47 protein-coding genes (2 of these 47 cut by a window edge) are annotated in these 57,671 nt (G+C 60.9%); 20 read left to right on the forward strand and 27 right to left on the reverse strand.

The genetic code is table 11. The features are described from left to right. The 3 genes from E2583_RS12895 to E2583_RS12905 form a co-directional block, all read right to left on the reverse strand. On the reverse strand, positions 1 to 25 hold the 5' end (the start) of the coding sequence (locus E2583_RS12895) for an EAL domain-containing protein (protein ID WP_291596315.1). It extends 2,450 nt beyond the left edge of the window; the window shows 25 of its 2,475 coding nt (coding positions 1–25); it begins with the start codon at positions 23 to 25; its stop codon lies beyond the left edge, outside the window. Positions 26 to 318: 293 nt separating this feature from the next. Then, the gene (locus E2583_RS12900; protein ID WP_291596317.1) at positions 319 to 879 is read right to left on the reverse strand and encodes an NUDIX hydrolase; all 561 of its coding nucleotides are present in this window, start codon (positions 877 to 879) and stop codon (positions 319 to 321) included. Between the two features lie 134 nt (positions 880 to 1,013). Beyond that, a complete protein-coding gene (locus E2583_RS12905; protein ID WP_291596319.1) occupies positions 1,014 to 1,709 on the reverse strand; it encodes a fumarylacetoacetate hydrolase family protein in 696 nt (231 codons plus the stop codon). Positions 1,710 to 1,871: 162 nt separating this feature from the next. On the opposite strand from E2583_RS12905, the gene maiA reads away from it, so the two are divergent. Together maiA and E2583_RS12915 are read left to right on the forward strand one after the other, a co-directional pair. Continuing rightward, entirely contained in the window at positions 1,872 to 2,537 is a 666-nt protein-coding gene (gene maiA, locus E2583_RS12910) for a maleylacetoacetate isomerase (protein ID WP_291596321.1), read from the forward strand. Between the two features lie 10 nt (positions 2,538 to 2,547). Beyond that, positions 2,548 to 3,453, forward strand: a complete 906-nt coding sequence (locus E2583_RS12915; RefSeq protein ID WP_291596323.1) for a polyphenol oxidase family protein — start codon at positions 2,548 to 2,550, stop codon at positions 3,451 to 3,453. Here the strand turns inward: E2583_RS12915 and E2583_RS12920 are convergent. Continuing rightward, positions 3,370 to 3,684, reverse strand: coding sequence for a hypothetical protein (locus tag E2583_RS12920; RefSeq protein WP_291596421.1), 315 nt, complete (start codon positions 3,682 to 3,684; stop codon positions 3,370 to 3,372). The two genes, E2583_RS12915 and E2583_RS12920, sit on opposite strands and share 84 nt — an antisense overlap. A gap of 204 nt (positions 3,685 to 3,888) precedes the next feature. Here E2583_RS12920 and E2583_RS12925 point away from each other — a divergent pair, with 204 nt between their 5' ends. From E2583_RS12925 to phbB, 3 genes are all read left to right on the forward strand, one after another. Beyond that, entirely contained in the window at positions 3,889 to 5,775 is a 1,887-nt protein-coding gene (locus tag E2583_RS12925) for an alpha/beta fold hydrolase (protein ID WP_291596325.1), read from the forward strand. Between the two features lie 145 nt (positions 5,776 to 5,920). Then, positions 5,921 to 7,102, forward strand: a complete 1,182-nt coding sequence (locus E2583_RS12930) for an acetyl-CoA C-acetyltransferase (RefSeq protein WP_291596327.1) — start codon at positions 5,921 to 5,923, stop codon at positions 7,100 to 7,102. A 260-nt stretch (positions 7,103 to 7,362) separates the two neighbouring features. Next, positions 7,363 to 8,100 (forward strand): acetoacetyl-CoA reductase, encoded by a 738-nt coding sequence (phbB, locus tag E2583_RS12935; protein ID WP_291596329.1) that lies wholly within the window; start codon positions 7,363 to 7,365, stop codon positions 8,098 to 8,100. A 426-nt stretch (positions 8,101 to 8,526) separates the two neighbouring features. Here phbB and E2583_RS12940 read toward each other — a convergent pair whose 3' ends face one another. The 6 genes from E2583_RS12940 to E2583_RS12965 all read right to left on the reverse strand — a co-directional run bounded on the left by E2583_RS12940 (position 8,527) and on the right by E2583_RS12965 (position 16,107). Next, positions 8,527 to 8,649 (reverse strand): hypothetical protein, encoded by a 123-nt coding sequence (locus tag E2583_RS12940; RefSeq protein WP_291596331.1) that lies wholly within the window; start codon positions 8,647 to 8,649, stop codon positions 8,527 to 8,529. Between the two features lie 177 nt (positions 8,650 to 8,826). After that, on the reverse strand, positions 8,827 to 10,872 hold the full coding sequence (locus E2583_RS12945) for an ABC-F family ATP-binding cassette domain-containing protein (RefSeq protein WP_291596333.1): 2,046 nt from the start codon (positions 10,870 to 10,872) through the stop codon (positions 8,827 to 8,829). Between the two features lie 99 nt (positions 10,873 to 10,971). Beyond that, positions 10,972 to 11,985, reverse strand: a complete 1,014-nt coding sequence (locus tag E2583_RS12950; RefSeq protein ID WP_291596335.1) for a tripartite tricarboxylate transporter substrate binding protein — start codon at positions 11,983 to 11,985, stop codon at positions 10,972 to 10,974. 39 nt (positions 11,986 to 12,024) lie between these two features. Beyond that, positions 12,025 to 13,245, reverse strand: a complete 1,221-nt coding sequence (locus E2583_RS12955; RefSeq protein ID WP_291596337.1) for an acyl-CoA dehydrogenase family protein — start codon at positions 13,243 to 13,245, stop codon at positions 12,025 to 12,027. 1 nt (position 13,246) lies between these two features. After that, positions 13,247 to 14,884, reverse strand: a complete 1,638-nt coding sequence (locus E2583_RS12960; RefSeq protein ID WP_291596339.1) for a class I adenylate-forming enzyme family protein — start codon at positions 14,882 to 14,884, stop codon at positions 13,247 to 13,249. A gap of 242 nt (positions 14,885 to 15,126) precedes the next feature. After that, positions 15,127 to 16,107 (reverse strand): LysR family transcriptional regulator, encoded by a 981-nt coding sequence (locus E2583_RS12965; protein WP_291596341.1) that lies wholly within the window; start codon positions 16,105 to 16,107, stop codon positions 15,127 to 15,129. Positions 16,108 to 16,290: 183 nt separating this feature from the next. On the opposite strand from E2583_RS12965, the gene E2583_RS12970 reads away from it, so the two are divergent. Then, positions 16,291 to 17,151, forward strand: a complete 861-nt coding sequence (locus tag E2583_RS12970) for a ferritin-like domain-containing protein (RefSeq protein WP_291596422.1) — start codon at positions 16,291 to 16,293, stop codon at positions 17,149 to 17,151. 76 nt (positions 17,152 to 17,227) lie between these two features. Here the strand turns inward: E2583_RS12970 and prmB are convergent, their stop codons facing one another. The 5 genes from prmB to dapC form a co-directional block, all read right to left on the reverse strand. Continuing rightward, positions 17,228 to 18,166 (reverse strand): 50S ribosomal protein L3 N(5)-glutamine methyltransferase, encoded by a 939-nt coding sequence (gene prmB, locus E2583_RS12975; RefSeq protein ID WP_291596344.1) that lies wholly within the window; start codon positions 18,164 to 18,166, stop codon positions 17,228 to 17,230. Continuing rightward, positions 18,163 to 19,359, reverse strand: a complete 1,197-nt coding sequence (gene dapE, locus E2583_RS12980; RefSeq protein ID WP_291596346.1) for a succinyl-diaminopimelate desuccinylase — start codon at positions 19,357 to 19,359, stop codon at positions 18,163 to 18,165. The genes prmB and dapE overlap by 4 nt, the downstream gene beginning before the upstream one ends. 49 nt (positions 19,360 to 19,408) lie before the next feature. Then, complete coding sequence (locus E2583_RS12985; RefSeq protein WP_291596348.1) at positions 19,409 to 20,578, reverse strand: PilT/PilU family type 4a pilus ATPase; 1,170 nt, start codon at positions 20,576 to 20,578, stop codon at positions 19,409 to 19,411. Positions 20,579 to 20,776: 198 nt separating this feature from the next. Further along, positions 20,777 to 21,610: a 2,3,4,5-tetrahydropyridine-2,6-dicarboxylate N-succinyltransferase gene (gene dapD, locus E2583_RS12990; RefSeq protein ID WP_003075060.1), complete on the reverse strand. Its 834-nt coding sequence runs from the start codon at positions 21,608 to 21,610 to the stop codon at positions 20,777 to 20,779. A gap of 79 nt (positions 21,611 to 21,689) precedes the next feature. Then, positions 21,690 to 22,895, reverse strand: coding sequence for a succinyldiaminopimelate transaminase (gene dapC / locus E2583_RS12995; protein ID WP_291596351.1), 1,206 nt, complete (start codon positions 22,893 to 22,895; stop codon positions 21,690 to 21,692). 189 nt (positions 22,896 to 23,084) lie between these two features. Here dapC and E2583_RS13000 point away from each other — a divergent pair, with 189 nt between their 5' ends. Then, complete coding sequence (locus tag E2583_RS13000) at positions 23,085 to 24,578, forward strand: methyl-accepting chemotaxis protein (protein ID WP_291596354.1); 1,494 nt, start codon at positions 23,085 to 23,087, stop codon at positions 24,576 to 24,578. An 88-nt stretch (positions 24,579 to 24,666) separates the two neighbouring features. On the opposite strand, the gene E2583_RS13005 is transcribed toward E2583_RS13000, so the two are convergent. From E2583_RS13005 to E2583_RS13020, 4 genes are all read right to left on the reverse strand, one after another. Further along, positions 24,667 to 25,338, reverse strand: a complete 672-nt coding sequence (locus E2583_RS13005; RefSeq protein WP_291596356.1) for an RnfABCDGE type electron transport complex subunit B — start codon at positions 25,336 to 25,338, stop codon at positions 24,667 to 24,669. Positions 25,339 to 25,355: 17 nt separating this feature from the next. Then, the gene (locus tag E2583_RS13010) at positions 25,356 to 26,789 is read right to left on the reverse strand and encodes a polyhydroxyalkanoate depolymerase (protein WP_291596358.1); all 1,434 of its coding nucleotides are present in this window, start codon (positions 26,787 to 26,789) and stop codon (positions 25,356 to 25,358) included. Between the two features lie 169 nt (positions 26,790 to 26,958). Beyond that, positions 26,959 to 27,993: a tRNA dihydrouridine(20/20a) synthase DusA gene (gene dusA / locus E2583_RS13015; protein WP_291596360.1), complete on the reverse strand. Its 1,035-nt coding sequence runs from the start codon at positions 27,991 to 27,993 to the stop codon at positions 26,959 to 26,961. A 356-nt stretch (positions 27,994 to 28,349) separates the two neighbouring features. After that, on the reverse strand, positions 28,350 to 29,741 hold the full coding sequence (locus tag E2583_RS13020; RefSeq protein WP_291596362.1) for a PLP-dependent aminotransferase family protein: 1,392 nt from the start codon (positions 29,739 to 29,741) through the stop codon (positions 28,350 to 28,352). A gap of 165 nt (positions 29,742 to 29,906) precedes the next feature. Here E2583_RS13020 and E2583_RS13025 point away from each other — a divergent pair, with 165 nt between their 5' ends. Then, a complete protein-coding gene (locus tag E2583_RS13025) occupies positions 29,907 to 30,140 on the forward strand; it encodes a hypothetical protein (RefSeq protein WP_291596424.1) in 234 nt (77 codons plus the stop codon). A gap of 349 nt (positions 30,141 to 30,489) precedes the next feature. Here E2583_RS13025 and E2583_RS13030 read toward each other — a convergent pair whose 3' ends face one another. Next, positions 30,490 to 31,383: a LysR substrate-binding domain-containing protein gene (locus tag E2583_RS13030; protein WP_291596364.1), complete on the reverse strand. Its 894-nt coding sequence runs from the start codon at positions 31,381 to 31,383 to the stop codon at positions 30,490 to 30,492. 94 nt (positions 31,384 to 31,477) lie between these two features. Here E2583_RS13030 and E2583_RS13035 point away from each other — a divergent pair, with 94 nt between their 5' ends. Together E2583_RS13035 and E2583_RS13040 are read left to right on the forward strand one after the other, a co-directional pair. Beyond that, positions 31,478 to 32,692 (forward strand): M20 aminoacylase family protein, encoded by a 1,215-nt coding sequence (locus E2583_RS13035; protein ID WP_291596366.1) that lies wholly within the window; start codon positions 31,478 to 31,480, stop codon positions 32,690 to 32,692. 8 nt (positions 32,693 to 32,700) lie between these two features. Further along, positions 32,701 to 33,699 (forward strand): tripartite tricarboxylate transporter substrate binding protein, encoded by a 999-nt coding sequence (locus E2583_RS13040; RefSeq protein ID WP_291596368.1) that lies wholly within the window; start codon positions 32,701 to 32,703, stop codon positions 33,697 to 33,699. Between the two features lie 269 nt (positions 33,700 to 33,968). Here E2583_RS13040 and E2583_RS13045 read toward each other — a convergent pair whose 3' ends face one another. The 4 genes from E2583_RS13045 to E2583_RS13060 form a co-directional block, all read right to left on the reverse strand. Then, positions 33,969 to 34,415, reverse strand: a complete 447-nt coding sequence (locus tag E2583_RS13045) for a universal stress protein (protein WP_291596370.1) — start codon at positions 34,413 to 34,415, stop codon at positions 33,969 to 33,971. Between the two features lie 1,201 nt (positions 34,416 to 35,616). After that, positions 35,617 to 37,569, reverse strand: coding sequence for a long-chain fatty acid--CoA ligase (locus tag E2583_RS13050; RefSeq protein ID WP_291596372.1), 1,953 nt, complete (start codon positions 37,567 to 37,569; stop codon positions 35,617 to 35,619). Positions 37,570 to 37,635: 66 nt separating this feature from the next. Next, positions 37,636 to 39,177, reverse strand: coding sequence for an MHYT domain-containing protein (locus E2583_RS13055; protein ID WP_291596373.1), 1,542 nt, complete (start codon positions 39,175 to 39,177; stop codon positions 37,636 to 37,638). Positions 39,178 to 39,313: 136 nt separating this feature from the next. After that, on the reverse strand, positions 39,314 to 39,949 hold the full coding sequence (locus E2583_RS13060) for a GntR family transcriptional regulator (RefSeq protein WP_291596375.1): 636 nt from the start codon (positions 39,947 to 39,949) through the stop codon (positions 39,314 to 39,316). A gap of 122 nt (positions 39,950 to 40,071) precedes the next feature. Between E2583_RS13060 and scpA the strand changes: the two genes are divergently transcribed. The 6 genes from scpA (at position 40,072) to E2583_RS13090 (ending at position 48,487) form a co-directional block, all read left to right on the forward strand. After that, on the forward strand, positions 40,072 to 42,246 hold the full coding sequence (gene scpA / locus E2583_RS13065; protein WP_291596377.1) for a methylmalonyl-CoA mutase: 2,175 nt from the start codon (positions 40,072 to 40,074) through the stop codon (positions 42,244 to 42,246). A 37-nt stretch (positions 42,247 to 42,283) separates the two neighbouring features. Further along, on the forward strand, positions 42,284 to 43,288 hold the full coding sequence (gene meaB / locus E2583_RS13070; RefSeq protein ID WP_291596379.1) for a methylmalonyl Co-A mutase-associated GTPase MeaB: 1,005 nt from the start codon (positions 42,284 to 42,286) through the stop codon (positions 43,286 to 43,288). A gap of 80 nt (positions 43,289 to 43,368) precedes the next feature. Beyond that, positions 43,369 to 44,904 carry an acyl-CoA carboxylase subunit beta gene (locus E2583_RS13075; RefSeq protein WP_050874463.1) on the forward strand — a complete coding sequence of 512 codons (1,536 nt, stop codon included), beginning with the start codon at positions 43,369 to 43,371 and terminating at the stop codon, positions 44,902 to 44,904. Positions 44,905 to 44,931: 27 nt separating this feature from the next. Next, on the forward strand, positions 44,932 to 46,980 hold the full coding sequence (locus tag E2583_RS13080) for an acetyl/propionyl/methylcrotonyl-CoA carboxylase subunit alpha (RefSeq protein ID WP_291596382.1): 2,049 nt from the start codon (positions 44,932 to 44,934) through the stop codon (positions 46,978 to 46,980). Positions 46,981 to 47,190: 210 nt separating this feature from the next. Next, positions 47,191 to 47,952: a YdcF family protein gene (locus tag E2583_RS13085; protein ID WP_291596384.1), complete on the forward strand. Its 762-nt coding sequence runs from the start codon at positions 47,191 to 47,193 to the stop codon at positions 47,950 to 47,952. Between the two features lie 70 nt (positions 47,953 to 48,022). Then, positions 48,023 to 48,487, forward strand: a complete 465-nt coding sequence (locus tag E2583_RS13090; protein ID WP_291596386.1) for a VOC family protein — start codon at positions 48,023 to 48,025, stop codon at positions 48,485 to 48,487. Positions 48,488 to 48,514: 27 nt separating this feature from the next. On the opposite strand, the gene E2583_RS13095 is transcribed toward E2583_RS13090, so the two are convergent. Continuing rightward, entirely contained in the window at positions 48,515 to 49,612 is a 1,098-nt protein-coding gene (locus E2583_RS13095) for an OmpP1/FadL family transporter (protein WP_291596388.1), read from the reverse strand. A gap of 206 nt (positions 49,613 to 49,818) precedes the next feature. Between E2583_RS13095 and E2583_RS13100 the strand changes: the two genes are divergently transcribed. After that, positions 49,819 to 50,040, forward strand: coding sequence for a hypothetical protein (locus tag E2583_RS13100; protein ID WP_291596390.1), 222 nt, complete (start codon positions 49,819 to 49,821; stop codon positions 50,038 to 50,040). Here the strand turns inward: E2583_RS13100 and E2583_RS13105 are convergent. Beyond that, the gene (locus E2583_RS13105; protein WP_291596392.1) at positions 50,003 to 51,109 is read right to left on the reverse strand and encodes a site-specific integrase; all 1,107 of its coding nucleotides are present in this window, start codon (positions 51,107 to 51,109) and stop codon (positions 50,003 to 50,005) included. The two genes, E2583_RS13100 and E2583_RS13105, sit on opposite strands and share 38 nt — an antisense overlap. A gap of 414 nt (positions 51,110 to 51,523) precedes the next feature. Here E2583_RS13105 and E2583_RS13110 point away from each other — a divergent pair, with 414 nt between their 5' ends. From E2583_RS13110 to E2583_RS13120, 3 genes are all read left to right on the forward strand, one after another. Next, positions 51,524 to 52,504, forward strand: coding sequence for a DNA-binding protein (locus tag E2583_RS13110; RefSeq protein ID WP_291596394.1), 981 nt, complete (start codon positions 51,524 to 51,526; stop codon positions 52,502 to 52,504). Positions 52,505 to 52,860: 356 nt separating this feature from the next. Continuing rightward, entirely contained in the window at positions 52,861 to 54,546 is a 1,686-nt protein-coding gene (gene aspT / locus E2583_RS13115) for an aspartate-alanine antiporter (protein WP_291596396.1), read from the forward strand. Between the two features lie 44 nt (positions 54,547 to 54,590). Further along, a complete protein-coding gene (locus tag E2583_RS13120; protein ID WP_291596398.1) occupies positions 54,591 to 56,192 on the forward strand; it encodes a bifunctional aspartate transaminase/aspartate 4-decarboxylase in 1,602 nt (533 codons plus the stop codon). Between the two features lie 209 nt (positions 56,193 to 56,401). Here E2583_RS13120 and E2583_RS13125 read toward each other — a convergent pair whose 3' ends face one another. Continuing rightward, positions 56,402 to 57,671, reverse strand: partial view of a lyase family protein gene (locus E2583_RS13125; protein WP_291596400.1) — the 3' portion only. Its footprint extends 302 nt past the window's final position; the window shows 1,270 of its 1,572 coding nt (coding positions 303–1,572); its start codon lies off the right edge, out of view; its stop codon occupies positions 56,402 to 56,404.

Consider the following 57,671-nt stretch of genomic DNA (forward strand, 5'->3'; position numbering starts at 1 on the left):
GTGCGGGGCCCGCAGATGCCTTCATGACGCCTCATCCAGTAAATAAACTGTGAAAGCCTGAGTTCGGGCATCCCCAGGACGCACGGGTATGAAACATCCAGCAACGCCCGGCCTGCCGGCAATCAGAACGTCGTCGCGATGCCCACTCTCACGGCTCGACCTTTCACCGCATTGCGTAGGAGGTATGTCAGGTCACACGCAATTTGTATTCATTGGTAATTTTTCGCCTGCAGGCGTGAAGCAGGCGTCAGACAACTTCCTCTGTCCCTTGAAGACAGAGCGGTGTTTCGTGTGAGAAAGCGGGAGCGAGCCGCCGCTTCAGGCCAGGTCCACGCAGTGCACCTGCGGCCGCAGCAGCTCGCCGGCCCTTCGGTCGGCAAAGAAGCGCTCCAGGGTGACGCGGACCGTGCGGAACGCGATTTCTTCCCACGGGATGTCGGACTCCGCAAAAAGCTGGGCTTCCATGGTCTCGGGGCCGGGGTAGAACTGGGTGCTTCTGAGGCGTGCCAAGTAGAAGAGATGGACCTGTCCGACCTGGGGCACATTGATGAGGCTGAACAGCCTGCCCATCTCGATATCGGCTCCGGCTTCCTCGTCGGTTTCGCGCTGGGCTCCGCGGCTGGTGGTCTCTTCCAGCTCCATGAAGCCTGCAGGCAGTGTCCACTTGCCGCGGCGTGGCTCGATATTGCGCCTGCACAGCAGCACTCTCCCGTCATCCGTCACGGGAAGGGTGCCCACCACATTGAGCGGGTTTTCATAGTGAACGGTGTGGCAGGCCGGGCAGACGGCACGCTCGCGCGTATCCCCATCGTCAGGAACGCGGTAGGTGACGGCGGTGCCGCATTCGCGGCAGAACTTGATGGGGCTGCGGAAAATCATTCCCCGACTATAAGCAAATCACGTCGCAAGCGCAGGCGCGATACGCGCAAACAGCTATGAAAAGGGGAGCCTTACCGTGATGTCGGGGCTCCCCTTGCTGATAGTTGACGCCCAATGCCTGTGCGTCAGCGATTTCAGGCAATCTGGATCTTGAGGGGTTCAAGTCCGGTGACGGTGCCCTCCAGTACATCGCCCTTGACCACGGCGGCCACGCCCTCGGGAGTGCCGGTCATGATCAGGTCGCCGGGCTGCAGTTCCCAGGCGCTGGACAGATGTTCAATGGTCTCGGCAATATTCCAGATCAACTTGTGGATGTGGCTGCGCTGACGATACTCGCCATTGACCCGCAGGGAAATCTCGGCGTTGCCGATGTCGCCCGCTTCGTCGGCAGGCGTGATCGGGCCGATGGGGGCCGATTGTTCGAATGCCTTGCCGATGCACCAGGGACGCCCCTGCTTCTTCATGTCGTTCTGCAGGTCGCGGCGCGTCATGTCCAGACCCACGGCATAGCCGTAGATGTGCTGCAGTGCATCGGCCGCCTTGATGTTCTTGCCTGCCTTGCCGATGGCGACGACCAGCTCTATCTCGTGGTGCAGGTTCTGGGTCAGCGTGGGATAGGCGACGGTGCCGATGCAGCCCGCATCCACCGCCACGGTGGCGTCCGCAGGCTTCATGAAGAAAAACGGCGGCTCCCGGCCGGTAAAGCCCATTTCCTTGGCGTGATCCTCGTAGTTGCGGCCCACGCAATAGATGCGGTGAATGGGATAGCGCTCGCCACGGCCCACGACAGGCAGGCTGGCAATAGCGGGGGGATTGAACACGTAGCTCATGAAGTCCTCGACAGGAACAAGCGCTGAAATCAGCAATGGTTGATGTGGCAAGCAGTGTGCCACGACGCGGGCGCGTCGGCGGCACGGCGCACGACGGCTTTTACGTATTCGGGACCTAGGGAAAATGCCAGTCTGCGCGGCTCGCGCTATGCTGGCGGCATCATGAAGCTGCATACCTATTTCCGTTCCTCCGCCTCTTATCGCGTGCGCATTGCGCTGCAACTCAAGGGCCTGTCCTATGACTCCATGCCCGTGCACCTGCTGCGCGGCGAGCAAAAGGCGGCGGCCTACGCCTCCCATGTGGGCGATGCCCTGGTGCCGTCACTCGTGACGGACGACGGCCACTGGCTCACCCAGTCCATGGCCATCATCGAATATCTCGATGAGACGCATGCGCAAACCCCCTTGCTGCCTGCAGATGCGCTGGGCCGTGCGCATGTGCGGGCGTTGGCGCAGATGGTTGCCTGCGAGATTCATCCCCTCAACAACCTGCGCGTGCTCAAGTACCTGGTACACCAGCTGGGAGTCGGCGACGAAGCCAAGAATGCCTGGTATGCGCACTGGGTGCGTTCCGGTCTCGAAGCCTTCGAGCGTCAGCTGGCATTGCTGGATGCCGAGCGCAAGGCCGCCGGACTGTCAGCCTCGGTGTTTTGCTGGGGGGACGCGCCCACCCTGGCCGAGTGCTGCCTGATCCCGCAGATCTTCAACGCCCAGCGGTTCAATGTGAATCTCGATGCGCTGCCGCGCCTGATGGGCGTGGTCGAGCGCTGCAACGCCTTGCCTGCTTTCCAGCAGGCCCACCCATCGGCCTGCCCGGATGCAGAGTGAAGAGCGCGCCATGCGGGAGACCTCTCGGCTGGGCCTGCCCGACTCCTGGCTGATTCCTGAATGGCCTGCCGTCCCCGGTGTGCATGCGCTCTGTACCTCGCGCGAGGGCGGCGTCAGTCAGGAGCCCTGGGGGAGCATGAATCTGGGCGACCATGTGAGCGACGACCCCGCTCATGTGCGTCGCAACCGTGAACTGTTCAGGGCCGCGTTGCAGGCCCGCACGCCGGGTGCCTGCACAGCATTCCTTCGGCAGGTGCACGGCGTGGATGTGCTGGCGCTGGATGAAGGCAATGTGACTGAATCCAACGGTGCGGCCTTCGATGCCTGCGTGACCGATGTGGCAGGCGTGGTCTGCACCATCATGGTGGCAGATTGCCTGCCCGTGTTGCTGGCCCATGATTCGGGGCTGGTCGTCGGCGCAGCCCATGCGGGCTGGCGTGGTTTGGCAGGAATGCCGCCCGCCAGAAAGCGGTCCGAGGGGCCCTTGCCCGGCGGTGTGCTGGAGACCCTTTTCGCGTCTTTCTGCCGCAAGGTCCAGGCGCAGCCATCGATTGCTGCGACCGAATCGGAGCGGTCCCGGATTGCCGCTCACACGCAGGCCTGGCTGGGCCCCTGCATAGGTCCCGAGTCCTTCGAAGTCGGGGCCGAGGTGCGCGACATCTTCGTGGCCCATGAGCCGGGTGCGGCACAGCATTTCGTGCCTGTGGCGGGCAGCGATGGCAAATATCTGGCCGACCTGGCGCAGCTGGCGCGCCAGCGTCTTTCTGCATTGGGTATTGTTGCCATCTTTGGCAACGATGGCAGCCGTCCCTGGTGCACGGTCAGCAACGCATCACGATTCTTCTCGCACCGGCGAGACGCTGTCCGTCTGGGCAGCAGCGGGCGGCTGGCTGCGAGCATCTGGCGCGACGCCTGAGCTGGTGCCCGAAGGCGGATGTCCTTCGGCGGGCGCTTCCTGCGCTTGCCGGGCTTTGATGCGGCGCTTCCTGGCCGGCGTGCCCAGTATGTAGAGCAGGATGGAAAGCGGCAGCAGACCATAGAGCACCAAGGTGAAAAATGCACCCAGCAGGGTGCCGCCGGGGCTGGCAGCCTCGGCGATCGTCATCATCACGACAACGTACATCCAGGCGATGGCTATGAGATACATGGTGCCTATGTTAAGGGGCGCAAGGCAGGCATGCATCGCGGTGACGTGTGTCAAAACAGCTTCATAACGGCGAAATGACGCCGCTTCTTGTCGGAACCGACTGGCACATAGGTGACAATGCCTGTGTGTGAGCCGTATTGCAGATTCCGCAAGCGTCCCCAGACCCCGAGATCGCCGGTCGCTTGCCTTGACTAGGATGTAAGCATGAATTTTGACCCGAGCTGGGGCCAGGCTGGCCAATCTGTCCAACAATTCTGGCAGGAGCATTGGAGCAAGAGCCTCCATGCGCTCCAGCAGATGCAGGCCGGAGCCCCCATGGGGCTCGGCGCCATGCCGGGTCTGGGCGCTGCACCGAATCCCTGGGCCTCGATCATGGAGATCATTCCCCAGGTGACGCCGGGCTCATCCCATGCGGTCCAGTTCGACGCTCCCCGGCTGCAGGCGCTGCAGCAGGAGTATCTCCAGTCCGTGCAATCGCTGGCGGATGTCAAGCAGGTCCAGGCCCTGCTGGCCAGGGACAAGCGCTTCGCCAAGCCCGAGTGGAGCGCCAATCCCGTTGCGGCGATGGCCGCTGCGAACTATCTGCTGGGCAGTCGCATGCTGACCGGAATGGCCGAGGCTGTGCAGGGCGACGAGAAAACGCGCAACCGTGTGCGCTTTGCCGTCGAACAGTGGGTGGCGGCCATGGCACCCAGCAATTTTCTGGCACTGAATGCCGATGCGCTCAACAAGGTTGTGGAAACCAAGGGCGAGAGTCTGGCCCAGGGCATTGCCAATCTGCTGGCCGACATGCGCCAGGGTCATGTGTCCATGACCGACGAGAGCCTGTTCACCGTGGGCCAGAACGTGGCGACGACCGAAGGTGCGGTGGTCTTCGAGAACGAACTGTTCCAGCTCATCGAGTACAAGCCGCTGACGGCCAAGGTGTTCGAGAAGCCTTTTCTGATGGTGCCGCCCTGCATCAACAAGTTCTACATCCTGGACCTGCAGCCGGACAACTCGCTGATTCGGTATGCCGTCAGTCAGGGCCATCGCACCTTCGTGGTCAGTTGGCGTAATCCCGACGAAAGTCTGGGTCACAAGACCTGGGACGACTACATCGAAGACGGCGTGCTCAAGGCCGTGAGCACGGTGCAGGACCTCTGTGAGGCACCGCAAATCAATGTGCTGGGCTTTTGCGTGGGCGGCACCATGGTCTCCACGGCCATGGCGGTGCTGGCAGCGCGCCATGCCCGCGAAAACGGACCGTCGCCCGCCGCCAGGGGCGGGCGCAGCCCCGCTGCGGCAGCCAAGACCCGCAGCGGGAAGGCGGCCTCCGCCAAGGCGTCGACCCAGCCGTTTCCCGTGGCCAGCATGACGCTGCTGACCACGCTGATCGACTTTCGCGACACAGGCATCCTGGACATCTTCATCGACGAAAACATGGTCCGTCTGCGTGAAATGCAGATGGGCAAGGGCGGCTTGATGAAGGGGCAGGACATGGCGTCCACCTTCAGCTTCCTGCGCCCGAATGATCTGGTCTGGAACTACGTGGTGGGCAACTACCTCAAGGGAGAGACACCGCCGCCCTTCGACCTGCTCTACTGGAACAGTGATTCGACCAATCTGCCCGGCCCGTTCTATGCGTGGTATCTGCGCAATCTCTATCTCGAAAACAATTTGATCAAGCCCGGCGTGCTGACTGTGTGCGGCGAGCGGATCGATATGGGTCAGCTCAAGATGCCGGTCTATGTCTACGGCTCGCGCGAGGACCATATCGTCCCGGTCGGCGCAGCCTATGCCTCGACCCAGGTGCTGGGCGGCGATCTGCGTTTCGTGATGGGGGCATCCGGCCATATCGCAGGCGTCATCAATCCGCCGGCCAAGAACAAGCGCAGTCACTGGCTGCGCGAGGATGGCGAATTTCCCGAGGCGATCAGCGAATGGACCGCCGGTGCGACCGAGTACCCGGGCAGTTGGTGGACGGACTGGAGCGCTTGGCTGGGCAGTCATGCCGGCAAGCAGCTTGCGGCTCCCAAAAGCTATGGCCGGGCACGTGCCTATGCAGTCATCGAAGCGGCTCCGGGTCGCTACGTTTTGTCAAAAGCCTGAGCGAGGCATAAGGCACAATCAGTTCCATATTGCGGTGCAGCAAACAAGGGTTGCACCGTGATAGGAAGCGGCGGGCGGCACGATGAACAGAATGCAGCCTGTACGCACGCATCACTTGTAAGAAACCTAGAAAGGTTCGTCAGCAATGGAAGACATCGTTATCGTTTCCGCCGTGCGCACGGCGGTCGGCAAGTTCGGCGGCTCTTTGGCCAAGATCCCTGCAACCCAACTGGGTGCGACCGTGATTTCCGAGGCCCTGGCCCGTGCCAAGGTGGGCAAGGACCAGGTCGGTGAAGTCATCATGGGCCAGGTACTGACCGCTGCCGCCGGTCAGAATCCTGCGCGCCAGGCCATGATGGCGGCCGGCATTGCCAAGGAGACGCCGGCACTGACGATCAATGCCGTCTGCGGCTCCGGCCTCAAGGCCGTGATGCTGGCGGCCCAGGCCGTGGCAACCGGCGATAGCGAAATCGTGGTTGCCGGCGGTCAGGAGAACATGAGCCTGTCCCCCCATGCCGTTCCCAACTCTCGCGACGGCCAGCGCATGGGCGACTGGAAGATGGTGGACACCATGATCGTGGACGGTCTCTGGGACGTCTACAACCAATACCACATGGGCATCACTGCCGAAAACGTGGCCAAGGAAAAAAACGTCAGCCGGGCACAGCAGGATGCGCTGGCGCTGGCCAGTCAGCAAAAGGCAGCAGCTGCGCAGGATGCCGGCAAGTTCAAGGACGAAATCGTTCCGGTGAGCATTCCCCAGCGCAAGGGGGATCCCATCGTCTTCGACAGCGACGAATTCATCAACCGCAAGTCCAATGCCGAGGTGCTGGCGACCCTCAAGCCCGCATTCGACAAGGCGGGTTCGGTGACTGCGGGCAATGCATCCGGACTGAACGACGGCGCTGCGGCCGTGGTGGTCATGACGGCGGCCAAGGCCAAGGCGCTGGGCCTCAAGCCTCTGGCCAAGATCGTGTCTTATGCCACCAGCGGCCTGGCTCCGGAGGTCATGGGTCTGGGCCCTGTCTACGCCACGCGCAAGGCGCTGGATCGCGCCGGCTGGAAGGCTTCCGATGTGGACCTGTTCGAGCTCAATGAAGCCTTCGCCGCGCAGGCTTGCGCGGTGAACCAGGATCTCGGTATCGACACTGCCAAGGTCAACGTCAACGGTGGAGCGATCGCCATCGGTCACCCCATCGGTGCATCGGGCTGCCGCATTCTGGTGACACTGCTGCATGAAATGAAGCGCAGCGGTGCCAGGAAGGGTCTGGCAGGCCTGTGCATCGGCGGTGGCATGGGTGTTGCCATGGCTGTGGAAGCCTGCTGAGGCGTGAAGATTGCAGACCGCTCCGGTGCTCCTGAAGACCGGAGTGGTCTGGGAAGCCTGCTGAAGCCTGCCCTCCATCGACCCTAGGGAAGATCACGAGGTAAACCACGGTGAAAGCGGGCTCATTCGGACCTGCTCGATTGCATACTGGCAGGGCCAGCGTGCAGGGTGTGTGGCGTTCAAAGCGATAAGCCCTGACCAAGAGTGCTTATCGTTGATAGTGTGATCGTGAAATAACCATTGATTGACAGGAGAGATGAATGGGTCAGAAAGTAGCGTACGTCACGGGGGGCATGGGCGGTATCGGTACCGCGATCTGCCAGCGTTTGCACAAGGATGGCTTCAAGGTGATCGCGGGCTGCGGACCATCGCGCGACTACCGCAAGTGGCTGGACGAGCAGGCGCAATTGGGTTACACGTTTTATGCCTCGGTCGGCAATGTGGGGGATTGGGAATCCACCGTCGAAGCCTTCAATCAGACCAAGGCAGAGCACGGCAACATCGACGTGCTGGTGAACAACGCGGGCATCACTCGCGACCGCATGTTCGTCAAGATGACGCCGGATGACTGGAAGTCGGTGATCGAAACCAATCTCAACTCGATGTTCAACGTCACCAAGCAGGTGGTGGGAGACATGGTGGAAAAAGGCTGGGGCCGAATCATCAACATCAGCTCGGTCAACGGTGCAAAGGGCCAGGCCGGTCAGACCAATTACTCGGCTGCCAAGGCCGGCATGCATGGCTTCACCATGGCGCTGGCGCAAGAACTGGCCGCCAAGGGTGTGACCGTGAATACGGTCAGCCCTGGCTATATTGGCACCGATATGGTCAAGGCCATTCGTCCCGATGTGCTTGAGAAGATCGTTGCGGGCGTGCCCGTCAAGCGTCTGGGCGAGCCCTCGGAGATTGCCTCCATCATTGCCTGGCTGGCTTCGGAAGAGGGCAGCTATTCCACCGGCGCTGACTTTGCCGTCAACGGCGGCCTGCACATGCACTAGGCCTGTTCGGGCATTCAGCAAAAAGGAGCTCAGGCTCCTTTTTTCATGCCCATTGTCTTTTCGCGCACCGGTGGCGCTTGGGCTTGCCTGGAAATGACAAAACCCGCAGAAATCGTTCATGCGGGTTTTGAGGATGGTGGGCCACTTCAGGGGTGGCTGATTGAGCGCGGGCAGAAGGCTTGCGGTTTCTTTGGCCCAACTCTGCCGACTGCCTGGGCACCTGGCTGCAACACACTGCGCTTTGGTCTGCACAGTGCTGCGCGGCGAGCGCTTAGCGCTTGCGATCGCGTTCGTCTTCGGGCCAGATGGACATGATGTTCGTGGTTTGCATGGGAATCTCTCCTGTATGTCTGTTTAACGCCTGATGGATTCAGCCCGTTGACAGCTTTTGGGAAAATTTTTAACTGTTCTTTTATCCAGTGGTCATCAGGCAGCGAATGCGGGGGCACGCTTGCGATCGCGATCGTCCCAAGGCCAGGCCATCAGAGACATAGCGGCTGCCGCCTTTACGGGCTGGGCTTTGGCGGTGTCGGTAACAGTGGTGGTCATTGCAGTTCACTCCTTTGCCTGTACAACGCCTGGCCTGAACTGCAGGTTGACAAGAAGCTGAATCAACAGCGCAAGAAAATGCAACGCACGTTTGCTGATGTTGTCAGTTGCGGGGAGCGATTCGCTGTGAAGGGCGCCCTGCCAGGGCGGGTCAATGACAGGGCTCGCTTATCGCGCTCAGCAGGTTTCGATGCTCAGGGCTTCGATGTGCTCCGAAAGCTCCAGCCAGCGCTCCTCCAGCTGATCGATTTCAGCGTTGACGGCACTGAGTTGCTTGCCCGCTTCCACGATATCCCCACCGGACAGGCCGGGCGTGGCCAGCTTTTCTTCCAGCGCGCTGCGCTGGGCATTGAGCTGGGGCAGTGTCCTGTCGATCTGTTCCAGCTCTTTCCTGTAAGGCTTGGTCTTTTCGGCCAGTTGCTGGCGGGCTGCTGCAGCCAGGCGTCGGGCTTCCCGCGGGTCGGCTGCCTCAGTGAGGGTTTCTGTTTTCAGAGCATCAGGCGCTTTCTTGGCGGCGGGTTCCGGCGTATTTGGCTTGAAACCTTCCGGAGCCTGCACCGCTGGCGTGCTCGCGGCCTGCTGTTCGGCATTGCGCGCTTCTTCACGCAGCCGCTTGGACTCTTCCAGCAGATAGCGCTGGTAATCGTCCAGGTCGCCATCGAAGGGGCCGACAACGCCGCGGCCCACCATCCAGAAGTCCTCGCACACGGCGCGCAGCAGGTGGCGGTCGTGCGAGACCAGCATCACGGTGCCGTCAAAGTCATTGAGCGCCATGGCCAGTGCTTCGCGTGTCGCCAGGTCCAGGTGGTTGGTAGGCTCGTCCAGCAGCAGCAGATTGGGGCGTTGCCAGACGATCATGGCCAGCACCAGGCGGGCTTTTTCGCCGCCGCTCATGCTGCCCACGGATTGCTTGACCATGTCGCCGCTGAAATTGAAGGTGCCCAGCCAGTTGCGCAAGTCCTGTTCGCGGCTGGCGGCGGGTGCGGCCGCACCCAGTTCCTTGGCCAGACGGATCATATGTTCCAGCGGGTTTTCGCCGGGGCGCAGCACATCCAGTTCCTGCTGGGCAAAGTAGCCGATATTCAGGCCCTTGCCTTCGGTGACGGTTCCGGCCAATGTCTTCATCTCGCGGGCGATGGTCTTGACCAGGGTCGATTTACCCTGGCCGTTGGCGCCCAGAATGCCGATGCGTTGACCTGCCAGCACGGAGCGGTTCACGCCCCGCAGGATGGTGGTCTGGTGGCCGGCTTCGTCCTCATAGCCAAAGCTGGCATCGGTGATCGCCAGCATGGGATTGGGCAGGTTGGCCGGTTCCTTGAATTCGAAGGTGAACTCGGCCTCTGCCAGCACCGGACCGATCTTTTCCATGCGCTCAAGTTGCTTGACACGGCTTTGTGCCTGCTTGGCCTTGCTCGCCTTGGCCTTGAAGCGGTCAATGAACTTCTGCAGATGCGCCATTTTTTCCTGCTGCTTGGCGAAGCTGGCTGCTTGAAGCTCCAGCTGCTGGGCGCGCAGCTCTTCAAAGCGCGAGTAATTGCCGCCGTAGCGATGGATCTGTCCGCCCTGAATCTGCAGGGTCACGTTGGTGATGGCGTCCAGAAACTCGCGGTCGTGGCTGATGACGATCATCGTGCCGCTGTAGCGCTTGAGCCAGGCTTCCAGCCAGACCAGGGCGTCCAGGTCCAGGTGGTTGGTGGGTTCGTCCAGGAGCAGGAGATCGCTGGGAGCCATCAATGCACGGGCCAGCTGCAGGCGCATGCGCCAGCCGCCCGAGAAGCTGTTGACGGGCTGATCCAGCTCGGAGACCTTGAATCCCAGACCGAGAATCAGGGCTTGTGCGCGCGATTCAGCATCGTGCGCACCGGCATCTGCCAGATCCACGTGGGCCTGGGCGATTTCCATGCCATCGCCGGAAGCTTCGGCGGCCGCCAACCGGGCGTTCAGCTCGGCCAGGCGTGTGTCGCCATCCAGTACGAACCGGGTGGCAGATTCGTCGGTTTCCGGCATGTGCTGTGCCACCTGTGCCATGCGCCACTGGGGAGGGATGAAGAAATCACCGCCGTCTTCGCTGATGCTTCCATTGAGCAGGGCAAACAGGCTGGATTTGCCGGCACCGTTGCGGCCGACAAGGCCGACGGACTCTCCCGGGTTGATGGTGGTGCTGACTTGGTCGAGCAGGACTTTGGTGCCGCGGCGCAGCGTGATGTTCTTGAGACTGATCATGACTGGAGCCGATTATCCGCGAATGCCCGCAGCCTCAGGAGCATGCGGGAATGAGCAGGCGGCAGCGGCGCCCCGGGTACGGCGGCTCAGTCGGAGTCGTCATACCGCTTGAAGGCCTATGCGCTTCATCATGGTTTCGGTGAATTTCAGCTCGTGCTCGAATGCCTGCGTATAGGCTGCAGAGTCCAGAATCTGTACCTTGCCGCCATCCATCTCCAGCATCTGACGCACCTTGGGCTGGCTCAGCACCGCCTCCATGGCGTGGCGCAGCCTGGCGGTGACGGCTTGTGGCGTGTCCCTGGGCACGGACAGGCCGCCCCAGGAGCTCAGATGTACGTTCTTCACGCCGGTTTCCTCCAGCGTAGGGACCTGGGGCAGCTTGTCATTGCGCTGCTCGCCTGCGACTGCCAGGGGGGTCAGCCGGCCTGCCTGTACATGGGGGTAGGCGACGGAAAAGATGGGAGCCGCAAACACCACCTGCTGGCCCAGCACTGCGTTGACCAGATCGGATGCCCCCTTGTAGGGCACGTGGGTGGCCTTGCTCTGCAGCGCCGACAGAAGCAGTTCCACCCCCAGGTGCGAGGGCGTACCCACGCCGCCAGAGGCGTAGTCGATATCGCGGGATTTGCTGGCGGCGACCAGGTCGGCCAGGCTGCGCAGTCCGGATGCGGGGTGGACGACCAGCAGAATGTCCGATCGGGATACACCCATGACGTGCCTGAAATCCCGGAATACCTCGAACCCCGGGTTCTTGTACATGCGCATGGCGGCAGCCATGGGTGAGCCAGAATACAGCAGCGTGTAGCCGTCTGCGCGCGCGCGCGCGACCTGGCGCGCACCGATGTTGCCGCCTGCGCCGGGCCGGTTCTCGACCACCACAGGCTGGCCCAGTTGCTGGCTCAGCGCTTCGGAGACGATGCGTGCAGCATTGTCCGGACCGGTCCCTGCCATATAGGGAACCACCCATTTGATGGGGCGGATGGGCCAGCTCTGGGCCTGGGCGTGCAGACCGACAGCGCCCAGGCCTGCGGCGCCCAGACGGGCGCCAGCCATGCGCAGCCAAGCGCGGCGCTCGCTGTTGCTGGCAGAGGGGTTCAAGGATTGCGTGCTCATTGTGTCTCCTGGTTTTTTTGGCTGCCTGGTGATGTCCCGTCAGGGCATGAGCAGTTCCTTGGCAATGGTGTTGCGCTGGATCTCGCTGGTGCCGGTGAGCACACGGTACATACGCAGCATGCGGAACAGAAACTCGACCCGGCGGCCCTGGACAATGCCTTCACCGCCGTGGATCTGCACAGCATGATCGGCGATGGCAAAGGCTTTTTCCGAGCAGAACAGCTTGCTCATCGAGGCCTGGGCGCGTGCATCAATGCCTGCATCCAGCGCGCGGGCGGTCTGGATCATCAGCGCGCGGGCGGCCGTCCAGTCGGTAGCCATATCGGCAAGCATGTGCTGTATGGACTGGAACTGGGCAATGCTGCGGCCAAACTGCTGACGGCTCAGCGCATAGTCGCGCGCATCGCGCAGCGCGCATTCGGCCAGGCCCAGCATGGCAGGGCAGTGCAGCAGCCGATTGACGCTAATGCGTCCCAGCGCCAGGCCGAGGCCGCGGCCTGGCTCGCCAATCAGCTGCGCCACGGGGACGCGCACGGCGTTCAGATGAATATCCCCGGTGTGGGACTGCCCGGCCATGGTCTTGTAGCCGCTGACCACTTCCACGCCGGGGGCAGTCAGGTCCACGAAGAAGGCGCTGATCTCCCGCTCGGTACTGCCCTCGGAGGCAGTGGACGCCATCAGCACTGCAAAGTCGGCAAACGGCGATCCGGAGATAAAGCGCTTGCGTCCGGTCAGCACATAGTGCGGGCCCTCGCGCACGGCCCTGGTTTGCAGAGCGCCAGCGTCTGATCCGGCCTGGGCTTCGGTCAGGGCGAAGCAGATGGCTTTCTCGGCGCGTGCCACGGGCAGGATGATCTGTTCCATCTGAGACGGCGTTGCCTTGCGCACCAGTGAGCCGATGCGCGGCGGGCCGCTGAGCTCGCCCAGCACATGGGGCGCAAACGGCGATCCGCTGGCATAGATGGCTTCCTTGATCAGCACCTGGTCGAGCACCGAGAGTTCCTCGCCGCCCAGGGCTCTGGGCAGCGTCATGCCGTAGAAGCCCAGCGCGCGCGAGCGCTTCCACACGTGTCGCAGCAGGTCCTTGTCGGCGCTGTTCTCATGGCTGATGTGGTGCTCGCGGGCCAGATCTGCCAGCTCGCCCTGCAGGAAATCCTGCAGGGCTGCGATCAGCTCGGCGGCACGTGGCGAGCCCTCGAACGGCATCGCCAGCAGGGCAGGGGTCTGGGATGCGGCGTGCATGGGGTCTTTGGCATTCATCTCAGTTCACCTTTCGGCTGTGATTGATCCAGTAGGGTGCCTGTACGGTCTTGCGCATGACCTTGCCATTCGGGTTCTTGGGCAGTTGCTGCACAAACTCGAGATGGCGCGGTCGCTTGAAGCCGCCCAGGCGTTCTGCACAAAAGCGGCGGATGGCCTCTTGGAGGCCCTTGTCACCAGGCGTCTGCCCCTGCTTGAGCACGATGTGGGCCGCCACGGCTTCGCCCCATTTGTCGTCGGGGATGGCAAACACGCAGGCGTCCTGCACTGCTGCATGTTCGTTCAGCACGGCCTCCACTTCGGACGGGTAGACGTTGAAGCCGCCTGAGATGACCATGTCTTTCTTGCGGTCCACGATGTACACAAAGCCCTGCTCGTCCACATGGGCCAGGTCGCCGGTGTGGTAGCGGCCGTGCTTCAGAACCTCTGCCGTCAGCTCTGGGGCGCGCCAGTAGCCTGCAAACACGTCGGCGCCGCTGACCACGATCTCGCCGACCTCGCCCGGGGGCATCGGCCGGCCTGCGTCATCGACCACTTCCACACACGATTCGAGAAAGGGCCGTCCGCAGGAGGACAGCAATTCGGGCCGGGCGGCGCGGGCGTAAAGATGGTCCTGCACGGTGAGCGCGCAGACGCCCGAGGTGGTCTCGCCCGCGCCATAGCCCTGGCTGAGCACGGGACCGAACACATCCATGGCCTGCAGGATGCGGGCCGGTGCCATGGGCGCGGCGCCATAGCCCAGGCGCATCAGGTCGGGCAGGGGGCGGTAGCGGCCTGCGGTTTCTGCCAGCAGCATACTGATCATGGTCGGCACCATGAAGGTATGTGTCACGCGCAGGCTGCGCATGTCCTGCAGAAAGCGAGCGGGCTCGAAACTGCTGAACAGATGCACGGTGGCGCCTGTGCACAGGGCCGGCATCAGCTGCATGCCCGACGCATGAGTGACTGGGCCGACCAGGCCCAGGGTATGACCAGGCTGCATGCCCTCGCCGCGCATCAGGAACTTTCGCAGTTGGGCCAGGCGGTTGCCGAAGGTCTGCATGGCGGCCTTGAGCGTGCCCGAGGAGCCCGAGGTGTAATGCAGAACGGCCACCTCGTGCTCGTGAACGGAGACCGCTGAAAACTGGTCTGAAGCCTTTTCCAGTGACTGCTCATAGCTATTAATTTCATTGTTGCCGAGTAGCATCAGCCGGACCTGCGGGTTGCGTAGCTGGGTGCGAAAGCTATCGGCACGTTCCGCTGTGGTGATGATGACGGCTGCATCGCTGTTGTCGGCGATCTCGATCACTTCACGCGGCGAAAGACGGGCGTTGAACGGCGCCTTGACCAGAGCGGCCTTGTAGCAGGCCAGCTCGATTTCTACGATTTCGGTGCAGTTGGGCAGGTAGATGCCGACGCGGTCGCCACGCTGCAGACCCTGAGCCAGCAAGGCATTGGCCAGGCGGTTGCTGCGCTGCTCCAGCGCGGCATAGCTGAGGTTCCTGCTGGCGCTGGTCACCGCAAGGTGGCCGGCATACAGTCGGCAGCAGCGCGCAACGAGCGCGCCGACATTGGAGACAGGGGTGCCAAGCGTTGGAGCACCCTCAATGATGTGAAGCGGGAGGCCGGGCAGGGAGGCTGCGGTCGAGGCAGTGATCATGGACAGGTCCTGGTTGAAGCAGTGCCGCACCGTTGTGCGACATCTGCCTGGACTGTCCCAAAACAATGGGGGTCAAGGAAATACCGTTTGCTGATCCATGGCCATCAATATATTTGATGGCTACGGAAATCAAGGACTTGTGTCTGTCATCCCCGTCGGATGGAGTCCGTGTTGCGGGTTTGTCCCGGGCACCGTGCCACTGACCTTTGCATTCATCGCGCCGCGGGGAGCCGGATTGCGCTCTACGTGGCCGTGTAGTCCCAGCGGGCTTGCCAGCGGCCTTCTCCGATCAGGGTCTGGACCTGCCGCAGCAGTGCGTCCTGCACCACCTGCACTGCTGCATCCTGGGTGCGGCCGGGCTGGCGCGCCAGATAGTATCGACGCTGCAGATCGGGGTTGCAGACTCTGGCCACGATCCAGGCGCTGGACGCGTTTGGGGGCTGCGGGCTCTCGGCCACCGAGCAGGCGGGGCTGAACGTGAAGCCTCCCCCGCATTGATAGAGCGATCGAATGACCCGTGCCGAGTCGTGCTCGTGAACGATGTTCAGGCCGATTTGCAGGTCGCTGGCAGCCTGCTCCACCGTCTGGCGTATGGAAAAACGCCTGGACTGCAGCACCAGGGGCTGTGCCGCGGCATGGGCAAAGTCGAGGCAGGGGGTATTTTCCTCTGCGCTGCCTCGATAGAGCAGGGGGCTGACCGCTGCCTGCGGGTCATGGCCACAGAAATAGATGGCCTCGGTGGCCATGGGGCGCACCTGCAGGCCCTGCAGACTGGCGGTGTCGACCAGCACGCCCAGATCGGCGCGACGCTCCAGCATGGCTTTTTGCACCATCAGGCTGGAGTCGTCGAGCACAAACACGCGGATGCGCGGGTAACTCAGGCGCAAGCTGGCGATCACCGGACCCATGAGCAGGCCGGTCAGCAAAAACGGCATGGCAATGCTGACCGAGCCTTCCGGCCCCATGGGCAGGCGCTGAAGGCGTTCGCACATGGCATCGGCATCGGAGATCAGGCGGCGCGCATCTTCATAAAGTCGGCCTCCTGCGGGCGTGGCCGTGACTCCCGCATGGGTTCGCTCCAGCAACTGGACACCGAGTTCGGACTCGAGCTTCTTGATCTGAGCCGTCAGTGCCGGCTGGGCCACATACAGAGAATGGGCCGCCCGTGAGATCGAGCCGGCCTCCAGCACGGTGATGAAATAGCGAAGCCCGCGAAGATCCATGGTGGTGCTACTCGAAAAATCAGCTTGAAGGCTGGAGTGAAAGCCTGTAGAAGGCTATTTGAAGAAATGTTAGCCTCCTGTAATGTCGGCGTAATCTGACATGGCACAAGGGCCAAATGTCGACAAGATGGCATATCTCTAAGTCTGAAGTCCGACAGATTCAGGATGTCGGTCCTACAACTGATGCAGCACAACGTGTCCCTCTCTTCACCTTCCACCATTCCGAGCAGAAATGGCTCTGCCCACTGGCGCATTGAAGACATTGACTTCTCTGCCATCGATCGCAGCGCCATAGCGCACAACAAGGACCTGTTTTTTCTGCTGATGAGCGCTTCGTTCATCGAAACCGGCTCGGATACCTACGCGTCCAACCTCGCAGAGCATTACGCGGCCTGGCCCGAGATTGCGGCCTGGCTCAAGGAGCAATGGGAGTTCGAGGAACTCCAGCACGGACGCGCGCTGCGGGCCTATGTGGAGGCCGTATGGCCGGAGTTCCCCTGGCAGCAAGCCTACGACAGCTTCTTTGCCGAATACTCGCAGCTTTGCACCATGGAGGAGCTCTACCCCGATCCGCGCCTGGAGATGGTGGCCCGCTGCGTGGTGGAGACCGGCACCACGGCTTACTACCACACCCTGCGAGAGCTCTGTGACGAGCCGGTGCTGTGCGAATTGCTGGGCAATGTGCGCAACGACGAGGTCAATCACTTCAAGCATTTCCTCAAATACTTCAAGGAGCTGCAGCAGCAGTCACCGGTGGGGCGCGCGCGCATTGCCAAAGCACTGTATGGCCGTCTCAAGGAGTTGCGCGAGAGCGATTCGGATATCGCGTTGCGCCATGTCTGGGCGCACAAGGGGCACTATTTCGCAGATGGCAGCACGCGTTTCGAGGATATGGCACGACGTATCTATGAGCTGGTCAGCCGTCGTCTGCCTGCCGACCTGGCGGTGCGCATGCTGCTCAAGCCCATGCTTCTGCCGACCCGGGTCGAAGGGCTGATACGCACGCCGATCTCAAAACTGGCCACGCGCATCATGGCGTACTGACAGCGCTTGCCGGGCGAACGGCAAATAGAAAAATGGCCCGGTTCGACCGGGCCTTCGACTCTGACAGCGCCTGCCTTTACGAGGCCGGGTCGTTGTCTGACCAGTGGCGCAGCGCCTCTTCGGTTATCAGCAGCACCTGTTCGTCCCCCGAACTGGTGTCGAGCCAGAATACGGGCAGGTCGGGGAAGGCGGCCTCGAAATACGGTTTTTCATTGCCGATTTCCAGCACCACCACGGCATCCTTGTTCAGGCGGGCCGGCAGGTCCTGGAGCAGCTGGCGAATGAAGTCCATGCCGTCGGTGCCGCCGGCCAGGGCCAGTCGGGGTTCGGCCTGGTACTCGGCAGGCAGCTTGTCCATGCTGTCGGAGTTCACATACGGCGGGTTGCACAGCACCAGATCCCAGGGGCCGGGCACCTGGCTCATGCCGTTGCTCTCCCGCAGAGTCACGCGATCCTGCAGTCCATGCTTTTCCACATTGATGCGGGCGACGGCCAGTGCATCGGTCGAGATGTCGGCTCCTGTGACACGGACGTCGGGATAGGCCATGGCGGCCAGGCATGCCAGAGAGCCATTGCCGGTACAGAGATCCAGCACCTGTACGGTCTTGTCGGACAGCCAGTCGTCGATGCTGCCGTCGGCCAGCAACTCGGCGATGAAGCTGCGCGGCACGATGGAGCGTTCGTCGATGTAGAAGGGCACCCCTACCAGCCAGGCCTCGTTCGTCAGATAGGCGGCGGGCTTGCGGCTGCGGATGCGCTCCTCGAAAAGCGTCGCCGTCTGCGCTTGCATTTCAGGGGATACCGGCTGATCGGAGACTGACCCAGGAGCCCCTGGAGTGAGTTCGCTGTCGAGTGGCAGTCCCAGCTTCCAGAGCACCAGCCAGGCCGCTTCGTCTTCGGCGGTGGCCGTACCGTGGCCAAAAGCCACGCCGGCAGTGGCGAGGGCCTGGGTGCCGCTGGCAATCAGTGCGGCAACGGTCTTGCCGGAAATCGGGGGGGTACTCGTGGTGCTCATGCGGTCAGGGCGGTCTGCTGGCGCTGGAGTTGCTCCAGCGTCCTGCGGTAAATGTTCTTCAGCGGCTCGATATCGGCCACGGCGATGTGCTCGTCGATCTTGTGGATGCTGGCATTGGGTGGACCCATTTCGATGACCTGGGGACAGATCTGGGCGATGAAGCGGCCATCGCTGGTGCCGCCGGTGGTGGACAGCTCGGTCTCCAGTCCGGTTTCGTCCCGGATGGCGGCCTGAACGGCCTGAACCAGGGTGCCTGGTGTGGTCAGAAAGGGCTGTCCGCCCACGGTCCAGACCAGCGAGTATTCGACACCGTGACGGTCGAGGATCTCATGCACGCGCTTTTGCAGGGATTCGGAACTGGACTCGGTGCAGAAGCGGAAGTTGAAGTCGATCACCACATGGCCGGGAATCACGTTGCTGGCACCCGTGCCGCCATGGATGTTGCTGATCTGCCAACTGGTCGGAGGGAAGAACGCATTGCCCTGGTCCCAGACCGTGGCGGCGAGCTCCGCGAGTGCGGGCAGGGCTTCGTGAATGGGATTGCGAGCCAGTTGCGGATAAGCGATGTGGCCTTGCACGCCGTTGACCGTGAGCTTGCCGCTCATGGTGCCGCGACGGCCGTTCTTGATCATGTCTCCGGTCTGCTTGACCGAGGTGGGCTCGCCCACGATGCACCAGTCCAGACGTTCGCCGCGCTGGCGCAGCTGCTCGACCACGACCTTGGTTCCGTCAACCGAAGGGCCTTCCTCGTCGCTGGTCAGCAAAAGCGCGATGTCAAAGGCGGGCTCGGGCGTGGTCTGCAGAAACTCTTCCAGCGCCACGACGAAGGCCGCTATCGAGGTTTTCATATCGCTGGCTCCGCGGCCGTAAAGCTTGCCGTCGCGGTGCATGGGTACAAAGGGTGGGCTGGACCATTCCTTGAGCGGGCCGGGGGGCACCACGTCGGTATGGCCGGCAAAAACGAGCACGGCTCTCTCTGAACGGATAGCGCCTTGTGCAGCCAGTTGGCGCTCGGGAGAGCGTTTTGCCCACAGGTTTTGTACCCGAAAGTCTGCGGGGCCGCTGTCCAGCCGCTCGCAGGCAAAGCCCATGGGCGTCAGGGCGTCGGCGAGCAGCTCGAGGCAGCCAGCATCTTCGGGGGTGACGGAGGGCAGGCTGATGAGCTGCTCGGTCAGTTGCAGGGTCCGGGACATGGAGGGGCTTCAAACTAAAACAATGCCAAGGCCGCCGTGGCGGGCAGCCTCAGGCGGTTCTGACATCCAGGGTGATTTCCGTGAAAGACGGCATATCGTCATCGCCGGGCAGGATCACATCGGCGGTGGTCGGGGTGTTGACAGCAGTGGCCGCATGACTGGCGTCATTATCCATGCGCCACATCAGATTCGTGGGCGAGTCGGCATAGGCCAGCGCTTCGCTGCGCTCAATTGTGCCACTGCGCACCAGTGCCGCCAGTGCTTCCTCAAAGGTCTGCGAGCCTTCGGCCATGGACTTCTCCATGGCATCCTTCACCCCGCCGAAATCGCCTTTGACGATCATGTCGCTGATGAGCTTTGTATTGAGCATCACCTCCACGGCCGGCACGCGCGTGCCATTGACGGTGCGTACGAGGCGCTGGGAGATCACGGCCTTGAGAGAGGCCGCCAGCTCGCCCAACATGCTGGGGCGCACTTCCTCCGGAAAAAAGGAGAGGATGCGGTTGAGCGTGTGATAGCTGTTGTTGGCGTGCAGAGTGGCCAGGCACAGATGACCGGACTGGGCATAGGCCAGTGCGGCGGACATGGTTTCGCGATCGCGGATTTCGCCGATCAAGATGACGTCGGGAGCCTGGCGCAGCGCATTCTTGAGGGCGGTTGCCAAGGTGCTGGTATCGGTGCCGACCTCTCGCTGGTTGACGATCGACTTCTTGTTGCGAAACTGATACTCGACGGGGTCTTCCACCGTGAGGATGTGACCGCTGAGCTTTTCGTTGCGTTCGTCGATCATGGTCGCCAGCGTTGTGCTCTTGCCCGAGCCCGTTGCGCCAACCACCAGGACCAGACCGCGCTTTTCCATGACCAGTTCGCTGACCACGGGCGGCAGGTTCAGGCTGTCGCGTGAAGGCACCTGCTGAGAGATGAAGCGCACGACGACTGCATAGGAGCCACGCTGGCGCATGGCGCTGATACGAAAGCGACCGATGCCTTTCATGGGGATGGCCATGTTCAGCTCTCCCGTCTGCTTGAGCTCTTCGATGGCTTGCGGGCTGACGACTTCCGATAGCAAGGCCAGCGGGGCCTCCACCGGCAGTTCCTGATTATTGATGGGGATGCAGATGCCGTTGATCTTGATCAGCGCGGGCGCGCGGGCGGAGAGATACACATCCGATGCCTTTTTTTCGGACATCAGACGCAGAATTTTTTCCATGGTGCTCATTTGCTCTTCATCCTCTCTTGCACAGGCTCTCTGTGTGCGCATGTTAGCGCGTGTCAACTCGGTGCAGGCGGTGTCTGACAAGCAAAGCTGGTCCCTCGCATTGAAAAAGCCTGCCCGCTTGTCAGCGGGCAGGCTTGCGTGAGGAGCAGGCCGGTGCAGTGTCCGCAGCACGGCGGAACGAGCATGGCCAGATGCCCATCAGTCGCGCAGCAGGTCGTTGATGCTGGTCTTGGAGCGGGTCTGGGCATCCACACGCTTGACGATGATGGCGGCATACATGGAGTAGTCCTTGCCATCCTTGGTCTGCTTGGGAATGTTGCCGCTGACCACCACCGAGCCACTGGGAACGCGGCCGTAGGTGATCTCGCCGGTTTCACGGTTGAACAGGGGAGTGGACTGGCCGATGTAGACGCCCATGCCCAGAACGGAGTTCTCCTCCACGATCACGCCTTCGACCACTTCGGAGCGGGCGCCGATGAAGCAGTTGTCTTCGATGATGGTGGGGTTGGCTTGCAGGGGCTCGAGCACGCCGCCCAGGCCCACGCCGCCGGACAGGTGCACGTTCTTGCCCACCTGGGCGCAGGAACCCACGGTAGCCCAGGTGTCGACCATGGTGCCTTCGTCCACATAGGCGCCGATGTTCACGTAGGAAGGCATCAGGATGGCACCCCGGGCGATGAAGGAGCCGCGACGGGCAACGGCAGGAGGAACGACGCGCACACCGGTGGCGGCGATCTCGGCTTCGCTCATGCCTTCGAACTTGGTGGGCACCTTGTCGAAGAAGTTCAGCGCGCCGCCGTTGATCAGCGCATTATCCTTGAGGCGGAAGGACAGCAACACGGCCTTCTTGATCCACTGGTGCACCGTCCACTGGCCCACACCTTCGCGGGTGGCCACGCGCAGCTTGCCGTCATTGAGTTCGGCAATCACATGCTCCACGGCATCCACCACTTCCTTGGGGGCGGCGGAAGGCGAAATATTGGCACGGTTGTCCCAGGCGTTGTCGATGATGGATTGCAGTTGTTGCGTCATGATGTTTTCGGTCAAAGATCGAAAGTTGAGGTGAATCGTTGAGACATGAGGCCTGCGCAAGGCGGACCTCCGAGGGAAGTCAGCGTGCGCGGGACTCGATGAACCGGGCAATACGCTGAGCTGCTTCAAGGCATTCTGCCGTTTCGGCCACCAGAGCCATTCGAATACGCTGTGCTCCGGGGTTGAATCCATGGGCCTCGCGTGCGAGGTAGCTTCCTGGTAAGACTGTCACGCCTGTATGAATATACAGCTCCTTGGCAAATTGTGCATCATCCATGCCCAATTCAGGCGGAATACCCGCCCAGAGATAGAAGCTGGCATCGGGTAGCTTGACATCCAGGACTCTGGACAGCACCGGTGTGACCTGGGCAAACTTCTCGCGGTACAAGCGGCGATTTTCCTTGACGTGGTCTTCGTCGCCCCAGGCCGCAATCGATGCGGTCTGAACCACCGGGCTCATGGCGCCGCCGTGATAGGTGCGGTAGAGCAGGAAGGACTTGAGCAGGGCGGCATCGCCCGCCACGAAACCGCTGCGCAATCCCGGCACATTGCTTCTCTTGGACAGGCTGGTGAACATCACCAGATTCTTGAAGTCATGGCGTCCCAGCTTTTTGGCGGCCTCAAGGCCGCCCAGCGGTGCTTCTTCCTGGAAGTAGATCTCGCTGTAGCACTCGTCACTGGCAATCACAAAGCCGTGCTTGTCGGACAGCGCAAACAGCTTTTCCCATTCGCTCAGCGGCATCACCGCGCCGGTGGGATTGCCGGGCGAGCAGACAAAGATCATCTGCGTGTCCTGCCATACCTCCTCGGGCACGGCATCCCAGTTCACGGCGAAGTTGCGCGAGGCATCGCTGGCTGCGTAATAGGGGGTGGCACCGGCCAGCAGCGTCGCACCTTCGTAGATTTGATAGAAGGGGTTGGGACAGATCACGCGCGCTCCGGCGCGGGTGCTGTCCACCACCACCTGCGTGAAGGCAAACAAGGCTTCACGCGAGCCATTGACGGGCAGAACCTGGGTCGCCGCATCCAGCTCTATGCCGTATCGCCGGTTGGCCCATTGCGCAAAGGCCTGGCGCAGAGCGGGCAGGCCTGCGGTGGCAGGGTAGACGGACAGGCCCTCCAGTTCGCTGCTCAGCGCCTTTTCAATGAACGCTGGCGTGGCGTGACGCGGCTCTCCAATGCCGAGGCTGATGGGACGCAGGCCCTCCGGGGGCTGAGCAGAGGCAAACAGTTGGCGAAGGCGTTCAAACGGATAAGGCTGTAAGCGCGAGAGCAGGGGGTTCATAGTGACACATTATGGGCTGATGCCATTTTCGCATGAGAAAACAGTACTCATGGTTTTGATTTTGCGGGTTTGCAGGCTCCATGAATTGCAATTTGTTACGTAAGCTGGATGACAGAGCAAGTGGCTACCGTGAACAAGCTGCATGGACAGCGGACGAAGTCAACCACAAAAAAAGAATGGAGACAGGCAATGCAAAACCGCATCTTGCCCGACAAAAAAAACCGCGTACGTATGAGGAATTCCGGATGGCTGTGGTTGGGGCTGCCATGGCTGCTGTCCGGGCCTGTTTTGCCGGTGCTCGGACTCAATGGGACATGGCAGCTGAGCTGGCTGTCGTTGTGGGCCCTGGGCGTGCTGTTATGGATCGGCGCCCTGCACAAGAGCTGGCAGCAGCAGTGGCATGAAATGCAGTGGGCACTGGAAAAAGTCGCCCATGGCGATCTGAGCATCGACGCTGCCGAAGAGGCTCGCCATGAATCTGGCACATCGAACCTTACCCGATCGATGGTGCATGCGCTGTCGGCGATGGTGGCTGATGTCCGCAGCAATGCGGCCCTGGTGGCCCAGGCCGGTCAGGGCATGGTCAAGGATCACCAGGCCTTGTCCGAGCGTACCGAGACACAGGCGAGCAATCTGGCGCAGACGGTCGTCAGTGTCGAGCAGCTCACCGCTGCGGTCCATCACAATGCGGAAGTGAGCCGGGTTGCCCACAGCCGCGCCAACGGGGTGCGCTCCGCTGCCGACCAGGGCGCGCAGGCCATGCAGCATGCGGCGCAGTCGGTGGAGCTGATTGAGCGCAACGCCGGGCGCATGCGGGAAATCATCGGGGTGATCGACGGTATTGCGTTTCAGACCAATATTCTGGCGCTCAACGCGGCGGTGGAGGCCGCAAGAGCCGGCGAACAGGGGCGCGGTTTTGCCGTGGTGGCCAGCGAGGTGCGCACGTTGGCCCAACGTAGCGCCGAGGCCGCCAAGGAGATTCGGCAACTGATTGGCGAAACCGTGCAGCAGGTTGGCCAGAGCACGCAGCTGCTGCGCAATGCCGTGGGAGAAATCCAGGGGGTGACGCGGGCCATCCACGATGTGGTGAGCCATATGGGGGAGCTCTCGGACTCGGCCAGCAGCCAGAGCACCGGGCTTCAGGAAATCAGCAATGCCGTGCACCAGATCGATGAGATCACCCAGCACAACGCCCAGATGGTGGGCCTGGCGCTGCAGCAGGCGAAGGAGCTGCAACTGCGTGCCCAGCACCTTTCGGATGCGGTGTCGCGTTTCAGGTTGCAGCAGGGTACGGCCGAAGAGGCCGTGGCGCTGGTGAATGCGACCATGCGTCAAGCCAGGAGCTCGTCCAGCACCGCCAGCCTGCTGCAGACCGTCACCGATCCTTCGCAGCCGTTTCACGACCGCGATATGTATGTGTTTGCTCTGTCCTCGGAAGGGGAGTACCGGGCCTTCGGCGGCAATCCGGCCAAAGTGGGAGTGCGGGTGCAGGATGTTCCAGGCATTGACGGTGATCGCCTGATGGCGGACATCGTCGCGCAGGCCGAAATTGGCCCGGGCTGGGTGGAGTATGACTACATCAACCCCAGCAACCAGCAGGTTCAGACCAAGATGTCCTATGTCTGCAAGCACGCAGGGCTGTATTGGGGCTGCGGGGTCTACAAGAGTCTGGTCAATACCTAGCCAAGCGACGACAGGCCAGCAACTGCCGGGACGGCTATTGCATCGATGGCTTGCGCCATTTTGTGAGCAGGGCCTGGCGCCGTGGCCGTCAAACTCTGGCGCGCTGGGCTTTGGCCTTGGCGAGAATGGCTGCAATCGCCGCCTTTTTGTCGGTGGCCGACGCTGATGTCGTGACAGTCTGGGCGCCAGCTTCTTCGGGGGCTTGTGCCGTGGTGCGTACCGGCGCATCGGCCTTGCGGCCCGTGCGTTGCAGATGTGCGTCATAGCGGCCGCGGGCGTGCTCCGCCTGCGCAGCGCTCCAGGCAGACCAGCCGGTGGCATCGCCACTGGCGTTGGCCAGTTCTATGCAATCGACAGGGCAGACGGGAATGCACAGTTCGCAGCCCGTGCAATGCTCGGCAATCACGGTGTGCATGCGCTTGTTGGCGCCCAGAATCGCGTCCGTAGGGCAAGCCTTGATGCAGAGCGTGCAACCTATGCACCAGGCTTCATCGATCACCGCCAGGGCGCGAGGCGCTTCCAGGCCGTTTTCGGCATTGAGAGGCAGCTCGGGCCTGCCGGTGATGCTCGCCAGACGCCGCACGCCTTCCTGCCCGCCGGGGGGGCATTGGTTGATGGCGGCGTCTGCATAGGCAATGGCTTGGGCATAGGACGCGCAGTCGGGATAACCGCAGCGCGTGCACTGTGTCTGGGGCAGGGCTGCATCAATGTTCGCAGCCAGTGCCTTGAGCGAAGAGGCTGCGGACAGGGACGAGTTCATGTTGGTCTGGTGAGCCTTTAAGCCCTGGCGCGGTGGAAGCCGCGTCCTTTCTGGGCGGGGGCGCTATTTTCACCTGTTTTCGCGGTCTTGGCAGGCTTGACGGCATGGGCCTCATGGCTTTCCAGCTCGGCTCCGTCATCGCTGACGCTGCTCAGATGGCCGGCGGCGCTGGCGGCTGTCGCGCTCGCCGGCTGGTGGGAGAGGATGAAGTCGCGCACCTGGGGGTAGACGGTCTTGCGCCAGCGGCTGCCGCTGAAGATGCCGTAGTGGCCTGCACCTTGCACTTCGATATGCTGCCGCGCCTCGGCAGCGATGCCGGCACACAGATCATGGGCGGCACGGGTCTGGCCGGCACCCGAAATGTCGTCCAGCTCGCCTTCCACCGTCAGCAGGGCCGTGTTCTTGATGTCCTGCGGGCGCACGAGCTCGGGCTTGCCCTGTTCGTTGCGGACCTCCCAGGTGCCCTTGACCAGCTTGTATTCCTGAAACACGGTGGCGATGGTTTCCAGGTAGTAGTCGGCGTCCATGTCGAGCACCGCGTTGTACTCGTCATAGAACTTGCGGTGATGCTCGGCGCTGGCCTCGTCGCCCTTGATCAGATCCTTGAAATAGTCGTAATGGCTGTTGGCGTGGCGGTCGGGATTCATGGCCACGAAGCCCGAATACTGCAAAAAGCCCGGGTAGACGCGGCGGCCGGCACCGGGATAATTGTTTGGCACCTCGTAAATGACGTTGTTCTCGAACCATTCGTAGCTGCGGGTTTCGGCCAGGTTGTTCACCGCCGTCGGAGAACGGCGTGCATCGATGGGGCCGCCCATCATGGTCATCGACAGCGGTGTGGCCTCGCCACGACTGGCCATCAGCGAGACCGCCGCCAGCACCGGCACCGTGGGCTGGCAGACGCTGACGACATGGCACTGACCATAGCGCCCTTGCAGATAGCGAATGAACTCCTGCACATAGTTCACATAGTCGTCCAGATGGAATTCGCCCTCGGACAGCGGCACGGTACGGGCATTTTTCCAGTCGGTGATATAGACCTTGTGGCCTCCCAGCATGCTTTGCACGGTGTCGCGCAGCAAGGTGGCGTAGTGGCCGGAGAGCGGAGCCACGATCAGCACCACTGGCTGGCTGAGCATCAGGTCCAGCGTGTCGGGGTCGTCGGAGAAGCGCTTGAAGCGGCGCAGTTCGCAAAACGGCTTGTCGATCTCCACACGTTCGCGGATGGTGACATCCACGCCGTTGACTTCGACGTTATGCAGATCGAACTCGGGCTTCTCGTAGTCCTTGCCAAGCCGGTACATCAGGTTGAAACCCGCAGCCATGCGCTGGGCAAAGGGAGCCTGGCTGAACACCGAGTGGGGGTTGTTGTAGAACTTGGATGCGGCCTGGGCAAAGTCTGCAAAGGGCTCGACCATTGCGCGCTGCATTTCGTAGATCTGATAGAGCATCGGAGGCACTTCTGCGGTTATGTTGCGGTGCAATATAGCAGCAGAGTTTGACATGCGAAGTAGTGAATTCCCTTCAAACTCCGGATCTGCGGGGATTGCGCAACGAAGGTCGGACTTCGCGGCGTTTGAAAGTAAAAAAGCTGACCGAAGCCAGCTTTTTCATGCATGCTCAAAGTATCTGCTCTGCGGGTTCCGGCTGGATCTCGTTCGGTTTGGTGCGGGCCAGCTTCATGACCTCGTGTGCGGGCAGGGTCTTGAGGCGGTGGTCGCTCCAGACCTGGCGCCAGCGGCGTGCACCGGCGAGACCGTTGCGCAGACCCAGCATATGCCGGGCAATCGAATACCAGTGCGTCCCATGCTCGCGCGCTTCGCGTTCCATATACAGCACCATCTGCTCTTCGATCTGTTCGCGCGTAAGCTCTCTGGTCTTATCCTGATAGTAAAGTGCATCCCAGGAGGCCAGCCACCAGGGGTTGTGATAGGCCTCGCGGCCTACCATGACGCCATCGACCTGCTGCAATTGCTCCTGCACTGCAGCATCGGTCTTGATGCCGCCGTTGACGGCGATGACCAGGTCCGGAAAGTCACGCTTGAGCTGCGCCACGACCTCATAGCGCAGCGGCGGGATCTCCCGGTTTTCCTTGGGGGAGAGGCCTTTGAGCCAGGCATTGCGGGCATGAACCACAAATACCCGGCAGCCTGCATCGGCAACGGTGCCGACGAAGTCGCGCACAAAATCGTAGCTTTCGATCCTGTCGATGCCGATACGGTGCTTGACAGTGACAGGCACGGACACCACATCGGCCATGGCTTTGACGCAATCGGCCACCAGTGCGGCCTCGTTCATCAGACAGGCGCCGAAAGCCCCGCGCTGCACGCGCTCGCTCGGGCAGCCGCAATTGAGGTTGATCTCGTCATAGCCCCACTGCTCGCCCAGGCGTGCGCTGTGGGCGAGATCGGCCGGCTCGGAACCACCAAGCTGTAGCGCCACAGGGTGTTCCTCGGAATCGAACCGCAGATGGCGGGCCACATCGCCATGTACCAGAGCACCGGTTGTCACCATTTCGGTGTAGAGCAAGGTGTGCTGGCTGAGCAGGCGATGGAAGTAACGGCAATGTTTGTCCGTCCAGTCCATCATAGGCGCCACCGACATGCGCCACATGCTGTGAACTTGTTGATCTGTGTGGATATTTTCTTTATTCATCGATGAAATTCGGGCGCTTGCGGCGGAGATTCGGCACTCCGACAATCACCCGGTAACTCCCATGTTCGTCTCATGGTGCCAAGAGAGCTGTTGGTTGCGCCTTCAATGGGAGCGCTTTGGCCTCTAAAACTGCAGACGGCTCAGCCGTATGAACGGCCCAGATTCGCCAGGGCAATAAGGGCATTATTGTGCACACAGAGGAGCAGGCTTTCACGGACAAGGCTTTAGTCCTGACAGGGTGTTGGGGACCATGTGGCCAGAGTGTCGAAGGCAAAGGATATCCGCTGGCTGGCGGTTGCTGGAATTGCAGGCATGGTGCAGTGGAGTGCCCGCTTCACTCAAAGCTTGCCGGACGGCTAAACCACGGCAGTACTGAACGACTCGGGCCGCCGCGAAAGCAGATCAGACAGCCGCTGAAGGCCTGCCTGCAAGCGTGCGCGGTCCTTGATGCTGCCCAAAGAGAGGCGAATGGCGTTTACAGCGCCGCCGCCAGTGGCGAATGCCTCAGCCGGCGTGACTGCTACGCCTTCGCTGTCGGCGACGCGCGCAAGCATCGAGGAGCTCCAGTAGCTTGGCAACTCGAGCCATGCATGAAGGCCTTCTCCCTCGCCTCGGTTGCGCCCCGCCAGAACATCTCTGGCCATCCCCTGGCGCAGGCGGGCCTCCTTGCGGACGCCTTCCATCAGTCCGGTCGCGGAACCATCGAAAATCCACTGCGTTGCCAGCGCAGCATTCAAAGGCGCGACCATCAGCGCAAATGATCTGAGCGCGATGAGAAAGCGCTCGCGTAGCTGCAGATCGGGGATGAGAACGAACGCGACACGCAAGCCGGGCGTCAGACATTTCGACAGGGTCGAGATGTAGCACACATGCTCCGGAGCGAAGGTTGCGACAGGTGGAGGCGGTGCTTCGGCCAGCAGCCAGTACGGGTCGTCTTCGGCGATCCGGACATTGCAGCGCCTTGCGATGCGTGCAAGGTCCTTGCGGCGGTGCTCAGGAACGGTGAGGGTTGTCGGATTCTGCAATGTCGGATTGAGGTAGACCAGCCCAGGTTGGTACTGTTGGCATGCTTGCTCAAGTATCTCAGGCAACATTCCATGCTGGTCCGAGTCCACGGCAACGATGCGTCTCCCGAACTGTGTCGCTGCGGTGCGCAGGCCCGGGTAAGCCATCGGTTCTGCCAGGATCACATCGCCAGGCTTCGTCAGCGCAAGGATCAATGCAGCGATGGCCGCCTGCGCGCCTGGGCAGACGGCAATCATCTCTGGGTCCAGGCGTCCCATCATGGGCTCAAGCCATCGGGCTCCAGCCTTGCGGTCGGAAACGCTGCCCCCGCCCAGGTGGTACGTCATCAGCAACGCTGCATCCGCTCGCATCAGCACTTGGGACAGGCCTTGTTTCAGCATGTCTTCAAAGTCCACGCCGTCTGGCGGCGGCGGCGTATTCATGCTGAGGTCGAGGACAGGGGCCAGTTCGACTTTTGGTGCCGCGACATAGGTGCCTCGGGCGCCACGGCCCTCCAGCAAATGGCGTCGTCTGGCTTCGTCGTATGCGCGAGTGACCGTCGTCAGGTCAATGCCCAGTTGTGCTGCCAAGTGGCGCTGTGGAGGCAGACGGTCGCCCGGATTCAAAGATCCGTCTGCCATCGCGGCCTGCAATGCATCCGCAATCTGCAGAAAACGTGGTCCGCCACGCGCGGTCAATCGCGGCAACCAAACGGGCAAACGGTCATCTTGTATGGTTTTCATATGAAGACATATTCTCTCAATGTATGGAAATTGCTTTTGATTAATATGCCTTCCAACGGCTGCGACACCACCCGCACATGGCGTTCGCCGACGTTGTCGCCCCCCTGGGGGAAGCGGTGCTCCTCACAATTGATGGTGTCAAGCCATAGGCCGGAAATTCTCAAAATGATCGATTGGGTCCCTGTAGTCTTTGTCACGTTCAAGGCTCTCATCTTTGGCACGTGCATGTTCTTCGCCATCAAGTGGCACTATGACCAGGGGAAGAGGGGGGCGGATAGGCGGGCGCTGCTAAGAACGGGCGGCAAGGTGGCCGCACTCTTCATGCTCGCGCTGCTGGGCGTGCTGTTCTTTACCTTTGGTTTGGCGAGGATGCTGGGCATGGACTTGAGTCTTCCTTGAGCGCCCAGGCCTGTCGGCTCCCATCCGGCACTGTGATGAGTCCTGCACTCACCGGACTCCACATCAGCGATGGCCTCTCGAGGGATGGCCACCTGGCTTGCGGTGCAGTGGCACACGGCACGGACATACGGATTCCGGGACACCACATGCATTTGATGGCGACGGTCGTTCCGGGCTGATACGCCGGGCGTGTTGCAAGGATCGGTAAATCCAGCCGAAGATCGGGCTTGACGGTCTGCGGGCAGACGATTGGCATGAAGTCCATGCGAGACTGGCCAGCCGGGCCAGCGCGCCGCTTCTGGAGGTCAATCCGTCGCGTTGGGCCGATGCCGGCATGCCGGTTTTGCGGCTATGTCTTTCGGAAATATTTCATGAATAGCGCCGCCAGTGGCTTCGCTGCGCTGCTCAGCGGTACACCCCGCAAATGCAGCAAGCCAAGCGACATGGGTGGTGGCAGTGGCTCCACGCGCAGACGTTGTAGTCCAGTTCCATATATCTTGTCGTTCAACAGTATTTCGGGGCAGAAACCGAGAACGTCAGTGCGCTTCATGAGTTCGCTCATCAGGGTGGACGACGTGCAGTTGACCATCTTGCGCGGCTCCGTCAAACCCTGCCCTCGAAGCCAGGCCACCAATGTTTCACTCTGGCTGCCCGCAGAGTAGTTCAGAACCCATGTTGCATCACGCAGTTCATCCCAGGTTTTCGCCATGGCCAGCGGATGCCCCTGTCGTCCGGCAGGCAGGGCGATCACGTCCATCAGCGGCTTGAAGACCAATTCATAAGGCAGGTCACTGGGGTCGGCAATGGCCAGTGCGAAATCCAGTCGTCCCTCGAGCAGTGCAGGAATCGAGCTGCTCAGAAAACCCTCACTGAGCGCCAGTTGCACTCCCGGAGCCATCTGTTCGAACGTTCTCCAGACTTCTGGCAGAGCCTTGATCGACACCAGGGGCGACATCGCCACCGCTACTCGGGCCCCTGAACCGCCGCGGATCAGGCGGACTTCTTCTCGCGCCTTGTCCAGCATCGACAGTGCCAAGCGCGCATGGGAGAGCAGCACTTTTCCGGCCGGAGTGAACTCAATGCCTTTGTAGCTGCGTAGCAGCAGCTCTGCGCCCACATCTTCCTCGAGTTCGCGCAATGACTTGGTCAGGGCGCTCTGGCTCAGAAAGAGCGCACGCGCAGCAGCCCGGATGGATCCGCTCTCTGCAACCTGGGTAAATGCCCGAATCTGATGATTTTTCATAAAGGCAGGGTTTTCATCGGGTGAATCATTTTGGTTGTCTCCTCGGAAAATATACCGGCTTTTGATGCGATGACCGGGGAGCTACATTTTCTGCATGCACTCGACATTCGACCCTCACATAGATACCGATGCCATGCTGGAATGGCGGCACGCCATCCATCGCCAGCCCGAACTCGGTTTTGAAGAATTCCAGACCAGTGCGCTGGTGGAGCGCTGCCTGCGTCAGTGGGGCTATGAGGTCACCACCGGTCTGGCAGGAACAGGATTGGTGGGCTCGCTGAGGTTTGGCTCGGGCACCAGGCGCCTTGGCCTGCGTGCGGAAATGGACGCACTGCCCATTCAGGAGGCAACAGGCCTGCCCTGGGCCAGCGAAGTGCCCGGCAAAATGCACGGCTGCGGGCATGATGGTCACACCACCATGCTGCTTGGTGCGGCACAGGCGCTAGCCAGGCTGAATCACGAAGGCGGGCATGGCATGGACGGCGTGCTGCATTTGATCTTTCAGCCCGCGGAAGAGCTGGGTGGTGCCGGTGGTGCGCAGCGGATGATGAAAGAGGGGCTGTTCTCGCGCTTTCCCTGTGACGCGGTCTTCGCCATGCACAACATGCCAGGCATGGAGCAGGGCAAGATCCTGTTTCGTGAGGGGGCATGCATGGCCTCTTCCGATAGGGCGATTCTGGTGTTCGAAGGATGCGGTGGCCACGGGGCCATGCCTCATCTGACGACCGATCCTACGGTGGTTGCGGCCTCCACGGTAATGGCATTGCAAACTGTCGTCGCACGCAATATAGATCCGCTGGCATCGGCCGTCATCACCGTGGGGCGCCTTCAATCCGGTCAAACCTACAACGTCATCCCCGAGACCGCAGAGCTGGAGCTGAGCATTCGTGCCCTGAAGCCCGAGGTCCGCAACTTGCTGGAGGAACGCATTCGGTCAGTCGCCCAAGGGCAGGCCGCCAGCTTTGGCGCACGGTGTCACGTCACCTATGAGCGCGGATATCCGGTGCTGGTCAACTCGCCCGCTGAAACCCGGCTGGCGATGGGCGTTGCCCGTTCGCTGTTCGGCGATGCGCAGGTCATCGCCAATGCCGATCCGCTGTGCGCCAGTGAAGATTTCGCCTACATGCTGCAAGAGCGGCCCGGATGCTATCTGTTCATCGGCAATGGTGACAACGGCCACACGCAGGGCTGGGCATCGGGCCCTTGCAATGTCCACAACCCCAGTTTCGACTTCAACGATCACAACCTCGAAACCGGCGCCAGGTTCTGGACAGCTCTGGCCCATTCCTTTCTTTCCACCCCCGCATGAAGCTGATCATGAAAAAACCGGTCTCTCCCTTACGTCGACGTGTCATCGTCCTGTCGCTGGGTACCCTGTGTGCCATCACATCGGCGATGAATGCTGCACAGGCGGCCGATCAGCGTGTGGTGACCCTGCTCGTGCCGTATCCGGCCGGGGGGCTGTCAGACTCCATTGCGCGGGCGGTCAGTGTGGCACTGGGGCGGGCGCTGAACCAGCAGGTCATCGTGGACAATCTTGGCGGTGTCAGTGGCTCGCTGGCAGCGCAGAAGGTGCTGAACGCGCCGGCTGACGGGCACATGATCTTTCTCGGCTCACCCAACGAGGTGATTCTCTCACCGATGGTCAACGCGGCCGTGAAGCTCAGGGCCGAAGACTTCCGCATGCTGGGACAGGTGGCCGTGAATCCGCTGGTGCTGCTGACACGCGCTACATTGCCAGTGCGTAACATCGATGAGTTCATCGCCTATGCCAAGGCTCAGGACAAAGGTTTGTCCTATGGCAGCGTCGGCATGGGGTCCATGTATCACCTGTTGGCTGAGAGCATGGCGCAGCAGACCCAGATTCACGTCACGCATGTGCCCTACAAGGGCATGGCACCCATGGTTCAGGATATCGGGGGTAACAGCATCGACTTTGCCATCCTGCCCTATGCAACAAGCTTCAAGGGAATGTCCGAGCAAGGACGTCTCAGGCTCATCGGATGGCTGGCTTCCACACGCAGCGAGCTGGACCCCTCCGTGCCCGCACTTGGAGAAGGCAAGATTCTGAAGAGCTTCAGCCATTCCACCTGGGCCGGACTCATGGTGAGCCGAAAGACTTCCGAGGAGGTCGTGGTCCGTCTGAACAAGGCGCTGGCCGAAGTGCTGCGTGACCCCGAGGTGCGTCGCCAGATAGCGGCCACTGGATCGGAAGCGGCGCAACCGCAGACACTGGCTGAGGCAGAGCGGCAACTTCGGGAGGACAGTATCAAATTCCGCGCCATGGCCAGGAACATTCAACTTCAGGCCCCTTAAGCACCTTTGTTTGCGCTTGATTTGCGCCCTGCGGGACCAGCATTCGCTCAAGCGCGCTGTCTTCCGCTTGAGGCCGCGTTTGCACCAGAGGTAAGGCCCTGGCCGTTCATGATGGATGGACGCCAGCCGCGTAGTTCGGCTCTCCCTTCAGGTCGCAGGACGAGGGGCAGGGTGTTGAAACATCTGGCCCCCACGCGCCTTCAGTGCGGGTCTGCTGCAGGGCTATCCTGGTGGGGTCTGCTCGTGGCCGGGCTGATGAAGCTGGACAATTACGCCGGGCGATGTACCAGCACCGGAATGCTGCTGTTGACCAGTACACGTTGGGTTTCGCTGCCCAGCAAAATGCCGGCGATCCCCTTGCGTCCATGCGATGCCATGCAGATCAGGTCGCAATGGCTGTCCCCGGCCTGTTTGATGATGGCCTGGTTGATGGAGATATTGGTCACCCGCGCTGTTCTGCAGTCAACGCCCAGGGTTGCGGCGATGTCCGTCGCCATCCCGAGTACCTGATCGGCTTCCTTTTCGGCACTCTTTGCCATTTCTGCCGAGTTGTAGGCCATCATTGCTTCGGCACCATAAATCATGGCGGTGTAATCGGGCATCACATACAGGGCTGTCACCAGTGCACCTTGCTCTTGGGCCAGCTGCATTCCCGCGCGCAGCGCTGCCTCCGAGAGCTTAGAGCCGTCCGTGGGAATCAAAATGTGCTTGAACATATCCAGCCTCCTTGCGCGCCAGCGCACATATCGTTGCTAGGTGCATTCGATCAAATGCTGTATTCATCCTCACACTGCGGTGCTGTCAATGCAATACAGGGCCTCGGTATCGAGCTCTTTTCTTGATGAGGATCAAAATCCTGGCAATGGGCAAAGGCCCATTTCATCGCGCACCCAGAATGCGATGGGTGCTTTCCACATCTGAGTGAATTCCAACCCCTTGCGCAATGCCGAGCACGGTCGCAGATTGCTGGCACATCCGGTGCCGGATGAGGTGCTTTGCGGGGTGCCGGGTACATGGCTTGGGACGCTTGTCGCAAGACGGGGACCGTGGCGCTTGTCTGCTGCTGTTGAGAACGCGTCCAATGTCGGCAAAGCGCGACCATGATCGAGTCTGATGTCGGCGAAAGGACAAGAGTGAAGGGGCGCGCGGCCCTGGCGAGGGCAAACCAGCGTGCCGTACTGCGGCATGTGCAGGCAATGTCTTCTACGCGTGGGGCTGGCTCCGTGTTCCGCCGAGCGCCTCGTCGGCATATGTTGCCAGCGGGGCAGGCATCAGGGACGCGCACCACCGTCGTCTTGCTCTGGGTCGTGCGCAAGCGTCGGCTACGACAGCCCAACGCCCGGTGTTCGCCCCGACTGGATCGGAGCGGTTCTGTCATTGCGGGTCGTGGCGATGAGCTCTTTGAACGGTTTGGTGCCAGGCGATACGTCGCGTTCTCGTTGAACGGCAGTCAGGGGAGGGCTTGTGTGGATGCCGGCAGGTTTGCGGCGTAGAAAGACCGTCATTCCATCCTGCTTTGCGTCAGGAAACCTTGGACCCGGTCTGCCTGTTTGACCAGACGCTCAGGAGTCTATTCCGTCCGCTTGAAAGCGGTCTCATCAGCCCCGATCCTTTCGATGATGGCCGGGCATTCATCGGCATCGGCATTTGACGCGATTGCCTGTTTCGTGGCGAGAGCCAGCGCAGGGCAGAGCGGCCGCACTGACTACTATCGCTAGGACTGGCTTCCAGTTGAATCTCCATGTTCCAAAGTTTGCAGGGCTGGACTCCACGCTGGATGCGCTGTGCCGTCCTCGCCAGGGTTGGGAAGGTCGGGCGCTGGTCAATCGGCGTCGCTGAAGCGTCAGCAGATAATCTCTTGAAGTCATTAATGTAACTTACATGCAAAATGCACGGAGTTCCAAACCCCGTATCGGCCTAAGAATGATCTTTTGTTTTCCAGCTTTCCGCAGGCTTGGCATACATCTGCCCGATGGCATCTTCATAACGAGCCATCAGGTTCCTGCGCTTGAGCTTGAGGGTAGGGGTCATCAAGCCGTTGTCGATGTTCCAGCTGTCCCTGACCAGGTGAATCGCTCTGGGAACGGCGTAACGGGCAAAGCTGCGTGTCTGCTTCTCGATTCTGGCAAGTGCTTCTCTCTCAGCTGCGGCATGGTGCAGGCTGGAGGCGTCATCCGGATTCAGGCCGACATTCCTGGCAAGCACTTCCCATTCCACTTGGTTGACGACGGCGACACAGGCGATGAAGGGGCGATCCTCACCAAGCACGAACACCTGCTCAAACAGGGGATCAACGAGGATGGCCTGTTCCACATCATTGGGGGGCACTTTCTCACCCGTCGACGTCACGATGATTTCCTTGATGCGCCCCTTGATTCGAATGCGACCGTTCTCGATGGCAGCCTGGTCCCCCGTCCTGAGCCACCCGTCAGCAGTAAAGGCTTTGGCGGTGTCTTCGGGACGGTTCCAGTAACCACGCATCACCACGGGGCCGGAGACCTGCAATTCCTGATCGTCGCCAATGCGGACTTCAATCCCCGGCAGCACCCTGCCCACGGTATCGGGCCAGTTGTCGTCGAGGCCGTTGGCACTGACCACAGGGGCGGTTTCGGTCATTCCATAACCTTGCAGCATAGGAAGGCCCAGACCCAGAAAACAGCGCGCAATGGTCGGAGACAAAGGGGCACCGCCGCTCACGGCCACGCGCAGCCGGCCTCCAAACTGTGCGAGCAGGGGCTGTGCGACCAGCCTGCGCAGCAGCCAGGCTGGCAAGACAGAAGCCCAGCTTGGCTTGCCGTCGGGCGGCTCGCTCAAGGGGATGCCTTGATGAGTGCAGAAGTTCTTCCAGCCCTTGTAGACTGCCGCCTCGAACAGCTTGCGCTTGAAGCTGCTGGAGGCAAGCGATTCCTGGACCTTGGCATATACGCGTTCATAGATGCGAGGCACTGATATCAGCACAGTCGGCTTGACCTGCTTCATGTCCTGCGCAAGTTGTGCGACAGAACGCGCGTAGGCCACACAGGAGCCGGTGGCAATGGCCAGGTAGTAGCCTGCAGTGCGCTCGAAAGTATGCGAAAGCGGCAAAAACGAGAGAAAAACGTCCTCGGGAAAAGCCTTCACACGTTGCATCACCGCGTGCAGATCGCTGACCACGTTGTCGTGGGTGAGCATGACCCCCTTGGGCTTTCCGGTCGTACCCGAGGTATAGACAATGCCTGCCAGCTGTGTTTTGTCTGGTGGCTTGGGCAGGGCAGAGGTATACCGTTGACCAGCCTGAAGCCAGACAGACAGGGCAATGACCGGCTTTCGCTGCAGCGTCTTGACGGACTCCTGGACCGCCGGTTCGGCAGGTATGGGAGAGGCGCTCGGCGACGCGTTGGTACGACCTTGCCGAGCGTGGATCACGGCCTGAAGTTCGGGCAGGTCCTGACCTGTGGCACAAATTTTCTGCCAAGCCCTGGCATCGGCCACAAACAGCAACGACGCACCCGAGTCGGCAAGGATGTACGCAATGCTGCCGGCATTGTCGATGGCATGCAGGGGAACGGGTACGTAGCCGCAGCGCAAACAGGCCTGGTCGATGGTCATGGCATCGAAGCCGTTGGGCAGCAGGATCGCAACCCTTGCGCCGTCCGGAAGATTCGAGGCACACAAGGCACGGCTCCACAAGGCAACCGTCTCGGCTGTTTCGGCCCAGGTCAGGCTTTTCCAGCGATCGGTGCTTTCATCGAACTCTCGATAAGCCTGGGCCATTGGTGTGGCGCTGGCACGCATGGCCAGGAGTTCTGGCAGGGTTTGCACCTGCTCGATAGTCAGAGGTGGTGCCTCTGACAGGAGTGCCAGTACATCGATTTCACTGTGTTGATTCATGCGCTTACCTTCAGGAAGCAGGCAGTTTCCCGCTCCGTGAATGATAGCGTTGTAGAAATTCTGGACTCAGAATGTGGCCCCGAGCGGGATATCGATGCTTTGGTAGCAGACGGCGATGTAATGGTGCAGGCGCTGCTGCTCGTCACGCACAGCTGTCAAGGAGATCTGATGCCGATTCATGTCGTGTTGCATGACGCATGGGCCTTGCCAATGTCCCTTATTGCCGATTTCCGTCCAGATTTGCGTCCATTGGACATCCGATTCGTCATCGACATGGAAAAGGCTGGCGAACTCCTTGTTCTTGGCTGCCTGGCGCTTCAAGCCGCAGATGCGAGCAAAGGCCGGATTGATGTCCACAATTTTGCGGTTCGCATCCAGCACCACCATGCCTTCGTGGGAATGGTCGAATACCGTGGCAGCGATATGCAGCTGACGCTCGGTTCGCTTGCGGTCCGAGAGATTGGTGAGAAGGCCCACGTACATGCGCTGGCCCCTTGCCTCCGCCTGACTCAGTGCCAGACGCATGGGAACCAGGGTACCGTCCTTGTGCTGACCCAGCACCTCGGAGATTTTGTTCTGCAGAGGTGGCGCATTATTGCGCTGACCCGCTTCATGCTGCTCCAGATAAAAATCATGCTGGGTGAACAATGCAGCGGGCATGAGCATTTTCACGTTCTGGCCCACTACTTCCTCCGCGCTCCAGCCAAATATCACTTCTGCTGCAGGGTTGTAGTCGGTGACCCGGCCCTGATTGTCGATGCAGATGATACCGTCCGCCGCCATATTGATTAAAGCTTGCAGCCTGGCTTCATTCATGTCCACTTTTTGCCAACGGCTGCGGTAATGGATCAAGGCGTTGGCCTGCGCAATCAATCCGCCAAATAAAAGGGCGGTCAGCGCGATCGTCAGCGCCAGAATCAGACGGTCGTTCGAGGGTGTCGCATCATGGATCTCGTGATCGGACGTGACCCGCAGCGCCAGCATCGCAGCGTAATGCATGCCGGATATCGCAGCGCCCATGATGACAGCCGACAGCGACTTGCGCCATGGGTCCTGGTTGAGCTTGAAGCGTGCGAGTCCGAAGCGAACCCAAAGCGCAAGCGTTGCCAGCGCTACACCAACCACCAGTGAAATGACGAACCAGACGGGGGAATACTGGTGGATTGCGGATGTACGCATTGCAGCCATGCCGCAATAATGCATGGCTGCAATACCGGTGCCCACCACCAGCCCCCCCAATACCAACTGTCTGATATTGAGCTCATTGTGAGCCAGCAAGGCGAGGGCAACGCCAGACGCTGCGATCCCTGGAATGATGGAGAGGATCGTGACCGGCAAATCATACTGAACCGCCGCATGCAGCGAGTAGGCGAGCATTCCGATGAAATGCATGGCCCAGATGCCCGTACCCAAAGCCAGCGACCCGCTCACAATGGACCAGTTGCGCAATTGTCGCGAAGTGGCGGATCGGGCAAAAGCCGCATGGCGCAGTGCTTGTCCCGAAGCAATCCAGCAAACGGCCAACGACAGGGTTACAAGCAAAGGGTCATATTCGCCCTTGATCAAGTGAACATCGTCAGAAGAGGCCCAGAAAAATTGCGCCAGCATGAATCATGATCCTGTAACACCGAAAGCACATTCAGTTACTTCTCAAGCATCGCATGAATCAGGTAATCCAATATTTCAAATTTGTAGGATAAATACCGAAACGCATTTCCCCTGGGGGTCGACAAAGTCAGAGCTTCTAGATCGCCGCGTCTAATCCATTTGTGAAATGCTGCTGCACTGCACTCATGGCGGTTTTCGGATCGCGCCGAAGCAGCGCCTGCATGATGGCTTCGTGTTCTGCCAGAGAGTCTTCAATACGGCCCTGCTTGAACAGCGATTTGTGACGATTCAGTTTCATGACCTTGCGCAAATCCGCTACAAGCTGAATACGCCAGCGGTTATCGGCAATGTCGAGTATCTGCATATGAAAGCTCTCGTTGAGTGCGAAGAACCGCTCGGCGTCGGCCGTGTTCTGCTTGAGCTCCTCATGGGTCTGCCGCAAGCGCTGCAATTGCTCATCCGTGGCTTTGGCAGCCACCTCGGCCGCTGCGTCCGCCTCCAGAAGGCTGAGCAGTCGATAGACGTCGGAGATGTCCTTGCGAGAGACTTCGGTGACATAGGCTCCCCTGCGCAGCTTCATGGTCACCAGGCCTTCGGCAGCCAGGACCTTCAGTGCCTCGCGCAGGGGCGTGCGGCTGATGCCGTATTCCTCGGCAATCTTCAGCTCGTCAATCCAGGCACCGGGCTCAAGCTCACGGCGAAAGATGCGCTGGCGCAACTGCTCGGCGACCTGCTCATATAGCGCCAGGGGAGTAAGTGTTTTGCTTGTCATTACGTGCAATTATATGCTGCAAGTATTTTGAATTCATAATTATGAATCATGTACACTAGGTGCCTCTAGGTAGTTCACCGCAATTCCAAACTTCACTGCGCGCACCGCATACGAGAGACAACATGAGCCAAGAGAATCCGGCACAGGACCCCCAAGAATTTGCAACTGCTGATCTGCAAGCCTGGCTAAAAGCCGCCAACAAGGCGGCCCCCGGCGGCGATATCAACAATCTGAACTGGGTCACGCCGGACGGCATCACCGTCAAGCCGCTGTACACGGCCGAAGACACCAAGGATCTGCCATTCACCAATACGCTTCCGGGATTCGCCCCCTATATCCGGGGCCCCCAGGCCACCATGTATGCAGGCCGCCCCTGGACCATCCGCCAGTACGCCGGGTTCTCCACTGCGGAAGAATCCAATGCCTTCTATCGCAAGGCGCTGGCGGCCGGTGGTCAAGGCGTTTCCGTTGCATTTGACCTGGCCACCCATCGCGGCTATGACTCCGATCATCCTCGCGTCACTGGGGACGTGGGCAAGGCCGGCGTCGCGATCGACTCCGTCGAGGACATGAAGATTCTCTTCAACGAGATCCCCCTGGACAAGGTGTCGGTTTCCATGACCATGAACGGTGCCGTGCTGCCTGTGCTGGCCGGCTATGTCGTGGCGGCCGAAGAGCAGGGTGTTTCGCAGGACCAGCTTGCAGGAACGATTCAGAACGACATTCTGAAAGAGTTCATGGTGCGCAATACCTATATCTATCCGCCCAAGCCCTCGATGCGCATCATCGGCGACATCATCGAGTACACGAGCCAGAACATGCCCAAGTTCAACTCGATCTCGATTTCGGGCTATCACATGCAGGAAGCCGGTGCCAACCAGGCGCTGGAGATGGCGTTTACGCTGGCCGATGGCAAGGAGTACGTGAAGACCGCCATTGCCAAGGGCATGGACGTGGACGCATTTGCGGGCCGACTGTCCTTCTTCTGGGCCGTGGGCATGAATTTCTATCTGGAAGTGGCCAAGATGCGTGCCGCGCGCCTGCTGTGGTGCCGCATCATGAAGGGCTTCGATGCCAAGAACCCCAAGAGCCTGATGCTGCGTACCCACAGCCAGACTTCGGGTTGGTCGCTGACCGAGCAGGACCCCTACAACAATGTGGTCCGAACCACCATCGAAGCCATGGCGGCCGTGTTCGGCGGCACCCAGTCGCTGCACACCAATGCGCTGGACGAAGCCATTGCCCTGCCGACGGAGTTCTCGGCCCGCATTGCCCGCAACACACAACTGATCATTCAGGAAGAGACCCACATCACCAATGTGATCGACCCCTGGGCGGGTTCCTACATGATGGAAAAACTGACCCAGGAAATGGCTGACAAGGCCTGGGCGATCATCGAGGAAGTTGATGCCATGGGCGGCATGACAGCCGCTGTGGACAGCGGCTGGGCCAAGCTCAAGATCGAAGCGGCCGCCGCCGAGAAACAGGCCCGCATCGACTCGGGCAAGGAGGTCATCGTCGGCGTCAACAAGTACAAGCTGGCCAAGGAAGACCCGGTCGATATCCTGGAGGTGGACAACGTCAAGGTGCGCGACAGCCAGATTGCCCGGCTCAAGGAAATCAAGGCTTCGCGCGATGCAGCGAAGGTCGGAGCTGCACTGGCTGCCATCACGGCTGCGGCGGAGTCCGGGGAAGGCAATTTGCTGGATCTGTCCATCAAGGCCGTGCGTCTGCGCGCCACGGTCGGTGAAGTCTCCGACGCGATGGAAAAGGCGTTTGGCCGCCACCGCGCCGATACCCAGAAGGTGACCGGTGTGTATGCTGCCGCTTATGACTCTGCCGAAGGCTGGGACAGGCTCAAGGAAGAAATCAACACCGCTTCGCAGGCCATGGGGCGCCGCCCTCGCGTGATGATCGCCAAGCTAGGCCAGGACGGGCACGACCGGGGGGCCAAGGTGGTCGCGACCGCTTTTGCCGATCTGGGTTTCGACGTGGACATGGGGCCGCTTTTCCAGACCCCCGAAGAATGCGCGCGCCAGGCGATCGAGAACGACGTACACGCCGTGGGCGTATCGACGCTGGCCGCAGGGCACAAGACCTTGGTGCCGGCCATCATTGCCGAGCTCAAGAAGCAGGGCGCCGACGACATCATCGTCTTCGTCGGTGGCGTGATTCCCGCCCAGGACTATGATTTTCTCTACAGCGCGGGCGTGAAGGGCGTATATGGCCCCGGCACTCCCATTCCTGCCAGCGCCAAGGATGTGCTGGAGCAGATCAAGAAGGCCAACGGTCTCTGATCGGCCGGCAGACATCGATAGCAAAGGCGATCGCGACGTGACTCCTGAGCAAATGCAAGACGGCATTCTGCACGGCCCCTCCGCAGTGCAGCGCCGGGCCATGGCAAAGGCCATTACCTTGCTTGAATCTTCCCGGGCCGACCACCGTGAACAGGCCGACGGCCTGCTCACCGCTCTGCTGCCCCATACGGGCAAGGCGTTTCGCCTTGGCATCAGCGGCGTGCCTGGCGTCGGCAAATCCACCTTCATCGAAGCCCTGGGTCTGTACCTCATAGAAAAGGGTCTGCGTGTGGCGGTGCTGGCGATCGATCCGTCCAGCACCGTCTCAGGCGGCTCCATCCTTGGCGACAAGACCCGCATGGAGCAATTGTCCATGCGGCTGGAAGCTTATATCCGGCCCAGTCCCAGCAGCGGAACACTGGGGGGCGTGGCCGAAAAGACGCGCGAGGCCATGCTGGTCTGTGAAGCCGCCGGTTACGACGTGGTGATTGTCGAGACGGTGGGGGTAGGGCAGAGCGAGATTGCCGTTCACGGCATGACCGACATGTTCTGCGTGCTGCAACTGCCCAATGCCGGCGATGACCTGCAGGCCATCAAGAAGGGTGTGATGGAACTGGCCGACCTGGTGGTCATCAACAAGGCCGACATCGACCCCCATGCCGCCACGCGCGCCCAGGCGCAGATCACATCGAGCCTGCGCCTGCTGGGCATGCACGGCAATCCCGACCATGCCAGCACCGGCGCGTTGTGGCAGCCGCGGGTGTTGCAGATCAGCGCCTTGCTGGGGCAGGGGGTGGATGGTTTCTGGAGTGCCGTCAGCAGCTTCAGAGAGCTGCAAACCGCCAATGGTCGCCTGGCCCTGCGCCGCGAGAAACAGGCCCTGGCCTGGATGTGGGAGCGCATCGACTTTGGTCTCAAGCAGGCGTTCCGCCAGCATCCGCGCGTCAGAGCCATGCTTCCCGTCCTTCAGGACGATGTGGCAGCGGGTCGTATCGCTGCCAGCACTGCCGCGAGAAATCTGCTTCTAGCCCAAATGCAGTAGGCGCTAGTAGCTCTTATTACCATAGCATCGCAGCATCACTATTGCGAGACAAGCAACCCAAATCACGTTAGAGGACAAGCATGCAAGACGATATCCTGAAGCAGCTGGAAGCCAAGCGAGAGCTCGCTCGGTTGGGTGGGGGACAAAAGCGCATCGATGCGCAGCACAAGAAAGGCAAGCTGACGGCGCGCGAGCGCATCGAGCTGCTGCTGGACGACGGCACTTTTGAAGAGTGGGATATGTTCGTGGAGCACCGCTGCACGGACTTCGGCATGGAAAACACCAAGATCCCCGGCGATGGCGTGGTCACCGGCTACGGCATGATCAACGGCCGTCTGGTGTTTGTGTTCAGCCAGGACTTCACGGTGTTCGGCGGTGCACTGTCCGAAACCCATGCCGAGAAGATCTGCAAGGTGATGGACCAGGCCATGAAGGTCGGCGCTCCGGTCATCGGCCTCAACGATTCGGGCGGTGCCCGGATCCAGGAAGGCGTGGCCTCGCTGGGCGGCTATGCCGATGTGTTCCAGAAGAACGTGCTGGCCTCGGGCGTGGTGCCACAGATCTCCATGATCATGGGCCCCAGCGCCGGCGGCGCGGTGTACTCGCCGGCGATGACCGACTTCATCTTCATGGTCAAGGACAGCTCCTACATGTTCGTGACCGGTCCCGAGGTCGTGAAGACCGTGACACACGAGGAAGTCACGGCCGAGGAACTGGGTGGTGCCATCACGCACACCACCAAGAGTGGCGTGGCCGACATGGCTTTCGACAACGATGTCGAAGCCCTGATGATGCTGCGCCGCCTCTACAACTACTTGCCCTTGAACAACAAGGAGAAGGCCCCCGTGCGAGAGACCACCGACCCTGTCGGTCGCGCCGATCTGTCGCTGGATACGCTGGTGCCCGAAAACGCCAACAAGCCCTATGACATGAAGGAGCTGATCCTCAAGACCGTGGACGATGGCGACTTCTTCGAACTGCAACCCGAGTACGCCAAGAACATCATCATCGGATTTGCCCGCATGGCAGGGCAGACCGTGGGCGTCGTGGCCAATCAGCCCCTGGTGCTGGCCGGTTGCCTGGACATCAAGTCCTCGATCAAGGCTGCACGCTTTGTGCGTTTCTGCGATGCCTTCAACATTCCCGTCGTCACCTTTGTCGACGTTCCCGGCTTCATGCCCGGTACTTCCCAGGAGTACGGCGGCATCATCAAGCACGGCGCCAAGCTGCTGTACGCCTATGCCGAAGCCACCGTGCCCAAGATCACAGTCATCACCCGCAAGGCGTACGGCGGCGCCTATGACGTGATGGCGTCCAAGCATTTGCGCGGTGACGTGAACCTGGCCTGGCCCCATGCCGAGATTGCCGTCATGGGCGCCAAGGGTGCGGTGGAGATCATCTTCCGCGAGGACAAGAACGACCCGGTGAAGCTGGCGGCGCGCGAAGCGGAGTACAAGGAACGCTTTGCCAATCCGTTCGTGGCCGGAGCCCGTGGATTTATCGACGATGTGATCCAGCCCCATGAAACCCGCAAGCGCATCTGCCGCTCGCTGGAAATGCTCAAGAACAAGCAGTTGGACAATCCCTGGCGCAAGCACGGGAACATCCCGCTGTAAGAAAAAGAAGAACCAGGAGATATATCCATGTTTACCAAGATTCTGATTGCCAATCGCGGCGAAATCGCCTGCCGGGTCATCGCCACCGCCCGCAAGATGGGCATCCGGACCGTGGCCGTCTATTCCGACGCGGACAAGGACGCCCGCCATGTCAAGCTGGCCGACGAGGCCGTGCGACTGGGCCCTGCACCCAGCCGCGAGTCCTATCTGCTGGGAGACAAGATCATCGAGGCCTGCAAGGCCACCGGCGCACAGGCCGTGCATCCCGGCTATGGTTTCCTGTCGGAAAACGAAGGTTTTGCCAAGCGCTGCGAAGAAGAGGGCATTGCCTTCATCGGTCCGAAGTCGCACTCCATCGCGGCCATGGGCGACAAGATTGCGTCCAAGAAGCTGGCAGGCGAAGCCCAGGTCAACACCATCCCCGGCTACAACGACGCCATCGCCGGGCCAGAGCAGGCGGTTGAAATCGCCAGGGGCATTGGCTACCCCGTGATGATCAAGGCCTCGGCCGGCGGCGGCGGCAAGGGGCTGCGCGTGGCTTTCAACGACAAGGAAGCCTTTGACGGTTTTGCCTCCTGCCAGAACGAAGCGCGCAACAGCTTTGGAGACGATCGCATCTTCATTGAAAAGTTTGTGCAGGAGCCTCGCCACATCGAGATCCAGATTCTGGGCGACAGCCACGGCAACGTGGTCTATCTGAACGAGCGCGAATGCTCGATACAGCGTCGACACCAGAAAGTGATCGAAGAAGCGCCCAGTCCCTTCATCAGCGACGAAACCCGCAAGGCCATGGGCGAGCAGGCCGTGGCGCTGGCCAAGGCGGTGCAATATCAGTCCGCCGGCACGGTGGAATTCGTGGTCGGCAAGGACCAGGACTTCTACTTCCTCGAAATGAACACCCGTCTTCAGGTGGAGCACCCGGTCACCGAGTGCATCACCGGCCTGGATCTGGTCGAGCAGATGATCCGTGTGGCTGCCGGAGAAAAACTGTCCTTCACCCAAGCCGATGTGAAACGCGAAGGCTGGGCCATCGAGTGCCGCATCAACGCCGAAGACCCCTTCCGCAACTTCCTGCCTTCGACCGGCCGTCTGGTGCGTTTCTCCCCGCCCGAGCAGACCATGTGGCAATCCGACACCGAGCACCTGTACGGCGTTCGTGTGGACACCGGGGTCTATGACGGTGGCGAGATCCCCATGTACTACGACTCGATGATTGCCAAGCTCATCGTGCACGGCAAGGATCGCAACGAGGCCATCGCCAAGGCCCGCGAAGCACTCAACGGCTTTGCCATCCGCGGCATCAGCTCCAACATCCCCTTCCAGGCGGCCCTGCTGGCGCACCCTGACTTTGTCTCGGGCAAATTCAACACCGGCTTTATCGCCCAGCACTATGCCGACGGTTTCCATGCCGAGGACGTGCCCCACGACGATCCCGACTTCCTGGTGGCGCTGGCCCTGTTCCGCAATCGCCGCTACCGTGCGCGTGCGTCGACCATCAGCGGCCAGATGCAGGGCCACCAGGTGCAGGTGGGCGAAAAGTACACCGCTGTGGTCCTCGGTGCTGAAGGCCGCAACCGTTATGTGACCGGAGAGGTGACCGACTTCGATGCCCAGGCGCGTGTCTGCAAGGTGGTGATCGGGGACAAGAACTACGAATTCCGCAGCAATGCCGACATTCGTGACCTGGTGGTGCGCGGTGTCTGCAACGGCAAGCCCTTCACCTGCCAGATCGAGCGCGGCAACGGCAAGAACCCGCTGGCACTGCGCGTCATCCATAACGGCACGCAAGCCGATGTCCTGGTGCTCTCGCCCAAGGGCGCCGAGATGCACAAGCTCATGCCTTACAAGGCCCCGCCCGATCTGTCCAAATTCCTCCTCTCGCCCATGCCCGGCCTGCTGGTCGACGTAGTCGTGCAGCCCGGCCAGAAGGTGCAAGCCGGGGAGAAGCTGGCCGTCATCGAAGCCATGAAGATGGAGAACATCCTGTTTGCGTCCCAGGACGGCGTGGTCAGCAAGATCAGTGCCGCCAAAGGCGACTCGCTGGCAGTAGACGACATCATTCTGGAATTCGAGTGATACGCGCTTTTCGGGGCCTGGGTTCGGCATCGGCATGCGGCCGGGCTGCACATCAGGTCGCGAAGCAAAAGCCCGCGCGGCTTCGGCTCGGCGGGCTTTGCATTTCTCAATACGACAGGCCCGACCCGTTTCCAGCTTGAGCCACATGAGCCATCAGCGATGACATTGCAAGCAGCTATCCAGATCTCCCGCCCTGCCACATGCGCGCGCATGCTGCTGTCTTTGATGGGGGCACTGTTGTTCGTCGATGCACTGGTGCTGATGGGAATGGGGCACTTCAATGTGGGTGTGGTGCTACCTGCCTTGCTGGGGGCAGCCGCTTTGTGGCTGAGCTGGCGATGGCGAGCGGTACAGCAGTGGCGTGCGGCCAGGCCCTTGAATCAAAGGCTGTGGTCGCTGGGTTGCGTCGCACTGGCCGTGTGGCTTGCAAGTCTTCTCTGGTTCTGGAGCCATTTGGCAGGGATGGGCCTTGCACCGCAGCAAGTACCGAGCGTACAAGCCATCGTGGTGCTGGGCAGCGGCACGCTGGACGGCAAGCCCAGGCCGGTTCTGGCCGCGCGGCTGGACACGGCTGCGGAGCTTGCCATGCTGCAGCCCCAGGCATTGATCGCCGTTTGCGGCGGTGTGGACTGGGGTGAGACAGAGTCCGAAGCCGAGGTCATGGCCCGCTATCTCCAGCAGCGCCACAGCATTGCGGCAGAGCGGCTGGTGCTGGAAAAGCTCAGCACCAGTACCGAACTGAACCTCAGGCTCAGCCGACCCTTGCTGGCCGGGCGCGGCGTGGCGACCGATGCACCCATGGCCATGGTCAGCAGCGACTTTCACCTGATGCGTGCCATGGACATCGCAAAGCGCCAGGGTCTGCACGACGTCTATCCCGTGGCGGCACCCACGCCTCTGGCCACACGCTTCAACGCCTGGCTGCGCGAATACTTTGCCATGGCCAGCAGCTGGGTGCTGGGCGAGGTCTGAGGATTTACATTAAATCCGGCTGAAACGCTTATTTTTATTGCGTTGTCAGCTATCCATAAAGGAGTCAATCATGAGCAATCGTCCTTTCAAGGTTCTGGGCATTCAGCAGGTTGCGATAGGCGGCACTGACAAGAAGCGCATGAAAAAGCTGTGGGTGGACATGCTGGGCCTGGAGCAGACGGGGACCTTCCAGAGCGAGCGCGAAAATGTGGACGAAGACATCCTTGCCATGGGGCGCGGGGCGATGAAAGTCGAAGTGGACATCATGCAGCCCATGGACATCGAGAAAAAGCCGGCCGTGCACGCCACGCCGCTGAACCATATCGGCCTCTGGATCGACGACCTGCCCAAAGCCGTGGAATGGCTGACCGCCCAGGGCGTGCGCTTTGCCCCAGGCGGTATCCGCAAGGGGGCTGCGGGTTATGACATCACTTTTCTGCACCCCAAGAGCAACGAAGAGTTTCCGATTGCCGGCGAGGGTGTGCTGATCGAGCTGGTGCAGGCCCCGTCCGACGTGATTGCGGCACTGGGCTAAGGCCGCATACCGGCTGTCAGATTGCGCTCAGAACTGGTAGCCAAGCCTGATCCCGACCGCCGTGGCGGACTCGGCATCAAACGTCGCCAGCGTTGTGCCGCCGCTGGAGATATCTGTCGAGCCCAGACGCTGGTAGCTCAGCCAGGGCGTGAGCTTGAAACGACCTTGCTGATAGCTCACCCCCACCGTGTAGCCAATCCGGCCATTGGTGGGGCGTAACGGCGACAGCGCAGCCTTGTCGCTGCGCTCGTCGTAAGCGACGGCGACGAAGCCCGACCAGTTTTCCGCCAGCCTTTGCCCAAGACCCAGCGTGTAGGTCATGGTGTCCTGCATGTCTGCCAGGCTGCGGCCTGGCAGAACTGCCTCCAAGGTCTGCGGACGCAGCCTGAATTGCGACCAGTCGGTCCAGCGTATCTGTCCAAAGAGCACGGTGCCCGGCGTAATGCCGGTCTGTATATCCAGGTTGAGGCTTTGCGGGGCGGTCGATGCCGTCCTTGTCTCGCCCGGCCACAGGTTTTCGCGGGTCGCAATCCTGTGCTTGATCGCAGAGTAATAGGTCGCGGCAATGCGCAAAGTCATATCTGGCCGTTCATAGCTCATGCCCAGCAGGTAGCCGGGTTCGGTACTGGGTCTGAAATCAACCCGGTATCCATTCAGCGCCCCGAATACCAGCCCCCCTAGAGCGACATGTCCATCGGTGCGTTGCAGGCGCAGCCCGCCATGTACCGCCCAGTGCTCATCCCAGCGGTAGCGCAGGACCCCCAGGAGTTCATGGCTGTTCACGCGGGCCTGTGTGCCGCCAAATAGCGGTGATTGCTGCGGGCTGTAAGCGATGTCGAGGCCAAAAGGCTTGCTCACCATGATCAGCAATGAGCTGCGTGAATTCAGATCCCGCCTGTATGCAAAGCCCCACTGGCTGTAATCGTCGGCCACCTGCCCGGTGGACTTGCCCAGGGCATCCGTACCCCGGACTCGAGGCTGAACCGTATAGGTCTCCGTGGAAAGATGATGTCCCTTCTCAAACAACGGCCCCAGATCCTGACCCGTCCTGTCCAGTCCTCCTGCCTGGGCACCGAGCCCCCACACCATGGCTGCACAGCCTACCCCCGCTTTTGCTTTTCTCAACGTCTGCTCCACCGCTCTGATTTCAGTCGCATGAATGTAATTTAATGTGTCTGCAGACAGGCGCGCAGGTCTATTCGGAGGGTGCCGCGCTGGTGCCCAGCGCGGCTGCGGAACAGGCATGCAGGCAGGCTCCGGGGAGGCATATGCAGTCCGCTGCGATTGATCGCCGCCCGGAGTCCACCGTCGTGCAAGAAATGCCCTCTGTCTTGACCGACGACAATAAGTCGCGCGAGTATCTGGCCGCCTGGCGGGCACTCTGTCTGCTGCGGCAACGGGTGCAGGCGCTGGGAGTCAATCACTTCGATGTGCCGCTGCGGTTGGCGGACTTGCAATCGGCCGCTCACCAGACGGTGCTGCAGCTCATGGGACTGGCGCCCGGGACGGCCGACATCAGTCCTCGTCAAGCATGCGCGCTGCCTGATTCCTGAGTGCCGAGTCGGCTCGGAAGTATCCGAGTACGGTGTTCACGCTGTGGTGCCCCGTCAATGCCATGGTATCGGCCAAAGGCAGATTGCGTCGTCCGGCCTCGGTCACAAAGCCCGAGCGCAGCGAGTGTGCGGAAAAATCCCCTTGCACACCTGCCAGCGCACAACGTTCCTTGACAATATTGCGCACGGCAGCAGCAGTCAGTGGCTCTGCCACATGGCCACCTTTGCGAATGCGCCTGAAGAGGGGCCCTTCGGTAATCCTTGCTGCGTCCAACCATGCTTTCAAAGCGGCTGCGGCGCGACCGGTCACGGGCTTGTGATTCTCCGGGGTATCGGTGCCGCTCTGATTGGTCTTGCTATGGCTGAGGGTGTAGATGAACTCCCCATCGGCCACGGCGCGCAGGAAACGCATATCGGCGCTTGCCACTTCGGAGCGCCTGCGCCCGCCGCTGGCCCAGGCGAACAGCAGCAGCGCCCGGTCGCGCAGGCCGCGCAAACTGTCGTCGCAGCTGGCCAGCAACGCCTCCAGCACGTCGCGTGTCAGCGCCTCTTTTTTCTGGGGTAGCTCGCCTCGTCTTGCATACGCCTTGCGCGTACGTGACATCAACTCCCTCACTGCCCCGTCCTGGCAGGGGTTGGGCATCGCGTGCACCTGATGCGCCTTGGACATCACGGCCATGCGATGCACCAGGGTGTTGTGCGAGGGGGCTCCCTTTTTGCCCTTGTAGCCGGCAGCAACCAGGGCCTCGTCGATCTCGGGCGGCATCTCATGGATCAGGCCGGCACTGCCTTGTCTCTGGGCATGGTCGATGATGAATTGCAGCACCGTGGAAACTGGCAGTGGCAGCTGCATGGGCTGACCCTGGCGCAGCAGATGCCAGGCAGCCCAGTAACGCATGGCGCTTTGATAGCTGCTGCGCGTGTTGCTGGATTCGCCTTCGTGCATCAGCTCCCTGATGGCTTCATGCGCTTCGGGCGCCAGAGAGCATGACGGCATGTCCAGTGTCTGCAGACGGCTGCTATCAGGGACTGCCGGGGCAGGTAAGGGCAAAGGCTTGCGTGAATCCATGACGCTATTTTCGCCCTGACTGGGGGGGGCAGCTTCAATCGATGTTCAGGTCGGTGGGCCAGCAGCCGTCGCTGCAGCACCAGAAAGACCGCAGTGCTCATGCTCCTGCAACTTTGCATGCCCGTCTGCGCGCCGAAGGCGGATATCGAGAACATGAATGCCTGCCATCCCGCCCCGGTTTGATCAAAGGTGCAGGACGATCCGTCCACAAGTACCAGCCGGCGATATTGCCGCAATTCAAACCCAGAGGCGGATTCATCCTCGGCCCGAGCATGAAAACGAGTTAATGTATGTTGTCTTTCTGTATGAAAATTTCATATGTATTATTTGATACATTAGATGTATTGTGTATTACGTATATAATTCATAGGTCACGATAACAATCACTTATCGTTAGTTATTTGAGAAGAAGATATGAATACCAGCAAAACCACCTCCAGAGGTGTACAGGAGTCCGACGTCTGGGCCGCTGCAGATGCGTTGATTGCCCAGGGACTGCGTCCCACCATCGAGCGGGTGCGCCAGCAGATCGGACGCGGCTCTCCCAATACGGTCAGTCCCATGCTGGAGACCTGGTTCGCCACGCTGGGACGCCGCCTGGGAGTGGCGGGAGAGCAGGACCCTTCGGTGTTGCAGTCGGTACCGGATCCTGTGCAGCGCCTGGCCGAAGAGCTCTGGAATACGGCGCAGGAAGAGGCGAAGGTCGCCGCCAGCAAAGCCCTGGATCTTCGTGAACAGGCTTTGAGGGCGGAAGAGAAGGCGTTTGCGGCGCAGCAGGAGCAACTCGCGCAGCGCCAGGCCACCATGGAAGCGCAAAAAGATGCGCTGAATCAAGCCGTGCAGACCGCGCAGAACCACGCTCAGGATCTGGCGCGTCGTCTTGACGAGATGCAGCAGACGCTGCAAGAACGCGATCTGCGCCTGGAGGAGCTGCGTGACGAGCTGGGCCAAGCCGTGCGCCAGCGTGAGCTGCAGCAGCAAAAGCACAGCGAGGAAATTCAGTCGGCTGCCGCCGAGCGTCAGCGCATGGCAGAGCAGTACGCCGGCAACGAGCGCCATATGCTCAACGAAGTCGATCGTGCGCGGCAGGAGCTGGCAGCCGCGAGAAAAAGCCTGCAGGATCAGGAGCGCAAGGCAGAGACTCGCTACCAGGAGCTGCAGATCCGGTTTGAGCAATCCGAGCAGGAAATCCTGAACCTGCATGCCCAGTTGCAGACCGCCCAGAACACTGCGGCACTGGCACAGGAGCGGGCTGCGGATCTCAAGAACCTGCTGGAGGCACAGCAAAGACTGGTGGCCGCCAATGCATCGGACTCCACTGGCGCTCAACCCCTGGTGCGTCGAAGCACTCTGGCAGCCACCCGGCGCTCCATCAACCGACGCACCTTGCGCTGAGGGATCAGGCACCTGGGCGTCGGCAAAGCCCGCTCCGGATGCAAGCGGCGTGTGAAAGGACTGTCTCCGAAACCTCGGCCAGGCAGCCTCGCGTGCGCCATGTGTATCACAAAGTGAATCATCGGTAACGTCCTACATTTCGGTACGCTTTTGTCTTTAATAGTGGAAGCCCATAGAAGAAAACAAGAATCAAACCAGCCAATGGACGTGGCATCAATGTTGAGACCGGCGATCTCGATCCACGCATCCAGGTAGCGAACCGCTTTCTCCTGAGCCCAGGCAGCTCCATTCCCTCTCATCGGGGCTTGGTTGGACTTTCTGTTGCCTGGTCCTTTTATCTGGAAGTAGAGGTGGCCGTGGATTTACTCAAAAGCATCTTTCACCAATCACCGGAGGCGGCACTTTTCGCATCTCTGGCTCTGGGGTACTGGGTCGGCAAGTTCCGCTTTGGATCATTCCAGTTGGGGGGGGTCGCGGGTTCGCTGCTGGCAGCGGTGTTGATCAGCCAGATCGGTATTCAGATTGATTCCGGCATCAAGGCCGTGCTTTTCGCCTTGTTCATCTATGCCGTGGGCTTCGAAAGTGGTCCGCAGTTCTTCAACTCGCTGGGACGCCATTCGGTCAAGGAAATCATGATGGCCGTCGTGGTGGCCGTATCAGGCTTGATCACGGTCGTGGTGATCGCCCGGGTATTCGGCTTGGACAAAGGCCTGGCCGCAGGACTGGCTGCAGGCGGCTTGACGCAGTCGGCCATCATTGGAACGGCAGGCTCTGCCATCGAGAAGCTGGGGCTCTCCGCCGACGAGGTCCAGCGCATGCAGGCCAACGTCGCCATCGGTTACGCGGTCACCTATATTTTCGGCTCTTTCGGCGCCATCATCATGTGCGTCAATGTTCTGCCATGGATTGCCGGACGCAATATCCGGGATGACGCCGTTCAGGCCGAGCAGGAGCAGCTCAAGGGCGTACGCGTCTATGCACAGGGCGAGTCGCCTGCGGCTCCCGATCTGGTGGGACGCATTTTTCGCGTCACTCAGTCCGGAAAAACCGTGGCGGAACTTGAAGCCAGCGCGATGCAGGGCAGGGTGACCGTGGAACGCATTCAGCGCAGGAATGCACTGTTAGGCGTGGATCCGGGCCTGGTGCTCGAGGGCGGCGACGTTGTGCTGCTGGTGGGCCGCCGTGCGGCAGTGGTATCACTGGGTGCTCAGGTCGGCGACGAGCTGCAGGCAGCCGAGGGCATGGATGTGGTGATGGTGCGCCGCGACGTTGCAATCACCAATCCTGTCTACCTCAACCGCAGCGTGAAGGATATCTTGAGCAGCCTGTCACAGGATTTCATACACGGTGTGTATGTCGAAGGCATGATGCGCGCCGGCACGCCTGTGCCGATCAAGGCGGAGACCGTCGTGATGCCCGGTGATGTGGTGAGCCTGTTCGGTACGCCTCAGGACGTTCAGAAGGCCGCTCAATCTGCCGGGCCCATCATTGTTCCCAGCGACAAGACCGATTGGGTCTATCACGGCTGCGGCATCGTGGTCGGCTTGCTGATCGGTCTGCTGGTCCTGCGCATCGGCTCCATTCCCATCACCTTGGGCAGCGGTGGCGGTGCCTTGCTGTCGGGGTTGCTTTTTGGCTGGTGGCGTAGCCGCAAGCACACCATGGGCAATATGCCGACGGGGGCCTCCACACTGTTGCGCGACCTGGGTCTGGCGGGGTTCGTGGCCATGGTTGGCCTGCAGTCGGGCCAGCAGGCCGTCAGCACGGTCATGGATCAGGGGGTGACGCTGTTCATGCTCGGCGTTCTGGTCACCATCATTCCACTACTGATCGCCATCCTGTTTGGCAAATATGTGCTGCGCTACGACAACGTAGCCATATTCGCCGGCTCTCTGTCGGGTGCGCGCAGTGCCAACCCTGCGTTTGGCGAGGTGCTGGACAAAGCCGGCAATTCCATACCGACCACCCCTTTTGCAATCACCTATGCGTTGGCCAATGTGTTCCTGACTTTGCTGGGGCCGCTGGTCATCGCCTTCGCGTGAAACCCTTGAATTGATTCCCTGGAACGAATGGAAGGAGTTGCGAAATGAGCAAGGATTATCAGAGTCTGGCGAATTTGAGCCCGTTCGAGCTCAAGGATGAGTTGATCAAGATTGCCTCGGGCGATGGAAACCGCCTCATGCTCAATGCGGGCCGGGGCAATCCCAACTTTCTGGCCACTACGCCGAGAAGGGCATTTTTCCGCCTGGGCCTGTTCGCTGCAGCGGAATCAGAGCTGTCCTACTCTTATATGACGACGGTAGGCGTTGGGGGACTGGCGAAGATCGACGGCATAGAGGGACGTTTCGAACGTTATATTGCCGAGAACCGGGATCAGGAGGGCGTGCGCTTCCTCGGCAAATCCCTGAGCTATGTGCGCGATCAGCTGGGCCTGGACCCGGCCGCCTTCCTGCACGAAATGGTTGACGGTATTCTGGGCTGCAATTACCCCGTTCCGCCCCGGATGCTGAACATCAGCGAAAAAATCGTGCGCCAGTACATCATTCGCGAAATGGGCGCCGACGCAATTCCCAGCGAGTCCGTGAGCCTGTTTGCGGTCGAAGGGGGAACGGCTGCCATGGCATACATCTTCGAGAGCCTGAAGCTCAACGGCCTGCTCAAGGCCGGGGACAAGGTGGCCATCGGCATGCCGGTTTTCACGCCCTATATAGAAATCCCGGAGTTGGCTCAATATGCACTGGAGGAAGTCGCCATCAATGCGGACCCAAACCTGCATTGGCAGTATCCGGACTCGGAGCTGGACAAGCTCAAGGACCCCGCCATCAAGATCTTCTTCTGCGTCAACCCCAGCAATCCGCCTTCCGTGAAGATGGATCGACGAAGTCTGGATCGCGTGCGCAATATTGTTGCGGAACATCGCCCGGACCTGATGATCCTGACCGACGATGTCTACGGCACCTTTGCCGATGACTTCCAGTCTCTTTTCGCGATCTGCCCGGCCAATACCTTGCTGGTGTATTCGTTCTCCAAATACTTTGGAGCCACTGGCTGGCGTTTGGGGGTGGTGGCGGCCCATCGGCAGAACGTCTTTGACCTGGCGTTGGACCAATTGCCGGAGTCCGAAAAAATCGCCCTGGATCATCGCTATCGTTCGCTGCTACCTGATGTGCGCTCCTTGAAGTTCATCGATCGCCTGGTGGCCGACAGCCGTGCTGTGGCTTTGAATCACACAGCAGGGCTGTCCACGCCACAGCAGGTGCAAATGGCGTTGTTCTCGCTGTTTGCACTGATGGATGAGGCGGACGAGTACAAGCACACGCTCAAGCAACTGATTCGCAGGCGCGAAACCACGTTGTACCGCGAGCTCGGCATGCCTCCGCTCAGAGATGAGAACGCGGTGGACTACTACACGCTGATTGACTTGCAGGATGTGACCTCGAAGCTCTACGGCGAGGCCTTTGCAGAGTGGGCGGTCAAGCAGTCGTCGACAGGTGACATGCTGTTCCGGATTGCCGACGAGACCGGCATCGTGCTCTTGCCGGGGCGCGGCTTCGGCTCGAACCGTCCGTCGGGGCGAGCCTCCCTGGCAAATCTCAACGAATATGAATATGCAGCCATAGGCCGCGCATTGCGCAAAATGGCGGATGAGCTTTACGCACAATATTCGGCACAAGCTCAGAATCGTTAAACGGCAGATCCCTGAAAGAAAAAGCCATGAGCTGATCCTCATGGCTTTTCTACAGGGTAGTCCGCAGGTGTTGTTCCGTGCAAGGAGTTGGCGGTTTTCGGCAGGGCCTGCTCCGGCTCTGTGACATTGCGTATTGGTCGGCCGCCGATCACCAGGAAAGAGGATTGAGCCTGTAGTGACCCCAGCAAAGAGGGCCTATGGCTGCTTGGCTATTTGGGGGTTGCCAGCCGCGCAAAGTCGCGGTCAAGGTTCCTGATTGCCGCTTCGATCCGGTCATGTCGCTGCGCAGCCCACTGCTGATCTTGAGACAGCAATTGCCCGGACCGCGCGATCATGCGCGCCATCTCCGATGGCTGGGGGCCTCCGGCGGTCGCACGGTTCTTCACAATGGCGACGGGATCCAGCGTCGTCCGGAACTCGCTTTCCGACAGAGGCAACCTGACATTCTCGATTGACATTTCGCGTTCGACGGTCGCTGCATAGAGGCGCTGGGCATCGGCGTAGGGGAAGTCACGCGGCGTGATATTGCGTTCTTTGGCGAAGCTGACGACCGCCGAAGCAAAATGGTGACCCACACGGAAAGGCAGTTTGTATTTGCGCATCAGGACATCCGCAACCTCCTGGGAGGCCGTCCAGTCGAGATTCAGCTCTTCAAGCGCACGTTCTGGATCAATCACCAGGCCGCTGAGGACTTTGTCAAAACCCTGCAGCGTTGAAATCGTCGACGCAATCAGCGCGGAGGTGTCATGCGACGACTTGTTGTCGCTCATCCCCGGTGGAATATTGTGCTGGCTGATGAGGCGTCCCACACCCATTGCCAGCACGCGTGAAGCGTTGGCACGGGTGTCGTTGAGCAGCCCCGGATTTCGCTTTTGAGGCATTGCACTTGACACATAGGTGTTCCCTCCGCCCTCGCGAAGGAGGATCCAGGGTCTGGGCTGTGCATACTGCACCATGACGTCCTCGATAAAAGCTCCCACGTGCAGGGAAATGCTCGATGCCACCGCGCCGATCTCCACCGGCATCTCGGCAGCCAGAATCTGTGCGGCATCGTAGGCGTTGTCAACCGTGGCAGGGTAGCCCAGGTATTGGGCCATGCGCTCTCGATTCAAGGGCCAACTGCTCCCATTGAGAACCGTGGTGCCCATCGCTGATTGGTCAATGCGTGTGAACGCCTCGTGAAGGCGCTGGGCGTCCCGGTCAAAACCGGCAAGGTGTCCCAGAAGGTAGTGCCCGTAGCTATTGGGCTGGGCGGCCACTCCGTTGGTGTAGTTCGGTACGACCGTGTCGGCATGAGTCTGTGCCAGCCGCAGCAGATGAGCACGGGTCTGCTCCAGCTGTTTGTTCAGGCGCAGCATGTCGTCCCGCTGTATGGCAGAGCGCACCGTCGCCAACATATCCTGGCTTGAACGCCCGGCATGAAGAAGTGTGGCCTGCACACCGGCTGCATCGATGAGCAGGGGCTCGAAGGTGATGACC

This window comes from Comamonas sp. (genome assembly GCF_009360615.1).
GTDB lineage: Bacteria > Pseudomonadota > Gammaproteobacteria > Burkholderiales > Burkholderiaceae_C > Comamonas.

What these genes read in the sequence shown, in the direction of transcription:
- E2583_RS12900 (WP_291596317.1), bottom strand. Translation starts at nt 879, where the DNA reads ATGATTTTCCGCAGCCCCATCAAGTTCTGCCGCGAATGCGGCACCGCC.
- E2583_RS12905 (WP_291596319.1), bottom strand. Translation starts at nt 1,709, where the DNA reads ATGAGCTACGTGTTCAATCCCCCCGCTATTGCCAGCCTGCCTGTCGTG.
- maiA (WP_291596321.1), top strand. Translation starts at nt 1,872, where the DNA reads ATGAAGCTGCATACCTATTTCCGTTCCTCCGCCTCTTATCGCGTGCGC.
- E2583_RS12915 (WP_291596323.1), top strand. Translation starts at nt 2,548, where the DNA reads ATGCGGGAGACCTCTCGGCTGGGCCTGCCCGACTCCTGGCTGATTCCT.
- E2583_RS12920 (WP_291596421.1), bottom strand. Translation starts at nt 3,684, where the DNA reads ATGTATCTCATAGCCATCGCCTGGATGTACGTTGTCGTGATGATGACG.
- E2583_RS12925 (WP_291596325.1), top strand. Translation starts at nt 3,889, where the DNA reads ATGAATTTTGACCCGAGCTGGGGCCAGGCTGGCCAATCTGTCCAACAA.
- E2583_RS12930 (WP_291596327.1), top strand. Translation starts at nt 5,921, where the DNA reads ATGGAAGACATCGTTATCGTTTCCGCCGTGCGCACGGCGGTCGGCAAG.
- phbB (WP_291596329.1), top strand. Translation starts at nt 7,363, where the DNA reads ATGGGTCAGAAAGTAGCGTACGTCACGGGGGGCATGGGCGGTATCGGT.
- E2583_RS12940 (WP_291596331.1), bottom strand. Translation starts at nt 8,649, where the DNA reads ATGACCACCACTGTTACCGACACCGCCAAAGCCCAGCCCGTAAAGGCG.
- E2583_RS12945 (WP_291596333.1), bottom strand. Translation starts at nt 10,872, where the DNA reads ATGATCAGTCTCAAGAACATCACGCTGCGCCGCGGCACCAAAGTCCTG.
- E2583_RS12950 (WP_291596335.1), bottom strand. Translation starts at nt 11,985, where the DNA reads ATGAGCACGCAATCCTTGAACCCCTCTGCCAGCAACAGCGAGCGCCGC.
- E2583_RS12955 (WP_291596337.1), bottom strand. Translation starts at nt 13,245, where the DNA reads ATGAATGCCAAAGACCCCATGCACGCCGCATCCCAGACCCCTGCCCTG.
- E2583_RS12960 (WP_291596339.1), bottom strand. Translation starts at nt 14,884, where the DNA reads ATGATCACTGCCTCGACCGCAGCCTCCCTGCCCGGCCTCCCGCTTCAC.
- E2583_RS12965 (WP_291596341.1), bottom strand. Translation starts at nt 16,107, where the DNA reads ATGGATCTTCGCGGGCTTCGCTATTTCATCACCGTGCTGGAGGCCGGC.
- E2583_RS12970 (WP_291596422.1), top strand. Translation starts at nt 16,291, where the DNA reads ATGCAGCACAACGTGTCCCTCTCTTCACCTTCCACCATTCCGAGCAGA.
- prmB (WP_291596344.1), bottom strand. Translation starts at nt 18,166, where the DNA reads ATGAGCACCACGAGTACCCCCCCGATTTCCGGCAAGACCGTTGCCGCA.
- dapE (WP_291596346.1), bottom strand. Translation starts at nt 19,359, where the DNA reads ATGTCCCGGACCCTGCAACTGACCGAGCAGCTCATCAGCCTGCCCTCC.
- E2583_RS12985 (WP_291596348.1), bottom strand. Translation starts at nt 20,578, where the DNA reads ATGAGCACCATGGAAAAAATTCTGCGTCTGATGTCCGAAAAAAAGGCA.
- dapD (WP_003075060.1), bottom strand. Translation starts at nt 21,610, where the DNA reads ATGACGCAACAACTGCAATCCATCATCGACAACGCCTGGGACAACCGT.
- dapC (WP_291596351.1), bottom strand. Translation starts at nt 22,895, where the DNA reads ATGAACCCCCTGCTCTCGCGCTTACAGCCTTATCCGTTTGAACGCCTT.
- E2583_RS13000 (WP_291596354.1), top strand. Translation starts at nt 23,085, where the DNA reads ATGCAAAACCGCATCTTGCCCGACAAAAAAAACCGCGTACGTATGAGG.
- E2583_RS13005 (WP_291596356.1), bottom strand. Translation starts at nt 25,338, where the DNA reads ATGAACTCGTCCCTGTCCGCAGCCTCTTCGCTCAAGGCACTGGCTGCG.
- E2583_RS13010 (WP_291596358.1), bottom strand. Translation starts at nt 26,789, where the DNA reads ATGCTCTATCAGATCTACGAAATGCAGCGCGCAATGGTCGAGCCCTTT.
- dusA (WP_291596360.1), bottom strand. Translation starts at nt 27,993, where the DNA reads ATGAATAAAGAAAATATCCACACAGATCAACAAGTTCACAGCATGTGG.
- E2583_RS13020 (WP_291596362.1), bottom strand. Translation starts at nt 29,741, where the DNA reads ATGAAAACCATACAAGATGACCGTTTGCCCGTTTGGTTGCCGCGATTG.
- E2583_RS13025 (WP_291596424.1), top strand. Translation starts at nt 29,907, where the DNA reads ATGATCGATTGGGTCCCTGTAGTCTTTGTCACGTTCAAGGCTCTCATC.
- E2583_RS13030 (WP_291596364.1), bottom strand. Translation starts at nt 31,383, where the DNA reads ATGAAAAATCATCAGATTCGGGCATTTACCCAGGTTGCAGAGAGCGGA.
- E2583_RS13035 (WP_291596366.1), top strand. Translation starts at nt 31,478, where the DNA reads ATGCACTCGACATTCGACCCTCACATAGATACCGATGCCATGCTGGAA.
- E2583_RS13040 (WP_291596368.1), top strand. Translation starts at nt 32,701, where the DNA reads ATGAAAAAACCGGTCTCTCCCTTACGTCGACGTGTCATCGTCCTGTCG.
- E2583_RS13045 (WP_291596370.1), bottom strand. Translation starts at nt 34,415, where the DNA reads ATGTTCAAGCACATTTTGATTCCCACGGACGGCTCTAAGCTCTCGGAG.
- E2583_RS13050 (WP_291596372.1), bottom strand. Translation starts at nt 37,569, where the DNA reads ATGAATCAACACAGTGAAATCGATGTACTGGCACTCCTGTCAGAGGCA.
- E2583_RS13055 (WP_291596373.1), bottom strand. Translation starts at nt 39,177, where the DNA reads ATGCTGGCGCAATTTTTCTGGGCCTCTTCTGACGATGTTCACTTGATC.
- E2583_RS13060 (WP_291596375.1), bottom strand. Translation starts at nt 39,949, where the DNA reads ATGACAAGCAAAACACTTACTCCCCTGGCGCTATATGAGCAGGTCGCC.
- scpA (WP_291596377.1), top strand. Translation starts at nt 40,072, where the DNA reads ATGAGCCAAGAGAATCCGGCACAGGACCCCCAAGAATTTGCAACTGCT.
- E2583_RS13075 (WP_050874463.1), top strand. Translation starts at nt 43,369, where the DNA reads ATGCAAGACGATATCCTGAAGCAGCTGGAAGCCAAGCGAGAGCTCGCT.
- E2583_RS13080 (WP_291596382.1), top strand. Translation starts at nt 44,932, where the DNA reads ATGTTTACCAAGATTCTGATTGCCAATCGCGGCGAAATCGCCTGCCGG.
- E2583_RS13085 (WP_291596384.1), top strand. Translation starts at nt 47,191, where the DNA reads ATGCTGCTGTCTTTGATGGGGGCACTGTTGTTCGTCGATGCACTGGTG.
- E2583_RS13090 (WP_291596386.1), top strand. Translation starts at nt 48,023, where the DNA reads ATGAGCAATCGTCCTTTCAAGGTTCTGGGCATTCAGCAGGTTGCGATA.
- E2583_RS13105 (WP_291596392.1), bottom strand. Translation starts at nt 51,109, where the DNA reads ATGGATTCACGCAAGCCTTTGCCCTTACCTGCCCCGGCAGTCCCTGAT.
- E2583_RS13110 (WP_291596394.1), top strand. Translation starts at nt 51,524, where the DNA reads ATGAATACCAGCAAAACCACCTCCAGAGGTGTACAGGAGTCCGACGTC.
- E2583_RS13120 (WP_291596398.1), top strand. Translation starts at nt 54,591, where the DNA reads ATGAGCAAGGATTATCAGAGTCTGGCGAATTTGAGCCCGTTCGAGCTC.